The organism is Streptomyces sp. NPDC033178, assembly GCF_055577685.1.
On sequence record NZ_JBVIPT010000024.1, the window covers coordinates 1 to 55,761 of the forward strand.

Below are 55,761 nucleotides of genomic sequence, written 5' to 3' on the forward strand. Positions count from 1 at the left end.
CTGGAACCCCGACTGGTTCAAGGCCTTCCTCGGCGTCATGCTCCTGCTCGCCGCCCTCGTCAATCTGTGGGTCCGCCGCCAGGCCACCCGGAGGTGAACTGACCCGATGACAACCAACGAAGTCTCTCTCAACGGGACACATACGACGACCGCGTCCGACGCCACCGAGCCCATCGTGCAGCTGAGGGGCGCGGGCAAGGCCTACGGCAACGTCCGGGCCCTGCACAGCGTGGACCTGGCGGTGTATCCCAGCCAGGTGACCTGTGTGCTGGGCGACAACGGCGCCGGCAAGTCCACCCTCATCAAAATCATCTCCGGCCTGCACCAGCACACCGAGGGCGAATTCCTCATCGACGGCCAGGCCGTCCAGCTGAGCAACCCGCGCGAGGCCCTCGACAAGGGCATCGCCACCGTCTACCAGGACCTCGCCACCGTCCCGCTCATGCCGGTCTGGCGGAACTTCTTCCTCGGCTCCGAGATGACCAAGGGCCCCTGGCCGATCCGCCGCCTCGACATCGCGAAGATGAAGGCAACCGCGGACCAGGAACTGCGCCATATGGGCATCGTCCTGGACGACCTCGACCAGCCCATCGGCACCCTCTCCGGCGGCCAGCGCCAGTCCGTGGCCATCGCCCGCGCCGTCTACTTCGGCGCCCGCGTCCTCATCCTCGACGAACCCACCGCAGCCCTCGGCGTCAAACAGTCCGGCGTGGTCCTGAAGTACATCGCCGCCGCCCGCGACCGCGGCCTGGGCGTCATCTTCATCACCCACAACCCCCACCACGCCTACATGGTCGGCGACCACTTCAGCGTCCTGCGCCTGGGCACCATGGAACTCTCCGCCGCCCGCGCCGACGTCAGCCTCGAAGAACTCACCAACCACATGGCAGGCGGCGCCGAACTCGCCGCACTCAAACACGAACTCGCCCAAGTCCGCGGCGTCGACGTCGAGGGGCTTCCTGAAGAGAAGGACCTCACGGCCCTGTAGCGGCGTATCACGAAAGGACTACTCACAATGGCGAACGCATCGGCTGTCCGCACCTGATGCAGGTCGCCCCGGCTCCGGCTCCTCGCCCACATCGCCAAAGGCGCGACCTCGACAGGCGTGCGATCAGTGCCACCCCAGCACGGCAATGCCAAAAGCCCTGGCTGCTGGGGACATGCCGCGGTGGCCGTCGCCGATCTGTGAGGCCCGCCGTCCACCTCCGGGCCGAGGACGGCGGGCCTTCATCACCAAGGACAACGCCAACGAGGTCGCCAAGGGGCCACGGTCGTGATCGCCGTCTGCTCGACACCGTGAACGACCGCGCGGTCGAGGTATGACGTCCCAGGTCCCGCCGCCGCCTCCACCGCCCGTCGCCGATGTCTCAGGGCGACGTCTCCGGTGCCGTGTCACTGGTGCCGCGTACCACCAGCTTCGGGTCCAGTACGGCTTCCCGGGCTTCCAGCTCCGGCTTCTCCAGCCGCTCCACGGCGAACCGCACGGCATGCTCCGCCATGAGAGCCGCGTCCTGGCGGACGGTGGTCAGGCCAACGGGCATCAGATGGGAGAGGTGGCTGTCGTCGTACCCGACGACGGACACATCGCGCGGGACATCAACGCCGGCCCGCGTCAAGGCCATCAGCAGGCCCCACGCGCACCGGTCGTTGCCCGCGAGGACCGCCGTCGGCAGGCCCTGTCCCTGATCGCGCTCCGCCAGGAGCAGGCTGCCCGCCTCAATGCCCGACTCCTCCGTGTGCTTCCCGGGAATAACCCGCACCTCGGACTCCAGCCCGTGTCGGCGCATCGCGGCCCGGTAGGCGCGTCGGCGTTCGGCCGATCCGGGTCCCCGGCCGCCGTCGATGTGCACGATCCGGCGGTGCCCCAGTTCGACGAGATGCTCCATGGCCTGCTGCACGCCCTTGCCCTCGGCACTGTGCACGAAGTCCACGCGGGCGTGGGGCACTCGGCGGCTGACCGAGACGGTGGCCGTACGGCGTCCGAGTTCGTCGAGATAGGTGGCCTCGGCCTCCGGGCCGAGCAGGATCAGCGCCTCGCAGCGGTGGCTGAGCAGCGCCTCGGTTGCCTTCGCCTCGCTACGGCCATGAGTAGCCGCGGAGAGCAGAACGTCGTAGCCGAGGCGTTCGGCCTCGGGGTAGATCCCCGCGATGAGGTCCGCGTGGAAGGTCTGGTGCACCGTGAACATCACGCCGAGCGTGCGGCTGCGGCCACGGGCCAGCAGCCGGGCCGCGCTGTCGGGGTGGTAGCCGATCTCGTCGGCGACCCTCAGCACACGCTCGCGGGTCTCTTCGCTCGCCCCTGGCTGACCGCGGAAGATGATCGAGACGAGCGCCCGGGACACCCCCGCTTTCGCGGCTACGTCCGCCATCGTGGGCCGCTGCTTTCCCGACGCATCCACCTGTGAATCCACCCTCCGACGCAGCCACCCTACGGACCCGCTCGAAATCTCCCGGCAACAAGGTATTGACATGACATTTGGACAGGGGTCATCGTACACATACTAGAGCGCGCTAGTAGAGCGCGATAGCAGATTCTGTGAGAGTCCCCGTCCCTGGCACGAAAGGGAAACCAACGTGATGCCGTACGAAGTGCTGACCATAGGCCGTGTGGGAGTGGACGTGTATCCGCTCCAGACCGGTGTGGGCCTGGCGGAGGTCACCTCGTTCGGCAAGTACCTGGGCGGCAGCCCCACCAACGTGGCCGTGGCCGCCGCCCGGTACGGGCACTCCTCGGCCGTGATCACCAAGACGGGCCGCGACCCGTTCGGGGACTTCGTCCGCACGGCCCTGGACGGCTACGGCGTCGACACCCGCTTCGTCGGTACGTCGGACATCGCACCGACCCCGGTCACTTTCTGCGAAATCTTCCCGCCGGACGACTTCCCGCTCTACTTCTACCGACTTCCCAAGGCCCCCGACCTGGACATCCACGCCGAGGAACTGGACCTGGAGGCTGTGCGTGACGCCCGGATCTTCTGGGTCACCGGCACCGGGCTGAGCGAGGAGCCGAGCCGCTCGGCCACGCTGGCCGCGCTGGCGCACCGGGCGAAGGCGGGGACGACGGTCTTCGACCTGGACTGGCGGCCCACGTTTTGGAAAGACACAGCCCGGGCCGACCCGGACCAGGCCCGTACGTACTACGCCGAGGCCCTGCGCCACACCACCGTCGCGGTCGGCAATCTCGACGAGTGCGAGGTGGCCACCGGTGAGCGCGAGCCCTACGCCGCCGCGAAGGCACTGCTCGCCGCCGGTGTCGAGCTGGCCGTGGTCAAGCAGGGGCCGAAGGGTGTGCTGGCCATGGACCGCGACGGCTCGACCGCCGAGATCCCGCCCGTCCCGGTGGACGTCGTCAACGGACTCGGCGCCGGAGACGCCTTCGGCGGCGCGCTCTGCCACGGTCTGCTGGCCGGCTGGGACACCCGCCGCACGGTGACCTTCGCCAACGCCGCCGGCGCCGTCGTCGCGGGCCGTCTGTCCTGCTCCGACGCCATGCCCACGGAGGCCGAGGTCGACGCAAAGCTCCGCGAGGCGGCCCCCACCCCCAACGATCCTCTGCGAGAGGTGTGACGACGTGCTGTCCGAGAACGTGAGCCGGATCGTGGACGCCCGGGTGAACGCCCCTGGCGCCATCGCGGCGGCCGCCGCACGCCGTGTCAGAGCCGCCTCGCTGCTCGGCGAGCACGGCAAGGCGATGATCATCGCGGCGGACCATCCCGCGCGCGGAGCCAACGGCGTCGGCGGCGATCCCACCGCCATGGCCGACCGCTTCCAGTTGCTGGACCGCCTGTGCGTCGCCCTGGAGCGGCCCGGCGTGACCGGTGTGCTGGCCACCGCCGACATCCTCGAAGACCTGCTGCTGCTCGGCGTGCTCGACGGCAAGAGCGTCTTCGGCTCGATGAACCGGGCCGGGCTCGCGGGCTCCGCATTCGAGATCGACGACCGTTTCACCGGCTACGACGCCGAGACGATCGCCGCGATGGGCTTCGACGGCGGCAAGATGCTCACCCGCATCGCCCTCGACGACCCTGCGACCCCGTCGGCCCTGGAGAACACGGCCCGCGCCCTCGACGAACTGAACGACCGTCAACTCATAGCCCTGGTCGAGCCGTTCATATCGGCCTGGCAGGACGGACGGATCCGCAACGACCTCTCCACGGACGCTGTCGTCAAGTCGATCACCATCGCCTCGGGCCTGGGCCGCCGCACCGCCTACACCTGGCTGAAGCTCCCCGTCGTCGAGGACATGGAACGCGTCCTGGGCTCCTCCACCATGCCCGCGCTGCTGCTGGGCGGCGAGGTCAAGGACCCCGCCGCCGCCTTCGCCTCCTGGGGCAAGGCCCTCAAGCAGCCCACCGCGCAGGGACTGGTCGTCGGACGCTCCCTGCTCTACCCCTCGAACGGCGACGTCGCCGGCGCGGTCGACAAGGCGGTGAGCCTGCTGTGACCGACACGAGCAAGTACCACCTGCCGAAGGGGACTTCGGCCGACGGACCCTACGACCTCCTGGTCACGCCCGAGTCGGCGGGCTGGGGATACTCCGGCCTCAGGATCCTGACCCTGAAGCCGGGTGAGGCGCACGCCCTGTCCACCCATGACTCCGAGTTCCTGGTCCTGCCGCTGGCGGGCTCCTGCACCGTCACCACGGACGGCAGGGCCTTCGAACTCGCCGGTCGGACGGGCGTGTTCGCCTCCGCCACCGACTTCGCGTATCTGCCGCGCGAGTCGGAGGCCCTGATCAGCAGCGCGCAGGGAGGTCTGTTCGCGCTGCCCTCCGCCCGTACCGAGCAGGGAGGTCACTCGGCTCGGTACGGGCGCAAGGAGGACGTGCCCGTCGAGCTGCGCGGTGCCGGGAACTGCTCCCGCCAGGTCAACAACTACTGCCTGCCGGGCACGTTCGACGCCGAGCAGCTGCTGGTGTGCGAGGTCCTCACGCCCGGCGGCAACTGGTCCTCGTACCCGCCGCACAAGCACGACGAGGTCCGCACGGACGACAGCGGCCGGCCGGTCGAGTCCGAGCTGGAGGAGATCTACTACTTCCAGGTCGCGGGCGAGGACGGCTTCGCCTACCTGGGGGTGCCCCCGCGCGAGCGAAGCCGAGCGTGGGGGAGGGTCTACGGCACCCCGGAGCGGCCGATCGACGTGCTCGCCGAGGTCCGTTCCGGTGACACCGTCCTGATCCCGCACGGCTGGCACGGCCCGTCGATCGCCGCGCCCGGCTACGACCTCTACTACCTCAACGTCATGGCCGGCCCCGGCCAGGACCGCGCCTGGCTGATCTGCGACGACCCCGTCCACGGGTGGGTCCGCGGCACCTGGGAGTCCCAGACGAGAGACCCCCGGCTGCCGTTCGGGGCCAAGGAGACCGAGTGATGGAAACGATCAGGCTCACCACCGCACAGGCCCTCGTGCGCTTCCTGGCGAACCAGTACAGCGAGCGCGACGGCCAGGAACAGCGGCTGATCCCCGGGGTCTGGGGCATCTTCGGACACGGCAACGTGGCCGGTCTGGGCCAAGCGCTCCTGCAGGCCGCCGTCACCCAAGAGGCCGACCTGCCCTACTACTTGGCCCGCAACGAGCAGGGCATGGTGCACGCGTCGGTGGCGTACGCGAAGATGCGCGACCGGCTGGCCACCTTCGCCTGCTCGGCGTCGACAGGCCCCGGCTCCACGAACATGATCACCGGCGCGGCGCTGGCGACGACCAACCGCATCCCGGTCCTGCTGCTGCCCAGCGACATGTTCGCCACCCGCGCCGCCGACCCCGTCCTCCAGCAGCTGGAGGACACCCGCGGCGGGGACGTCACGGTCAACGACGCCTTTAGGGCCGTGTCCAAGTACTTCGACCGGATCTCCCGGCCCGAGCAGCTCATCCCGGCCGCGCTGGCCGCGATGCGCGTGCTCACCGACCCGGTCGAGACCGGCGCCGTCACGCTCTCGCTGCCCCAGGACGTCCAGGCCGAGGCGTACGACTGGCCCGTCTCCTTCTTCCGGCGCCGGGTGTGGCACGTGGGCCGCCCGGTTCCCGAGCCGGCCGCGATCGAGCGGGCCGCACGCCTGCTGCGCGGCGCGCGCAGGCCGCTGATCGTGGCCGGCGGCGGCGCCGTGTACTCCGGTGCCGAGACCCAGCTGCGCGCCTTCGCCGAGGCCACCGGCATCCCGGTGGCGGACACGCACGCCGGCAAGGGCGCGGTGCCCTGGGACCACCCGTACGCGGTCGGCGGCATCGGCTCGACCGGGTCGTACGCGGCGAACGAACTCGCGCGCAAGGCGGACGTCGTCCTCGGCATCGGCACCCGGTACAGCGACTTCACCACCGCCAGCCACACCGTCTTCGGCAACCCTGACGTCACGTTCGTCAACCTCAACGTGGCCCGCCTGGACGCCGTGAAGCACTCCGCGGAGCCGCTGGTGGCCGACGCCCGGCTCGGCGTCCAGGCCCTCGCGGGCGCGCTGACGGACTGGGAGGTCGAGCCGGAATACCGCGACCGCACCCGCCAACTCATCGCCCGGACACGGGAGATCGAGGACAAGTGCTTCAACGTCGGCCACGGTCCGCTGCCCGCCCAGACCGAGATCCTCGGCGCGCTCAACGACGTCCTGGGCGACCGCGACGTCGTCATCAACGCCGCCGGTTCGATGCCCGGTGACCTCCAGCAGCTGTGGCGGGCGCGGGATCCGAAGGCCTACCACGTGGAGTACGCGTACTCCTGCATGGGCTACGAGGTCGCCGCCGGCGCCGGCGCCAAGATGGCCGACCCGAGCCGCGAGGTCGTCGTCCTGGTCGGTGACGGCTCGTATCTGATGATGGCTCAGGAGATCGTGACCATGGTCTCGGAGGGCCTGAAGGTCATCATCGTGCTCGTCCAGAACCACGGCTTCGCCTCCATCGGCGCCCTGTCCGAGTCGCTCGGCTCGCAGCGCTTCGGCACCAAGTACCGCTTCCGCGACGACGATTCGGGCCTCCTCGACGGCGACGTCCTCCCGGTCGACCTGGCCGCGAACGCCTCCTCGCTCGGCGCAGACGTCCTGCACGCCACGTCCGTGGACGAGTTCCGCGCCGCGATGGAGAAGGCGAAGGCCGCGACCCGCACCAGCGTCGTGCACGTCGAGACCGACCTGTACGGGCCCAACCCGCCCGGCCACGGCTGGTGGGACGTCCCCGTCAGCCAGACCTCCGCTCTGGACTCCACCCGCGCCGCGTACGAGACGTACGCCGCGCACAAGCTCGCCCAGCGGCACTACCTCTGAGAGGGAACCTGACGTGACAACCATCCCCCACTGGATCAACGGTTCACCGGTCCCGGGCGCTGACACCGCCCCGGTGTTCAACCCGGCCACCGGCCAGGAGCAGGCGCAGGTCGCCCTGGGCTCGGCCGCCGACGTGGACACCGCCGTCACCGCCGCGGCGAAGGCCTTCGAGACCTGGTCCGAGTCCTCCCTCACCCAGCGCACCCAGGTGATGTTCGCCTTCCGGCAGCTCCTCGTCGACCACGAGGAAGAACTCGGCCGGATCATCTCCGCCGAGCACGGCAAGACCGTCGACGACGCCCGCGGCGAAATCACCCGCGGCCGCGAGGTCGTCGAGTTCGCCTGCGGCCTCGGCGACGTACTGAAGGGGTCCTTCTCCGACCAGGTCTCCCGCGGCATCGACGTCCACAACTTCCGCCAGCCCCTCGGCGTCGTCGCGGGCATCACACCCTTCAACTTCCCCGCCATGGTGCCCCTTTGGATGCACCCCATCGCCATCGCCACCGGCAACACCTTCATCCTCAAGCCGAGTGAGCGCGACCCGTCCGCCGCCAACTTCGTCGCCGAGCTGTACCAGCGGGCCGGGCTGCCGGACGGCGTCTTCAACGTCGTGCACGGCGCCAAGGAAGCAGTCGACGCCATCCTCACCCACCCCGGCATCGAAGCCGTCTCCTTCGTCGGCTCCACGCCGATCGCCAAGTACGTGCACGAGACGGGGATCGCGGCCGGCAAGCGGGTCCAGGCGCTGGGCGGTGCCAAGAACCACGCCGTCGTCCTCCCGGACGCCGACCTGGAGTTCGCCGCCAACCACATCACCGCCGGCGCCTACGGTTCCGCGGGCGAACGCTGCATGGCCGTCTCCGTCGCGGTCGCCGTGGGTGACGCGGCGGACGGGCTGGTGGAGGTGCTGGAGCGCAAGGCCCGCGAAGTGAAGGTCGGCCCCGGTGACGCCCCGGGCGTGGACATGGGCCCGCTGGTCACCAAGGCCGCGCAGGAACGCGTCGAGAACGCCGTCGGCACCGCCGCCACGCAGGGCGCCACCGTCGTCGTCGACGGCCGCGGGCTGAAGGTCGACGGCCACGAGGAGGGCTACTTCACCGGCCCCTCCCTCCTGGACCACGTCACCACCGAGATGGACGCCTACAAGGAGGAGCTGTTCGGCCCGGTGCTCGCCATCGTCCGCGCCGACTCCCTCGACGAGGCGATCGATCTCATCAACGCCAACCCGTACGGCAACGGAACCGCCCTGTTCACCGCCTCCGGCGAAGCAGCCCGCCGCTTCCAGCGCAACGTCAAGGTCGGCATGATCGGCGTCAACGTGCCGGTGCCCGTGCCGATGTCGTACTACTCCTTCGGCGGCTGGAAGGACTCCCTCATCGGCGACTCCCCCATCCACGGCGCCGAGGGCATCCGCTTCTACACCCGCCCCAAGGTCGTCACCACCCGCTGGCCCCAGCCCAAGCAGCAGGTGACCGCCGGCTTCGACTTCCCCACCTCCAACTGAGAGACCCCCTCCCCTCTCCCTCATCCTCTAAGGAGACGCCATGGCAACGGCGCCATCCCCGCTCCGCACCGTCGCAGGCAACCTCTGCCTGGGCTCCGCCCCCGACTCCTGGGGTATCTGGTTCCCCGAGGACGAGCACCAGGTGTCGTACACCCGCTTCCTCGACGAGCTGGCCACGGCCGGATACCAGTGGCTGGAGCTCGGACCGTACGGCTATCTCCCCACCGACCCGCAGCGGCTGAAGGCCGAGCTCGACGCCCGCGGCCTCCAGGTCTCCGGCGGCACCGCCTTCGGCGCACTGCACCGGCCGGAGGCCTGGGACGACATGCTCGCCCACGTCCGCCAGGTCGCCACGCTGACCGCCGCCGCGGGCGCCCATCACCTCGTGTTCATCCCGCCGATGTACCGGGACGAGAAGACCGGTGCGTTCACCGAGTCTCCCGAGCTGACCGCCGAGCAGTGGGCCGGCTTCGGCAAGGCCGCCGACCGGCTCGGCAGGCTGCTGCTCGACGACTACGACGTACGGCTCGTCATCCACCCGCACGCGGACAGCCACATCCAGACCCAGCCGGAGATCGAGCGGCTGCTCAACGAGTCCGACTCCCGCTACACCAACCTCTGCCTGGACACCGGGCACGTGGCGTACGGCGGGGGCGACAACCTCGACCTGATCCGCCGCTTCGGCGAACGCGTCGGCTACGTCCACATCAAGCAGATGGATCCGGCCGTGCTGGCCCAAGTGGCAGCCGAGGATCTGTCGTTCGGCGAAGCCGTCAAGCGCGGGGTGTGCGTGTCACCTCCGTCCGGTGTGCCGAACCCGGCCGACGTGGTAACCGAACTCGCCCAGCTGGACGCCGAGTTGTTCGTGATCGTCGAGCAGGACCTGTACCCGTGCGCTCCCGAGGTACCGCTGCCCATCGCGGTCAGCACCCGTGAGCACCTGGCCGACTGCGGGCTGACGGGTACCCGACGCCCGAACCTCGACCGGTAGGAGGCTGCCATGGACGTCAGGGACGACGCGGCTCAGACCCCGCCCCTCACGAACGACGCCCCGCCCGCCGTCTCCCGGCGGCTGCGCGTCATCACCCTGATCGCCACCTTCGGCGGACTGCTCTTCGGCTACGACACCGGTGTCATCAACGGCGCCCTCCCGTACATGACCGACGATCTGGGCCTCACCCCCTTCACCGAGGGCATGGTCACCAGTTCGCTGCTCCTCGGCGCGGCACTGGGCGCGGTCACCGGCGGCCGGCTGTCGGATGCGCGCGGACGTCGCCGTACGATTCTCGTCCTCGCCGTGGTGTTCTTCGTCGGCGCGCTGGGCTGCACGCTGGCACCGAACACCGCGGTCATGGTGGTGGCCCGGTTCGTGCTCGGCCTCGCGGTGGGTGGCGCCTCGGTGACCGTGCCCGTCTACCTCGCGGAGATCTCGCCCGCCGAGCGGCGCGGCGCGCTGGTCACCCGTAACGAACTGATGATCGTCAGCGGCCAGTTGCTCGCCTTCACCTCCAACGCGATCATCGCCCGGGTTGGCGGCGAGTCCGGCGGTGTCTGGCGCTGGATGCTCGTGCTCGCCACGATCCCGGCCGTCGTGCTCTGGTTCGGCATGCTGGTGATGCCGGAGAGCCCGCGCTGGCTGGCCTCCCAAACCCGCTTCGGCGAAGCCCTGGAAGTCCTCAAGCAGGTACGGTCCCGGCAGCGCGCCGAGGCCGAACTCGCCGAGGTGTCCGCGCTCGCCGTCAATGAGGAGAAGCAGAAACTCGGCGGCTGGCAGGACATGAAGTCCACGCTGTGGCTGCGCAAGCTGATGTTCGTCGGTTTCGGCATCGCGATCGTGCAGCAGATCACCGGCGTCAACACGATCATGTACTACGGCACCCAGATCCTCACCGACGCCGGCTTCGCCGCCGACAGCGCGCTCACGGCGAACATCGCCAACGGCGTGATCTCGGTGCTGGCGACCTTCGTCGGAATCTGGCTGCTGGGCCGCGTGCCCCGTCGGCCGATGCTGATGACCGGTCAGATCGGCACGACAGCAGCCCTGTTGCTGATCGGTGTCTTCTCTCTGGTGCTGCCGTCCGGCGACGGCCGGGCGTTTGCCGTGCTCGCGATGACGGTCACCTTCCTCGCCTTCCAGCAGGGCGCGATCTCACCGGTGACCTGGCTGATGCTGTCGGAGATCTTCCCGATGCGGATACGCGGCTTCGGCATGGGCGTCGCGGCCGTGGTGCTGTGGCTGACCAACTTCGCGATCGGACTGGTCTTCCCGTCCCTGGTCTCCGGCATCGGAGTCTCCAACACGTTCTTCCTCTTCGTGGTGGCGGGCGTCTTCTCGCTCACCTTCGTCAAGCTCTACGTCCCCGAGACCAAGGGCCGCACCCTCGAAACGCTCGAAGCCGAACTCCGGGCCCGCTACTCCTGATCCCTCTCCTTCTCAAGGAATCGACATGACCGTACGTGTAGGTGTCATCGGCGCCGGAATGATCGGCCAGGACCACATCCGCCGCCTCACCGATGTCGTCACCGGTGCCACCGTCACCGCCGTGACCGACATCGACCAGGCCCGCGCCGCCGAGGTGGCCGCCCGCGTCGGCGCCACCGCGCTGCCGACCGGTGCCGATCTGATCGACTCCCCCGACGTGGACGCCGTCCTCGTCACCTCCTGGGGCCCCACCCACGCCGAGCACGTCCTGAACGCCATCGCGGCCGGTAAGCCGGTGTTCTGCGAGAAGCCGCTGGCCACCACCGCCGAGGACTGTCTGCGTGTCGTCGAGGCGGAGCGTGCCCACGGCCGCCGTCTGGTCCAGGTCGGCTTCATGCGCCGCTTCGACCCCGGCTACCGCCAGATGAAGGAGGTCCTCGCCTCCGGTTCCATCGGCGCCCCGCTGATCGTGCACTGCGCACACCGCAACCCGACCGTGCCGGACGCCTACACCTCGCGGATGGCCGCGCAGGACACCGCCGTGCACGAGATCGACGTACTGCGCTGGCTGCTCGACGACGAGATCGTCTCCGCCCAGGTGATCACACCGCGCGCCACGAGCAAGCGGTTCGCGCACCTCAAGGACCCGCAGATCATGCTCTTCGAAACCGAGAACGGGGTCCGCATCGACCTGGAGGTCTTCGTCAACTGCCAGTACGGCTACGACATCCAGTGCGAGACCGTCGCCGAGGACGGCCTCGTACGGCTGCCCGACCCGGCCGCCGTCGGGGTCCGCACGGCCGGCCGCCACGGCACCGCCGTACTGCAGGACTGGAAGTGGCGTTTCGCCGACGCCTTCGACACCGAGTTCCGCGAGTGGATCGCCTCCGTCGAGGCAGGCACCGAGCCCACCGGCCCGTCCGCATGGGACGGCTATGCCGCCACCGTCATCACCGACGCCGCCGTGCGGTCCCTGGACTCCGACAGCACCGTCGTCACCGTCGACATGAAGCCCCGCCCGGCCCTTTACGGAGGCACCGCATGAAAATCGCCCTCGACCCGTACATGCTCCGCGCTCTGCCGATCGACGACATGGTGCGCACGGTCGCCGAACTCGGCTACGAGCACATCGAGTTGTCGCCCCGCGACGACTTCATGCCCTTCTTCCTGCACCCTCGGGCGAACGACGAACGCGTCGCCGCGCTGAAGAACTCCCTGCGCACACACGGCGTGAAGCTGTCCTCCATACTGCCGCTGTACAAGTGGTCCTCGCCCGACGAGACCGAGCGGCAGGCCGCGGTCCGCTACTGGAAGCGGATGATCGAGATCACCGCCGACCTCGAATGCCCGCTGATGAACTCGGAGTTCAACGGCCGCCCGGACCGCGCCGCGGAGAGCGAGGCGGCGTTCTGGCGCTCGCTGGAGGAGCTGCTGCCGCTGTTCGAGCGCGAGGGCATCGCCCTCAACCTGGAGGCCCACCCGGACGACTTCTGCGAGGAGAACACCCCGGCCGTCGACCTCGTACGGGCGATCAACAAGCCCTGGGTGAACTACCTCTACTGCGCCCCACACACCTTCCACCTCTCCGGGGCCGCCGAAGTCGGCGCGGACATCGCGAAGATGATGCGCTACGCCGGGGACAAGCTCCAGCACGTGCACATCGCCGACTCCTTCAACCACAAGGGCTCCTCCGGCCTGCGCTACATCCTCAACCCGCCCGGCACCACCGCCCGCATCCACCAGCACCTCGACATCGACCAGGGTGAAGTCGACTGGGACGCCTTCTTCGGCACACTCCGCGACCTCAACTTCGATGGCGTCGCCACCGCCTGCGTCTTCGCCTGGGAGGAACGCGCCCGCGAGTCCTCGACCTTCATGCTCGACCGCATCACCAAGGAACTCGCGGCATAATCCGTCCGTCGGAGTCCGGCAGCGCCCTGCGTTCGCCCCAGGGCGCCGGGCGCTGCGCACAGTGCGGTCCAGGCGTTCGGGGGCTTCGGCGTTGGAGCGGTTGGTGTCGGCCAAACTCCGTTTCTGATGGCCAGCGGAGGTCTCAGATCGAGGTCCGGGGCCGGAGCACCCCCGCATCGACGAGGACCAACAGCCGATCGTCTGCGCCAGGCTATGCTCCGTTCGCTCGGCGTCGTCCTCGGACGCCATGTCCAGGGACGCCTCGGCCACGTTCAGTACCCGCCTCAGCGACCAGGTGTGCCTGTCGACACCCTGGGGGATGGCGAGACTCTCGTCACACGCCTCCCAGCCTGCCGCGATGGAGTCGAGGGGCGGAAGGCCAATAGGACTCCGTTAGGTCTGTCTCGGTCTTGGAGTCCTGCTGGGCAGGGGTTGGTGGCCAGGTGGTGCAGATGCCGGTCCAGCACCTCAGGGCGTTCTGGATGGTGTCGAGGACTTGGTAGAGCGGACACGCCATCTCGGCTGAGAATCCGACAGATCAGCTGGATGAATCGGGTCGGCCCCGTTGGTGTTACCGTCGCTGGATCCGTGCTGGATGTTCTGACGTGTCGTCACCTGTGGTCATCCCGGTGTAGCGTCCACACTACGGCGACTGATCACAACCTTGCGCCTCACGGGTAAGCGAACTCCCGCGTTCTGTTGGGCGGCTTCGTCAGCTCCGCGTTGCCTCAATGAGCCAGACGGGGGACGGCCGTTCGATCATGCGGTCCAGGGTGAAGCCGCCCGCGTGCAGCAGGGCGGACCATTCTTTGGCGGTACGCTCGCGGCCGCCGAACAGGGCCATCATTGCCACATCAAGTACCTTGGCGGGATGTGGGGAGCCGTCCTCGGGAATCACCATTTCCGCGAGTACCAGACGGGCTCCATCGGGTGCGGCCTTGGCGATGTTGCGGAGGATCTGCACGCTCTTGTCATCGTCCCAGTCGTGCAGGACCACCGACATGAAGTAGGCGTCGGCTGTGGGGACGCCGTCGAAGAAGTCGCCTCCTACCACCCCTATCCGTTCTGACAGGCCGGCTGCGGCGATACGGCTGTGGGCTGCGGCGACCACTTCCGGCAGGTCGAACACGATGCCACCGCGATTGGGCGTGTCGTCGTCGCTGAGCAGTTGCACCAGATGGCTTCCGTCAGCTCCACCGATGTCAGCGACGGTGCCTGTGCCCGGAAGTCGGTAGCCGTCCAGGGCAGAGCCGCGCAGTCCGACCGATGACATCGCCGCGTTCTGGATCTCGACCCGCTGCGGGTCCTCGGCGATCCAGTCGAAGAAGGGCTTGCCGAAGAAGTGTGTCGCAGCGTTCTCTCCTGTCTTGACGTTGTGCAGGAGGTCATTGAAGGGGGCGTAATGGGTGTGCATCCAAAACCGCGCGACCGCCCGGACCGAGTGTGGGAGTCCGTCGGCCAGCGTGGTGCCCAGTTCGGTGACCTCGACCGTGTCCTCGTCCATCCGGAACACGCCGATGGGCTCCAGGGAGCGGATGACTCGCCGCAGCGCGTCGGTGTTGGCATCTGTAGCCTCTGCCAGCTGCTGGACCGTGAGGGGCCCCTGCAGCAGGAGCGTGGGGACATTGAGCTCCGCCATCGTGTACAGGGCCTGTGACACCTGATAGCCCGAAAGCATCTGCAGCATCTTCGCGGACGGGGGAAGGTCGCTCATTTGGGCATCCTCAACGTGGCCGATGGCTGTGAACAGTTCTCAAAGACGGCCCAGTGCCGACACCGGCCCCGGACAAAGGTTGGAACAGCCCCTTTGTGCGCAAAGGAATCCGGGGCCTCGGGCAGATGCGTGAGTGTCGTGCAACTCGTCGTGCAACTCAGAGAGCGCCAGGTGTTGCTCTGCCGTGCGACGCATCCCGCAGGAGGGCGGCCGCCCCGGCCGCCTGCGTCGAGACCTGGGCGGCCGCGCGAGCGGCTCGTCCGGACACCCGCCAGGCGAGCATGCGCAGAGCGGTGGCCGGGGCCGGGGGGAAAACTCCGAGCTGGCCGAGCATGGTGATGTCGTCCCGTACTGCCTCGTGCTTGACCACTTTGCCGTCACGCAGATCGAGCACGTGTGTTTGCTCGAAGTCGATCTCGCGGTGGGTCGGGGGGATGGCTTGGTCGAGCGCACCGTCCCGGAAGCGTACGAACGGGCCGGTGTGCCGCCCCTGCATGCGCAGTCGCACCCAGACCTGGCCATCGTTGCGGGCCATGCCGAGGATGGGGAAGCGCAGGTCGCTGAAGGCCGAGCGCATCCACGCACCCGAGGCCAGAACCCCTGCCGGTCCTGGGATCGCGCAGGCCGGGGGTGAGACAGCCGCTTCGCGGTTGTGGAAGCCCTCGCCCACCGTGTCGGCGGCCAGAGTCGGATCGCCAGTTTCAAGTACCCGGAAAAGCCCGTGGGCCAGATCCGTGGCATCTATTCCCATTGCATACCTTTCGCGGCCGGCGGCGGAGTGGACGAGAACAGCTCCCGCGCTCGCCTCAAGCGGCCCGCAGCGGCGCCAACGCCTGGCTCCAGGCCACGACCTGGTCAAGCGTGGTACCCAGCGACTCCCGCTGGAATTCGCTGGGCTTGAACACACTGAAGTTCTCGAAGTCCGTGAACAGCGACAGCGCGACCTGGGCCCGCACATCCGCCATCTGCAACTCGCCGGCTATCAGCCGCAGGTGCTCCACCGCGCGCGTACCACCGGCCGAGCCGTAGCTGACGAACCCGACGGCCTTGTTGTTCCACTCGGCATAGAGGAAGTCGATGGCGTTCTTCAGCGCGCCGGAGGTGGAGTGGTTGTACTCCGGCGTCACCATCACGAAGCCGTCGAACGAGGCGATCTTGCCCGCCCAGCTCAGGGTGTGCGGCTGCGTGTACTGGCCCAGTGACGGCGGGTACGCCTCGTCGAGGTGCGGGAGCTTGAAGTCGAGCAGGTCGACCAGCTCGAACTCCGCGTCGGTGCGCTGCGCGGCGACCTCGTACACCCAGCGGGCGACGGCCTCCCCGTTGCGTCCCGGACGGGTACTGCCGAGGATGATCCCGATCTTGGTCATGACTGCTCCTCCGTGAGCCGTTGCTGATCCATCCGCGCATACGGACTCCATCCGCGGATCTCCTTGTCGCGTCAAGTAAATCCCCTGATACTTGTTGCGTCAAGGAAGTAATATGAAGGCATGCCGAGCGCCGAACAGTCACTGCACCCGCTGAGCCCGCACGAGGAAGCGCTGTTGCGCGAACTCGGCAGGGTGATGATCGTCCTGCCCCGAGTGATCGACACCGACATGATGCGTGAGCAACGCCTGCCGCTCTCCGAGTACACGACGCTCATGCATCTGTCCGAGGCCCCGGACCGGCGGATGCGCATGAGCGAGCTCGCCGCCACCGCCAACCTCTCGCTGAGCGGGATGACCCGCATCGTCACCCGCTTGGAGAACCAGGGCCTGATCGAACGCACCAGGTGCGACGAGGACGCCCGCGGGTGGAACGCCGTCCTCACCGACGCCGGCCTCGCCCGCCTGGAGGAGGCATGGCCGGCCCACCTGGCCAGCGCCCGACGCCACGTCTTCGACCATCTCGAAGACGCCGACCTCATCCAGCTCATCCACGCACTGAGGCGCATCGCGACCTGAGGCCCGGTGCAAACCCGAGGAGTACGACATGGCCAGAGACATCACGCTCGGGCTCGACACCTTCGGCGACGTGACGAACGACGCCGAGGGCACACCGCTGACGCACGGCGAGACCATCCGCGGACTGGTCGAGGAAGGCGTCCTCGCCGACCAGGTCGGCCTGGATCACTTCGCGATCGGCGAGCACCACACCGACACGATGCCGCTCTCCGCCGCCGACGTCGTGCTCGCGGCCATCGCGGCCCGCACCTCGCGCATCCGTCTGGGTTCCGCGGTGACGGTGATCAGTTCCGACGACCCCGTCCGGGTCTTCCAGCGGTACGCCACGCTCGACGGTGTGTCCGGCGGCCGCGCCGAGGTGATCCTCGGCAGAGGATCGAGCACCGAGTCCTTCCCGATCTTCGGCTATGACCTGAACGACTACGAGGAACTGTTCGAGGAGAAGCTCGGCCTGTTCGCCGAGTTGCTGCGGGAGAAGCCCGTCACCTGGTCCGGCAACACCCGCGCGTCGCTCGACGGCCTCTCCGTCTACCCGCACAGCGAGTCGGGAGCGATCCCGACCTGGGTCGGCGTCGGCGGCAGCCCCCAATCGGTCGTCCGGACCGCCAGGTACGGCTTCTCGCTGATGCTCGCGATCATCGGGGGCGACACGGCCCGCTTCGCACCGTTCTCCCAGTTGTTCCAGCAGGCGCTGGAGAAGTTCGGACAGCCCCGGCGGCCCGTGGGCGTTCATGCGCCGGGCCATGTCGCCGCCACCGACGAGCAGGCGGTGGAGGAGTTTCTGCCCGCGTTCGAGGCGGCGATCCGAAGTGTGTCCAAGCAGCGTGGCTTCCGTACCCCCACCCGCGAGAGCCTCATGCGCGACGTGGGCCCGGGTGGCGCGCTGCACGTGGGATCACCCGAAACCGTGGCCCGAAAGATCACAGCGACACTCAAGGAACTCGACGCGACCCGCTTCGACCTGAAGTACGCGATGACCGGCATGCCGCACAGCACGCTCCTCACCAACATCGAGCTGTATGGCACCAAGGTTGCACCCCTGGTACGCAAGATGACCGGCGGCTGACGCGGCCGCCCCGGTCCCGGACGCCCCGTCGTCACCCCACCAGCCGAAACGCAATCGGTAGCCGGGCTCCTAATGCGCCCGCTACACCTTTTGCAACGGCTGACACAATGAGGTGGAACGCTCCTGGACGCCGTGTCCGGCGCGGGAGTTGGCCGCTCGGGCGTTGTGTGGCATCTTCACCGTGGATCGTGTCCAATGAGCGGCTGGAGCCGCTGCTGCCGCAGTGTGAACGTCGCTTCCTCCCGGTATCCAGAGCACAAGCCGCTGTCGGCCGGGACATACTGTGCGGCGCCCTCTACGTGCTTCACACCGGGATCCAGTGGGAGCACCCTGCCCCAGGACTCCCCTGCAGGGGTTGATCAGGCCGCCAGGGCGACGGAGGATCCTCCGCTCCGGCCCGGATCGCAGCTGTCCTAGGGGCGCGGCAGGACAGCCAAGGCTGTTTCGGCGATCGCGTGTAGCGAGTCGGGGCTGCTTCCGCCTTTGCCAAGCGCTTCGATCCCGCGCAGCACGGCCAGCAGGAGTCCGGCAAGTCGAGTGGGGTCCTCGTCCTGCTTGATGTCACCCGCCCGTTGCGCTCCCGCGATGCAGGAAGTGAGCAGGTCCTCGATGGCCGCGAACGTCCGGCGGGCCATCGCCGCGACGGCCGGATCCTGCTCCGACAGCTCGGCGGTGCCCTTGGCGAGCAGGCAGCCGCGCCGACAGACGTCCGAAGCGGTGGCATCTGCCACTGCCAGTACGTGAGCGCGCAGCCGTTCACAGGCACCGGCGTCCGGGCCGTCGAGCGCCCGGCTCTGATCCGTCTCAAGGCCAAGGCGGAAAGCCACCCTGCGACGTACTGGGCCCCCTCGGCAGCGCACTGATGGTGCGCGAGACCGTCGGCTCAGACGCAGCCCGCCCGTAGACCGACGGCTCGGCGCGCAGCAGGCCAGACATCCGCGCGGCGGTCCCCGCCCAAGACGAGCGCGAGCGCCAGTTCGATCAACACCTTGGCGCGTCGTGCACCGCAAGCGACTTGCGCCACGCACCCAACGGCTCGCTCAATCACCCGGCGCGCCTCGTGGCCCCCGACCGATTCGGCAACCAGGACCCCGCCGGCGTTGCCGACCGCGCCCACAGCACGGACATCGCTCTTCACACGCGGGGAGAACCCGCCACTCATGCGCACCTGAGAAGTGCTCCCGTTCCATACATTCCGGCGAAGAACCCGACCAGCCGACGCCCCCGGGCCCGCCGGTAGCCGCCCACGTAGGAGACGGCGTCCAGTGGATCTCGTGCCTGGTGAGAGTTGGCCACCACCCGCGGATACACCGAGACCGCCGGCTTGGGGACCCGTCCTGGGATCTTCTCCAACGGATGACTGCCCAGCTCGCCCCGCACCACGGCGTAGTGCAGCGCGTGCACCAGCACCTCGCGCTTACGGCGCATCGTCTCCACCGCCGCCTCGCCCCCGTCGAACATTCGGCGCAGCGACTCCAGCACATCCCGCGCCAGGACCGGATCGTGCAGATCGACCGACGGCCGGGACGCCTTCGCCACCCACTGCAAAACCAGTCGACAGGCCCGCCTGGTGACGGCCGCAGTCAGTCCGCCATGTCACTCCTGTTGGGAAACCACCACCACCGGGCAGTCGGAGTGGTGCAGCACCGTGTGTCCCACCAGGCCGAGCTGCGGTCCGAGGTGGCCGCGAGGCCGACGGGCGCCGATGACCAGGAGATCGCCCGCCGAGGACCGGGCCACCAGCGCATGGCGTGCGGAGCCCTCGACAAGCGCGCGGTGCACGATCACGCCGGGGTACTCATGGGCGACGCCGTCCAGTGCCTCGTCGAGCAGGGCCGCGGCTTCGTCCTCCTCGGCGTGGGCGGGCTCCCCGGCCGGCAGCGGATGCGGCGCGGTCCGGTGCGCCGGGCGACGCCAGGCCCGTACGGCCTCGATCTCGCACGCGCGCACCGCGGCCTCCCGGAACGCGTACCGGACCGTTGCCGGTGCTGTGGCACCGGTTCCGACGCCCAGAACGATTCGTCCGATGGCGGCTTGTCTGTTCTGCACCCGGCCGCGTACGACGACGACCGGGCAGGGAGCACGGGCGGCGAGGGAGAGACTGACCGAGCCCAGCAGGAGTTCCCTGATCGGGCCCCTGCCTCGTACACCGGTCACGACGGCACTGGCGCGCAGTGCCTCGCGCAGCAGAGCCGACACGGGATCCTCCGGCACCACGCCCGTGCTGATCTCCAGCATCGGGGCGCGCAGCCCGGCCCGCAGGGCCGCTCCCGCCACGACGCTCTCGGCGAGATCGTGTCCGGTCACCGCATCGGAGACGACATCGGGTGTGTCCGCCAGGGCCGCACCCTCGTACCGCTCCCAGAGCGAGGCGTGGACGACCCGTAGCGGCACTCCGTGGCGGATCGCCTCGTCCACGGCCCAGTCGACGGCATGGAGGCTGGGCTCCGAGCCATCGACACCTACGACCATCGGCAGCACCATGGTTCCCACCGCCTTCAGCGCTCCGGGATGTTCTCTCATTCTCCCTCCGTGGGCCGGCACGTGCCGTGCACCATCCGGCAGGGGTAGCGGTCGGGAAGGTCTTCGGCCGGTGCGCGTACACGGGGCGGGGTCGAGCACCCGGTACACGTGACGGCGTGGCGGTCACCGGGCGGACTATTCCTCACTGGCGGCCGGAGCCGCGCAGCGCAGGACGACGGAAGCAACCGGCCTCCGTGAGAAGTGGGAAGAATCGTGACCTCTTTGGGGGTCGGGCGCGTATCCGATTGGCACGTGCAGTTGTCCCGTTGGTCGACAGCGGGACCCGTGCGGATTGGCCGCCCCGATTCCTGCCCGGCGTCGGGGCCGTCGCCGACACCCGGAAAGCCGGGCGCGCAGCGCCCTCCGCCCAGCCCGTGGGCGGCACGGTATCGGCCCGCAAGCCATGTTCCCGGCAGTTGTCGAAGTCAAGACGGGCGCGCCCGGAAGCCTGCAGGGCCAGCGACGACTGCGGGCGCAGCCCGCAGGATTCTCGCGCCCGCATGGGCCCGGCAGGGTTGTGCAGATGACGCTGGGTGAGCGTTCGAGATGCGCGGGTGCGGGGTCGCTGTTTCGCTGGTGGGGCCCGCTCTTCCCCATCACCCAAGGAGTGATCATGAGCGTTGCAGACGAGTCCGGCGGTCGTGCCCAGCAGATGCGCCAGAAGGCGCGGGAGATGGAACAGGCCGCGGAGCGTGCTACCGATCCGGATGAGCGTCAGCGGCTGAAGGACAAGGCTCGCCGGCTCACGGAGCAGAGCGAGCAGCAAGGCGGCACGCGTAGCGGGGACACCGACCCCATGGTGTGACAGCCCCTCGCGTCTGCACCGGCTGGTGGCCACGCCCGCGCCCCTCCAAGAACGCGAGGCCACCGGCCGGTCATCTCTGTCTGCGCTACAGCCCGCAGGAGTCGGTCTGGCTCAACGAACCAGCCCCTGGAACAAAGCCGGAGAGACTCCTGGTCGCCCGGGCCGAAGACCTGGTCCGGGGCCGCACGTTGATACGTATGCACCTGATTTCTGATCCTGGAGCTTCGCCCGTCTCCTAGGTGAAGGCGGGGAGGGAGCGTCGGCGCGGGGGCGGTCGAGTGCCGACGTGCACGGCGGGCGGGCGCGGGCAAGGGAGTGATATGCGACAGCGCTCGACTTCCCAGCATGACTGCAGCGGCAAAGGACCGTCTGCCCCTCTGCGCGGCACACGGACTGCTGCCTCTCGGGCGGGAAGCCATTCGTCCGATTCCGTGCAGCCGTTCCGACAGGAGATCGACCAGTTGCACCAAGCCATGGACAGTCGACCGGTCATCGACATGGCACGCGGGATCTTGATGGCCGGGACCGGCTGCTCTGCCGAGGCGGCGTGGGAGGTCCTGGTCACGGTTTCCCAGCACAGCAATACCAAGCTGCGTGCTGTGGCGGCGGGTCGGTGCGGGCACCGGCCGCGTGCTGATGCGCGCGGACGATGGTGAAGTCCACCGAGATGTCCCAGTCGATCTCACCCGCCGCGTCGGCTGCGGCCTGGACCTGCTGGAGCAGTCGCTCCCACGTGCCGTCGGCGGACCAGAGCCGGTGGCGTTCATAGACGGTTTTCCACCGGCCGAACTGTTCGGGCAGGTCACGCCACTGATCCCCGGTTCGCACCCGATGCAGAATCCCGTCGATCATCCGCAGGTGATCACGCCACCGGCCACAACGCCGGTTGCTGACCGGCAGGAACGGCCGCAACCGTTCCCACTCGGCATCCGTCAGATCACCCCGCCCCATGCCCGCACCAACGCCCCGGCGGCGGAGCAGTCACTTGGTCGGGCTCCCGTGTACCGAGACATGCCAGAATCAGCAGATGGTGCTTGTAGGAGAGTTCTTCCTTGCTGAAGACGACGAGTCAGCAGTGCGGGTAGGACCGCGCAAGAGCCATGATTTTCCTGCCGTGCTGTGTGACGGCATCTATCCGGATGACGCAGCTCCGAGGTGGGAAGCTCTGCTGACGGGGACGGAGAGTCCGCTCCGGTACGTGGTGCCCATGGCCAACGATGGCTTCACTGTCTTCGCTGTTCCGCAGACGCTCTCGGCGGCCTTGGCCAGTGCAGGAACGGATCAGCTCAGAACTACCGCTCTCACGTGGGCCGAGACCGTCTCCGAGATGGGCGATGAGATTGGGCCGGGCAGTGCCGTTGACCTCCTTGAGCGTCTGTCAGCCCTAGCCGTGAGTCGTGCGGAGAGCGGCCTGAGCCTGTACTGCTGGTACTTCGCGCCCTGACCTCACCCCGCTGACATTCCTGTAGTCGTGATCCCAGACCTCGCTGAAGGCGTCACGCACCCTCGCCCGCGCGGCGAAGGTGCTGTTCGAGGAACTGGAACTGGTAGGGCTTGGTCAGGTTCGTAGTGGTGTGGGTATGTCGCGGTGGCAGGTGGGGCAGGCTCCGGCCCAGGTGGCAAGGAGTGTCTGTAGTTCCCGGACGACCTGGTAGAGGCTCAGACCTGCGCCGCGTCTTTTGGGTCTCGTGCCAGCCGTTGCAGCGTGCAGAAGGCGTGGGCGGCGGAGACGAGGGTGACATGGTGGTGCCAGCCGCCCCAGGTGCGGCCTTCGAAGTGGGCCAGGCCCAGGGCCTGTTTCATCTCGCGGTAGTCGTGCTCGATGCGCCAACGCAGCTTCGCCGGCCGCACCAGCGTGGCCAGCGGCATCCCCGAGGGCAGGTTCGACAGCCAGAACTGCACCGGTTCGCTCTCGGTGGCGGGCCATTCGGCCAGCAGCCACCGCTCGGGCAGTTCAGGATCGTCGCCGGCCGTGCGGATGCCGCGTCCGGCCGGGCGGATCCGCAGGGCGACGAACCGCGAGTACATGCGCTTGAGGCCGCTTTGGCCCTTGCCCGGCCGGGAGCCTTCCCTCCAGGACACCGGCCGTGCGGCCGCCCGGCCTGCTTCGATGACCAGGTCCTTCATGGTCTGCGCAGGCTCGGGGTACTGAATTTTCGGCGGTCGGCCGGTGCCCGCACAGGCGGGCTGGACGGTATGGCGAGAGGAAATCCCCACCGCGTAGGGCACGTTGCGCTCCTCCAGGCCCAGGCGGAAGGCGGCGGCATCACCGTATCCGGCGTCCGCGACCACCAGGGAAACGTCGACGCCCCATGACCGGCCCTCGTCGATCATGTCCAGGGCCAGCTGCCACTTCTCCACCTGCCCCACCCGGGCGGGAATCCCGCACCGGCCGCGGCGGGCGATCTTGTCCGCATCGGCCTCCGGCGAGGCGGGATCCCAGGATGCGGGCAGGAACAGCCGCCAGTTGACGGCCGCGGAGGCACGGTCACTGGCCAGGTACAGGCAGACGCCCACCTGGCATTTGGTGACCTTGCCCGCGGTCCCGGTGTACTGCCGCGACACACACGCCGAGGCATCCCCGTCCTTCAAAAAGCCGGTGTCATCCACGATCAACGCTTCCACGCCGATCACGTCCTGCATCTGCCAGGCCGGCCGGGCCCGCACATGCGCGGGATCCCACGGACTCGAGGTGATGAAGTGAGCCAGTGCCTGCCGGTTGCCGTCCTCGCCCAGACGGGCCGCCATCGGCTCCACCGACTTGCGCCGCCCGTCCAGCAGCAGCCCGCGCACATACGCCTGCCCCCACCGCCGCTGACCCGCACGGAAGAACCCGTCGAACAACTTCACCGCGAACGCCTCCAAATCCTCCCGGACCGAGGCCAACTCCTCAGGTGTCACACCATTCCAACGACGCTCACGGAACAGGAGACACGCACCCACAAGTGAAGATGACCAAGCCCTACTAGATGTGCCGTCTCATGAGATTGGTGCCAGGGAACCGTGATCGGTGAAGTTGTGGCCCTCTTCGGGTCGGACGATGAAGACCCCGGATCCAGGAGGGATCTCCACGGATGTTCTGCGGATGCGATCTGCCCACTCGCGAGTGGGCCACCGTGTGTCGCTGTCCCAGCGGATCCCTGCGAGGTTGGCCCCAGCAGGATCCACGGTGGTGAGGTCGGCGCCAACGAAGTTATTTGCCGCGTCAGTCAGGTTGTCACGAGCCTCAAGCAGGTCCTCACGAGCCTTGATAGTCAGGTTGTCACGAGCCTCGCTCAGATCGTCACGACCTTCGAGTAGGTCGTCACGAACTTCGATGAGGTCACGATCGAGGGGGAGGTTGCGGGCGAGATTGCGGGCGTGGTCGCGGGCGGCGGGGTCTTGGCCGAGGGCGACGCCGAGGTCGCGGATGAGAACGCGGACGTAGATGGGGACGAGGGAGCGGGCCATGGTGGGGTCGCGGACGGGGCGGGTGAGGTCGCGGAGACGCTCGTGGGCGACGTCGAGGTCGCGGACGAGGGAGGCGGCGCGGGCACGATCGAGGGCACCGGCGTGGTCGTGGTCGAGTGCGTCGGCGAGGTCGCGGGCGCGGACGAGGCAGCCGGCGAGGCCGCTGGCGAGGGCCCGGCGGGCGCGGGCCAGTGAGTGGGCATAGACGGTGTCGAGGTCGCGGGCGCGGTCGAGTGCGCGGTCGAGTGCGCGGGCGAGGCCGGGGTCGAGGTCGCGGGCGAGGTCGCGGGCACTGGTGAGGTAGCCGACGAGGTCGGGGTCGCGGACGGGGGCACTGGCGGCGGCGGATCCCAGGATGGCTGCGGCTTTCAGAAGGCGGTCACGATGCCGGAGCCGCTCCGCTGGAGGCACGGACTTCCAGAGTGCCGCCACGTCAGCCAGCCTCGTCCTGTCGTACTGGACTGGATCGGCCTGGAGAGTCTCATGCGGGCGGGGAGCATCCGGAACTGGAGTGGGAGGAGGTGTAGCAGGACTATCCGGCGTGGACGGCAGGTCGGAAGGCTCCAGGGGAGGCAGGCCCGGTGCGTCGCCGTGTGGTGGTGTTGCCTTTCCGCTCGCCTTGATCTGTGCGGATGCATGGGGCACTGTCGGCTGCGCCTGGATGCCCAGGAGTGAGGTCAGCAGACGGCGTCCGAGGGGAAGTCGGCGCTGCCGCACGACGGCTGAAGGCCGGTTGCCCGAATTGTCGGCGCCCAGGACTGCAGCAGCGATACGTTGGCTCACGGAGGACCGCGTCATCGTGTCGTCCCTCCCTCGTCGAGGGCCGGTCCGTGCGGAAAGCACGGCGCCTCGTGGCCGCCGAATCCACTTCCCCGCCCGCCCGTGGGGTTCGCGGGCTGACGGTTCGGCTGCGGTTCACCGGCTGCGATGTCCGGCTGAAGGCTGGTGGTCAGTACGTCGGAGCGGGGTTCGTCGACGGCCGCGGAAGCCGAGGGCAGCATCGGGGGCATCTGCGTCGTGTCGGCCGTGGCCGGTTGTGAACCCCGGGCCGCGGGGCCTGCTGGTGTCGGCGGTTGAGCGGGCGACACGGGTTGCGGGGAAGCTTCGGCCGTACCTGCCTCATCGCCCATCGCTGTCTGCGGCGCGCCGGTGACCGCATCGCTCACCGACTGGACACGGCCGAGCTGAGTCAGGATCACCGGGGCCGAGATGCCGACGACGATGGCCGCGTATGCACCGCTGATCTGGCCCGTGGTGCCGAAGAGCACTGCGGCCCCGGCGCCCATCGCGCTGTGCACGACGAAGGCAACTGGGTCGGCGAGAGGGTCGAAGTACTCCTTGAACCGAGGTGGTTCGCTCTCCTGCCCGGCGGGTAACCCGCGATGGGCACGGCGGTCCGACTGCCAGTCCAGGAACCGGTTGTAGGTGTCGAGGAGTCCGCGCAGTGCACCTCCCGCCGCTCCCAGAAGGATCAGCATTGGCACGTCCACGGCTTCCCCCGGCTGGTACGGACGGCTCGGCTCCCGTATGCGGAATCCGCCTCACGAGCGTAGGGCCCCATGTGAGACCGAAGGAAGGGTTCACGCTTCAGGTGTGGTGGGGGGGGGGGGGGGGGGGGGGGGGGGGGGGGGGGGGGAGAAAAAAAAAAAAAACACCAAAACTGTGGAGGAGACACAAAGAAAAAAGAGGTTCCCGAATACTCAAGCCACCCACCACTCCCCCCTCCCCTTCTTTTTCTCCCCCCCCCCCCCCCCCCCCCCCCCCCCTTTCTTTTTTTTTTTTTTTTTTTTTTCCCCCCCCCCCCCCCCCCCCCCCCCCCCCCCCACCACACCTAGAGCAAGGGGCGAGGCGGATGCCGGAGAGCGCGACGACCGGCTCACCACCGCCGAACGCGCCGAACTCGCCGCCCTGCGCAAGGAGAACGCCCAGTTCAATCGGGACAACGACGTTCTGCGGACGGCCTCGGCCTTTTTCGCGGCGCAGCTCGACCCAACCCGGCCCAGGTGACGGAGCTCGTTGACGAGCCCTCCTCCGCCTGGGAGTCGAATGCGTCCTTCGGGAACTGCACATCCCCTCCTTGACGTAATGCCGATGGCGTCGCGCCTCGACGGAGCCGTGCGCGTGGAGCCGACGGGACGTCGAGCTGACCGAACGGATCAAGGAGATCCACACGGGCTCCGGCGGCGTCTACGGTTCCCTGCGCGTGCATGCCGTCCTCAAGTGCGAGGGTTTGGCCGTGGGCCGCAAGCGGGTGGAGCGATTCATGCGCGAGGCCGATATCGCGGGGGGGGTGAGCCCGCGCCGCAAAGGCTTCACGCGCCGTGATCCCAAGGCCGCGCCAGCCCCGGGCCTGGTCCAGCGCGAGTTCACAGCGCCCGCGCCGAACCGGCTGTGGGGCACCGACCTGACGGTGATCACCCCCGGTGAAGGACCGCTGTGGCTGTCGGCGATCCGCGACGCCTTCTCCCGCCGAGTCGCGGCGTGGGAGACCTTCGCCCGCGTGGACGCCGACCTGGTCCTGACCCGGAGTACGCGCTCGCCAGCCGCGAGGTTGAACCGGCAAGCTCATACACCATGCCGATCACGGCTGTCAGCTCAGGTTCAAGGGGTCGTTGCAACACCGATTCACCATCTGGAATCAGGTTCACCGGCGTGTCCATCGCGGCCTGAACGCGGCACCGCCAAGTGCCCACACGCTGACCCACCCAGCCCACGGACAACTTGACGATGCCATGCTCTACATACCGCTGAGGGCCATCATCAGGGCGCCGACGGACATCAGGGTCCCGACGATATATCCGGCGCCACCGGCCACCACCGCCTGCGTACCCGTCAACCGTCGGCGCGTCATCAGATAGACCACGAGCCCGATTGCGAAACCGAGCAACGCATGGAAAAGCGTCAACAGCCAGCCGGCGCCCACGGCCACGGCAACGCACCCGACGGCCAGCAGAGCTCCCGCCGGGCTGAGATCACGCCGGACGAGAGGGTACGTCATAGCACAGGCGACTATGGCTATGCCCCCGGTAATAATGGCAACAATGTAGAAATCGCTCACGTCGGACCTCTCGCTCAACGCTGACATTTGCCTGATTGGCAACCAACATGAGGGCGTGTGCACCAGGTGCACGTCGGCCGCACTGCGGTGGGCCACCCGGGGCCGACTCAGCCGGCAACAAGTGCTCTGTCCGTGTCAATTCACCGGCCGGCACGCGAGTCGACTTCGTCGTCCGGCGCAGGGGCGACTCCCGGCCCTCGCGCATACCCGGCTCGACCGGCTCCAGCGGCGGCGGGAACCGTCCCTGAGCGAGATCGGTGAGCCGCTTACGGTCTCCACCCTCCCGGCAGGCCCTCTTCAACGGCGCCTGCCCGGAGCCCAGTTCAGCGACGTCGCGCGAAACGGCTCCTTCGGGCACACCCGCGGCCTTGGCCACCGGCTGGATACCGCCACGCCCCAGCATCTGAGGCTCGCCCCCCTCAGCAGCCGATGCTGACGCTCCTCCAGATCCGGAAACAGCACCTGGAACTTCGCCACTATCGCCGCCTTGCTCTCCCCAACCGCATCCATGCCGCGTCTCTATCACATCGGAAGGAATTCCCGCAGGAAATCATCACTTTATTCACTTGAACCACAGCGACATCCCGACAGAACATATGCGCCATGATTTGAAGTGTCAGAAAGATGCAGCTGATGGGGATGTTACGGTGCGTGCGAACGCAGTAAGAAATCCCGACGAGAGTCGAGGCACGCCCCGGTCTCCGTGGGCGGCGGCGGTGGTGATGACGTTGAACGGGGTGCGGCGTCAGTCGCGGTTCAGGTGGTGTCTGCTGCCTGCCTTCCGGTGGCCGATCAGCGGTGGACCGGTGTCAGGGCCCCCTTCTTTTCGCGCGGATGCGGGAAGCGTTCACAGACGCTCTCGACCGGTCGAGGTCGTCGGCGGCGTTGAGTTCGGCGAGCGGGAAGGGGCGCAACTCGTCAAAGACATCGGCCTGCTACCAGCGGTCCAGGCCGCCGCCGGCAGGTCTGCCAGGAGCCGAACCGCAGCTCCAAGGGCATGAGTTGCCAGGCGACGTCGTTGTGGAGGACGTACGGGATGGCCTGCAGACACAGCCAGTCCGGCACCGGCCACGACGTTCCTCAAACTCGCCTGCTGCCTCATCACCCACCGACAACTCGGCTCACTGCGTTAGCCGTTGTTACCTGCGTCCGGGAATGAGCTGGTCCACTACGTCCAGCACCGCGCGCATCGTCGCCAGCAGCCCTTGACTGGCGGCGTTGGCTCCGGTCGTGGTCAACCGTGCCTGTCAAGACCCGCATCACGCACGGCAATAATTTGTCGTACCAAAGGACACGAAATGCATGACGAAGAAGAACTTCCGGTTTACTCGGCCTCCGAGATAGCCGCCATCGTACTGGACTTTTTTACCTTTCTGACGACCCTGCACTGCCACCCTGACGATCTTGCTATGCCGCCGCCGGGAGGGTGGCCCGGTTACACACCCGAGAAGTGCGCCGGATTCAAGTCTGACTTCGCCATCGAAGTTCTGAGAAACCTTCCGTACCTCGACAGTCGCACCTCGGACCACATGGACAGTTTGGGGCAAATCCACTACAAATCGCACCTGCTCGACTACACCACGTTCGATAGCGAGCGATTCACGGATCAGGAGTACCTCTGGTCGGGAGGTGAAGAATCGGAGAGTGAAGAGCCCGTGCCCGACCACGTCTTCATCTTTGCGGAGGGCTTCGAGAGTGGCGGCCGAACCATTTTTCTCGACGTGCGAGAAGGCAAGATCTTCGAAGAAGAGATTCGGTGTGACTCTTCCGAGGAAGACCTTAAAGAATACTTCGAGGACTTGAAGGAAAAATACCGGAATCTGGAGCTTATCCCCTGCCCCGGCGAGGAAATGATAGAGGTCAGAGCGACGGGCGTAGGTCCGGAAAAACTGGGCGAAACGTTAAGCGAGGAGGAAGTTCTGATGCAAACCGACCCACTCTGGGGCACCCATTTGGACGTCCGATACACTCGACAACTCTATCGGACCTTCGGGTGGCCGCATGCTTTTCGGAGGCACGAGGCGCTTCGTGAAATCAAAGAGCTAATAGAGAAGCGGAAATCCTAAGAGGATGTCTCACGTGGCGAGTTTCGCGAGCTTCTTGTAGCAGGTGAGGGCGGCTGCGAGGCCGAGGAAGGCGAGGAAGTGAGATCCCTTTCGCTCGTACCGGACGGTGAGCCGGCGGAAGCCGAACAGCCAGGCGATCGACCGCTCGATCTTCCAGCGGTGCCGGCCGAGCCGCTCGCTCGATTCGATCCCGGGACGCGCGATGCGCGGGACGAGCCCTCGCTCGCGCAGCCAGGTGAGGTGTTCGGCGGAGAAATACGCCTTGTCCGCGCGGAGTTTGACGGGCCGACGCCGTCGCGGCCCGCGGCGGGAGCGGACGGCGGGTATACCGCGGATCAGCGGCTTCAGAGCCAGGCTGTCGTGGGTGTTCGCACCGGACACCGCGACGGCCAGCGGGATGCCCTGGGCCTCGGACAGCACATGCAGCTTGCTGCCCTTCTTGCCGCGATCGACCGGGTTCGGCCCGGTCAGCGTGCCCCCCCCTTTTGGCCCGGACCGAGGCGGCATCGACGCTCGCCGAGGCCCAGTCCAGCTCGCCCCGCGCACCGAGTTCGTCCAGGAACGCCCGGTGGAGCCGCCGCCACAGTCCCGCCCGGATCCACGCGGTGAACCGGCGATGCGCGGTCGCGGGCGAGACGCCGAACGTCTCCGGCAGATGCCGCCAGGCGCACCCGCTGGTCAGCATCTACACGACCGCCGTGAACACGGCCCGCTCGTCACACGGAGCAGTCCCGCCGCCCTGCGGACGGGAGTTGAACGACGGCAGCAACGGTGCGACCAGCTACGGTGTCCTATGTGGTGATCGCTCGCTGGGTTGTTCATGGGGCGGGGTACGTGGAGTTGAATTGTTCCGGACGAGCTGTGGGAGATTGCCGAGTCGCTGATCCCACCGTCGAAGGTGCGGCCACAGCGCGGCGGAACGCAGGACACGCCTGATGAGACGCTGTTCGCGGCGATCATCTACGTGCTGGTCAGCGGTTGTGCCTGGCGGGGTCTGCCGCCGTGTTTCGGGATATCGAAGTCGACCGCGCACCGCCGGTTCCTGATCTGGTCGCGGGCCGGGGTGTGGGGCCGGCCGCACGAGGCAGTGCTGCACCGACTCGATGACGCCGGCCTCATCGACGTCTCGCGCGTGGTCCTCGACTCCGCTCACGTGGGGGCTAGAAATGGGGGCGAACTCAAGGTCCGGGATCCCCTTTTTCGTGTCGATGTGGCTGCCGTCGATCACCGCCCGGGACCAGTCGATCTCGTTTGCCGCGTTCAGCTGGGCAAGCAGGATCCGATGCAGATCGTCGAACACCCCGGCGTTGATCCACCGCTTGATCCGCCGCCAACACGTCATGCCTGACCTGAAGCCGAGTTCCTGCGGAAGGTCTTCCCAGCCGATCCCGGTATGCAGCACGTACAAGATGCCCTGCAGACACTGCCGATCCGGCACCGGCCGCGGACCGGGCGTCTTCATCGGGCCACGGCGGAAGCAACGGCTCGAGAAGCTCCCACAACTGATCATTTAACGAGCTCGTGCATGGTTGGCGGTGAGACGTCGAGGACTTCGGTAGGGCCCAGGGTTCACATCTGCTGAGCCGATGTCAGGTCCGCGGTCTGCTGATGGGACAGCAGGCCGGCGATGGCCTGGACCGTGTCGCTCATATGCTCGCGGCGGCCGAGGTGACGGGCCAGCGCCCGCCAGTTCTTGAGATGCGCAATGCCGTGCTCGACCCGGATACGGCGTGAGGAATGTGCCTTGCGCTGCCGCTCGTACATCTCCTCGTACCAGTCCGGAGCGTTCTTCTTGAACTTGCGATGCGGTGGCGTCACTACACGTCCGCCGCTCTGCGCGCCGAGCCCCTGGTAACCGGCATCGGCGAGGATCTCGACCGCAGGCCCACCGGCCAGGAGCTCGACCAGCCCCAACTGGCGGGCGTGGGTGATGTCCGCGCAACTCCCGGGCCGGGTCGGGCTGCACCACAACATGCGTCCTTCGCTGTCCGTGACCACCATGGATTTGACGGCGTTCTGCTTGTTCTTCCCGGAGATGAACTTGTCCCGGTCCTTGCGTCCGGCGGCCGGGCGGCGGACCCGGATCTCGGTGCCGTCGATGATGCCGGTCTGGCCGGTCACGCCGAGATGGTCGACGACCTCGGCAAGAGTCCGCAGCCGCACGTCGGGGCTGATGGTGCACCCCCGCTCGGCAAGCAGAGGCCGCACCTCGGTGATGGCCCGGGTGATGGTCGAGCGGTCCACGCCAAACCAGCAGGCCAGCACGTCGTGGGTGGCGCCGTGACGAAGATGGATAAGGGTGGCCAGTAGCCGGTCGACGAACACCAGTTGGTGCTTCGCACCGCCGCCCACGGCCCGCTTCCGTTGCCGGGAGGCGAGCCTGGCCTGATGGCGCTCATGCCACAACGGGCCGATCTCAGCGACGAGTTCAGCGATCACATCGGCCGTCAGGCCCGTGCTCCGACGATTGCTGATGATCACTACACGAGTTGCGTTCCCCACCACACAACCATGATCAACGATCAAGAGCTCGACGTCTCACCGCCAACCATGCACGAGCTCGTAAGGGTTGTCCCGTAACTGCCATAGAGCGAGCAACGGCCCGCGGCAACGGGCAGCTTCAGGCTTCAGGGCGGCCCGGGTACATGGCTGATCGCTGCAGGGTTTCGCCCCACTCGTCCATCACATCTCGGGACTCGTCCATGTCGGGATCGCGACCTCCGCCGGGTGCGTAGGCCGGGGACCGGTCCGCGCGGAGCGGCACATGGGCGCAGTACCAGGCCCGCTTGGCGCCCGCTTGCTCCGCGTCCGTGCCTGTCCGTAGATAGTCGAGCAGCGCGGTCATGACCCGGCGGCGTCCGAATGCGTAGACCGCTGGTTCGACGAACCAGCGGCAGAAGCTGGGGTCCGGGTCGTAGACGGCTGCGGCCATCAACGGTGCGAAGAACTCTTCGGGTAGACAGGTGCGTTCGAGCAGTGGCTTGCGTGCCGCATGGGCCAGATGCCGCGCGCGGCTGGCCTCTGGCACGCCGGCCGTGTTTCCGAGGTTCAGCAGCCGCGCCACCTCGGTTGCGCATGACAGGAGCGAGCGTGCATCTGCCTCGTTGTGCTCTTCTTCGGCCATGCGGCATTCTGGACCGGCTCAGGCCGAGAAGGTACGGGGCGATGGTTGCTTCTCCCCGAGTTGGCTGAGACGTCGTTCAGCGGGTTCTGGCACAGATCTTGGGGAGCGGTCGCGGAGCGTCACCACGGTGTTCGATTGCAAGGGGCCGCTCTCGTGTGAGACCGCGTACGCCTCGCCGCCGGACAGTCTGTAGTGACGCTCCATCAGGTCTCTGCAGACCTCCGTGGTTGTCGACTGTGACCAGTGACGGTGCTGGTCATGCAGACCGACTCAATCGTTCTGGGACTCGCTGGTGTTCGACGGGATCGACGACGTGGACATCGAGGCGTTGGCCGCCGCCTTCGGCACGGTCGACATCGTGGCGAGAGGCCGGGCGGCCGGCGCGGAGTGTCCGGACTGCGGTCACTTCTCCGACCGGGTGCACGACTCCTACCAGCGCAGGTGGAAGGATCTCCCGATCGGTGGGCAGGGCGTTGTGATCCTGCTGTGGGTCCGGCGCTTCATCTGCGACGCCGCGACCTGTCCGCGCCGTACCTTCGCTGAGTCGTTCCCGCAGCTGACCACCCCATACGCGCGGTTCACCACCAGGCTCAACCACACGCTGGAGCGCATCGGGCTCGCACTGGCCGGACGGGCCGGCGCCCGACTGGCTGCCCAACTATGTCTCGGCGCCGGGCGAATGACACTACTGCGCCGGATCATGGCGCTGCCGGACCCGCAGGTCACCACGCCTCGCGTGCTCGGGGCGGACGATTTCGCCACCCGGCGCGGGCACTCGTACGCCACCGTGATCACGGACGGTGAACGCCACCGGCCCATCGAGGTCCTGCCCGGACGCGAAGCGGCGCCCTTGGCCGCATGGCTGATGGCGCATCCGGGAGTTGAGGTGATCTGCAGGGACCGTGCCGGGGCCTACGCCGAGGGTGCCGCGCTCGGCGCCCCGGACGCCCTCCAGGTCGCTGATCGGTTTCATCTGCTCCAGAACCTCGGTCAAGCCGTCGAGAAGTGCGTTGCCGCGCACCGCGGCTACCTGTGCTCCGTCTCCCCGCAGCCCGGCCAGGCAGTCACCGCTGCGCAGACCGACGGTGCCTGCGATGTCGAGCCGACGCCGCTCGCCCTCCCGTCCGGCCGGCGCGCAGAGCGGATGCGCGCCCATCACGCCCTGGTCCACGGTCTGTTGAGCGATGGGATGGGGCTGCGTGCCATCGCTCGCCACCTGGGCTGGGGGCGGCACACCGTCCAGCGGTATGCTCGCGCCGCCCGCTGGCAGGACATGGTCACCGGACGCCGCACCCACACCAGCCGCCTCGACCTGCACCGGCTCTTCCTGCAACGGAACATCGATGAGACGGACGGCAAGATCAGCATCATCGAGTTGCGCAAGGAGCTCGCCGACCGCGGCCATCCGGTGCCCTACAGCAGCCTGCGCGACTGGGCCCGCAGCCGCCTTCAGTGGCCTGATGCACCCACGCCGGCTGCCGCGGCGCCGTCCGTCCGCACCGTCGTCGGCTGGATCACCCGTCACCCCGACACGCTCACCGAGGACGAAGGTAAGCAGCTCAAGGCGGTGCTCGACGCCTGCCCAGAGCTGGAGCAAACTCACGAACTCGTCCGCGACTTTGCGCAGATACTCGCCCAGCGCACGGGTGCTGACCTGCCGGACTGGATCAGCTCCGCCCGCGACGCGCAACTGCCCGGGATCACCGGCTTCGCCCGCGGACTGATCGCCGACCTCGAAGCCGTGATCGCCGGGCTGACCGTGCACTGGAGCTCCGGGGGCACCGAAGGTGCTGTGAACCGCATCAAGAAGATCAAGAGACAGCTGTACGGTCGTGCCGGATTCGACCTGCTCCGCAAGATGATCCTGCTTCAGTGACCTTCCGCGACCGCTCCCCAAGATGTGGCGCCATCGCAGCCTCATCCCACAGGGCATGTCCATGCTCCGACCGCAAGCCTCCAGGCGTGGCCTCCATCCGTCGACAGCCCGGGGCGAGGGCGTCCGTGCCCTCAGTGACGTGGCGGAGTCTGCCCGGCAAGGGCCCCAGGCTCGTCACTGGCGAATGGTCCGAGAAGCCGGAATGGTTGCAGCGGTCCGGTGATGTGCACTGCGGGATTGGTCCGGCCATGGTGTGACGCGGATCACCGCAGCGCGGCCCGTGCAAAGGACAGGAAGCAGTGTGGAGATTTCACTGCGGGCCCGCGTGCGGGCCGGGGATCCGGATGCGTTCAGGCAACTCTTCGACGAGCACGCTTCGGTGGTCCACCGGCATTCCGTGCGGATGACCGGCAACTGGGTCATGGCCGACGACATCGTGTCGCTGACCTTCCTGGAGGCATGGCGACTGCGTGAGCGGGTGCTTCCGGGTGACGACAGCCTGCGCCCGTGGCTGCTGGGGATCGCGACGAACGTCACACGCAACACCGCGCGGGCGGCGCGAAGACACCAGGCCGCGCTCATCAGAGTCCCGCCCCCCGATCCCGTGCCGGACTTCGCCGACGAGGTGACACAGCGCCTGGCCGACACCGAGGAACTGGCCGCCGCGCAGAAGGCATTGAGCACGATGCGCCGCGGGGAGCGCGAGGTGTTCACACTCTGCGTGTGGGAGGGCCTGGACGCCGCCACAGCGGCCGAGGCCCTGGGCGTGGCCGTCGGCACCGTACGGGCCCGGCTCTCGCGCGCGAGAAAACGCCTGCGCAAGCTCACCGAACTCGAACTCAAGGGCGGCACAGGCAGCACGGGCAGCACGAACGGCGGGGGCAGTATGAACGCCACGGGCGGCAACCCCGGCACGGAAGGCGGCATCGGGCACAGCGGAGTGCAACGCCCGGCCGCGGTCGGACAGTCAACGGGTAGCCGCCATCAGGCGGCTCGGTCCACGCAGGAGAAGAAGCGATGAACACCAACCCGCGACGACGCGATCAGCCGGTCGACTACCAGGATCTGGCCGAGTTGCTGCCCGCGCCGGGCCGTCCGGTGCTCGCGCAGGACCGCCACCGCGTACTGAGGGAACACCTGATGGAGCACATCACTCACGAGACCACCCACGAGCAGTCGGGTGCGACGAACACCTCCCCGAACACCTCACCCGTGCCCCCCGCACGCCGGCGCCCCGGGCGGCGCCTCGTTCTCGTCGCCGCCCCGCTGGCACTGGCCGCCGTGGTGGCCCTGGGCGTGGTGGCGGTCGACGGCGCACAGGACGGCAAGCGCGACACGCCTGCCGCAGGTGTCACCGGGGGCGACCAGCAGAAGGCCACGCAGTTGCTGGACCGGATCGCCCTGGTGGCGGCCGGCCGCCCGGCGGCCACGGTACGCGAGGGCCAGTTCATCTACACCAAGTTGCAGGGGTCGTCGGACGAGTTGGGCTGGCCCGCGACGCCTCCGAAGGACACCAAGGGGTTCACCAAGGCTCCGGTTGCGTACAAGGGAACCGTCCGACAGGAGCAGTGGGATTCGGTGGACGGCACGCGGGACGGTCTGAGGAAGTCCGTCGGGCTGTCCTCGACCGGCGAGCCCGACCCGTCCCACAAGGACGAAATGACCATGATCGGCAGCGGATACCTGACCTTCGAGCAGCTTCAGACTCTGCCCACCGATCCCGACGCGCTGCTGAAGAAGCTCTCAGGCGACGCCAAGAACGTGGAAGCGAGCCGCCGCACGGAGGTGGTCGTCGAGAACCTCGGAGCCATCATCGACGAGGCCACCCTGCTGCCCGACCTCAGTGCCGCGATCTACCGTGCCATGGCCAAGCTCCCGGGTGTGCGCGTCGTGGACCACGTCAAGGACGCCTCGGGGCGGGAAGGTGTCGGCCTTACGTTCAGGGGCGTCCCGAAGGGCTACGCCTGGGTCTTCGACTCGTCGAGTCTCGTCTACCTTGGAACAACCAAGAGCGCACTCCTGGGAATTGGCGTCGCGGACAAAACGGGTGAGGTGCCGGTCAGCTCATCCTGAGTCAGTCCCGGTGCCGCCGCGCAGCCAGAAGGGCGTCCGCTCCGGCGGACGCCCCTTCTGGAGTTCCGGCGGTGCCGAAGGTGCTGTGAACCGCATCAAGAAGATCAAGAGACAGCTGTACGGTCGTGCCGGATTCGACCTGCTCCGCAAGATGATCCTGCTTCAGTGACGCTCCGCGACCGCTCCCCAAGATCTGTGCCAGAACCCGCTGAACAACGTCACGGCCACCCCGAGTGAAACAGTCATGTTGTGGCTGGTGTGATCACGGCGTCTGTGCCGTCCTGGATAGGGCCCTTCACCGGGCTGAGCTCGCGCTGCTTCGCCAAGTTGGTAGCCGTGGTGCGACGCGAGCAGGCTGCGGATCAGCAACGCGGCCGCCCCTGGAGTCTGTCGCTGGAGGACCGTGTCCTGCTGGTCACGACGTACTGGCGCACGAACTTGACGATGCGTCAGCTTGCCCCGCTGTTCGGGGTTTCCAAGTCGCCCGCAGACCGGATCATCGACCACATCGGTCCGATGATTGCGTTCCGTCAGCGGAAGCACTTCCACAAGGACACCGTGCTCATTGTCGACGGCACCCTGGTGCCCACCCGCGACCACACGGTGGCCGAGCAGTCCAAGAACTATCGCTATTCCACGGCGCATCAGGTGGTCATCGATGCCGACAGCCGCCTGGTTGTCGTAGTCGGCCGACCCCTGCCCGGCAACCGTCACGACTCCCGCGGCTGGGAGGAATCTGGCGCCAAAGCCGCCGTTGGCAACACGATGACCATCGCTGACGGCGGCTACCAGGGCACCGGACTCGTCATCCCGCACCGCCGCTGCAAGGGCGAAGAACTCCCGGCCTGGAAAGAGAAGCACAATCGCTCCCACAAACAAGTCCGAGCCCGCGTCGAGCACACCTTCGCCCGCATGAAGGGTTGGAAGATCTTGCGAGATTGCCGCCGGAGAGGCGATGGAGTCCATCACGCCATGCTCGGCATCGCCCGTCTGCACAACCTCACCCTCGTCGGATAGTCGAACAGGCGACACAGCAGCGGACCTTGCCCGACGTCAAGATCGTTTCAGGACAGCCCTTAGACGCAGGTGCCGGAGAACGCATTGTCGACGATCCGATACGCCGGGAACATCATGGGGTCGTAGGTATTGGGGCCGTACTCGCCGTCTACGTGGATTCGGTGCTGCGTCTGAACAGAGCGTACCGCTGCCTTGGTGGCGTCCCCGTAGATGCCGTCGACCACAAGATTGGGGATGTGGTTGTAGCAATGGTTGATCGCCCCCTGAAGCGCTTTGACTTCGTTGCCTCGGGTTCCGTAGGCCATCCAGCAGGTGTAGAGGGCGCCGCTGCCGGTGTCGTAATAAGGCAGGTAGAGATACCGCCCGCTGGGGGTGTTTGGGTGGGCCGTCGTCGTCCTGGCGGCGTTGCACTCATTGGTGGCGGCAGAGGCAGGGCTCGCGGTCAAGCCAACCAGCAGCGTCGAGATCACGCCGATGATGGCACTGATGGCGCCGACCTTGAAACGGTTTCTGTTCACGGTTCTCCAGTGCGTAGGTAACCGCCAGGGGCGAGGCTCGACACCACGCAGTGCGCCCACGTGGTGCCGTCGCTCACGCACAACAAGGCTCGTGATGCGGGTGTGTGACGCCCCTCTCTCTGGCCTCACCCATGGACCTTAGGGGCGTCGTGGGCTTCGGAATTTGTCGTCCGTGCAGGGAACTTTGTCAGTCGTGCATCGCCCTGCGGGTGAGGTCATGCGCGACCGCCATGGCCGGTGACAGCCCCGTACGACGGGCACAGTAGCCCGGCCCGGTCGCAGAGTGTGCCGGTCGTTTGACCCACAAGGAACAGCCGCCGCGCACACCGGATTCCAGGCAAGGCGGCGATCGAGACCGCCTCTGGTCTACAGCCGCGACCTCGTTGATCTCGACTGCCGCCTGAAAGGCGACGGCGTCTACCACGCCGTGCTCGGCATTGCCCGCCTGTACAACCTCGCCCTCACCGGATAACCGAGCCGACCGCGCCCTGTCACCCGCGTCCGCAGCACCTGCAAGATCACTTACGGGACAACCTTTAGCAGAGCGCGTGAGCAGCTCTTTAACGTTCGTCTCAGGTTCGCTCGGTAGGAAGTAGGCATGCGGATAAGCGATGCAATCCGTATGCAGGAGGCTAGTGATGGCAGTCGACGCAGCACCATCGGGGAAAGCGCAGCCCGGCCGGTTGCGGTTCGAGGCGGCCACCAGGGCGCTGGCGACGGCGTTCCCTGTCGCCGCATGCGGGGTCACACGCCGACAACAGTGCGGGGCCCGCCGCGGCCGGCCCGCACAGCGCGCACGCGGGCGGTCGTCAGCTCCACCACAGCCGCTGCGCACCGGCGAGCGGTTCCTCGACCTGAGCGCTGCCGCGGTGCGCGAGCAGGACGCGAAGACCCCCTGAAGCATCTCGCAGACGGATGCCGTACGGATACCTCACCACACAAACGCCTGAAGAGAGGGACTGACATGAAGCCCATGGGACGCCGCGGCTTTCTCACCGCCAGCACGGCACTTGGCATTGGTGCCGGCTTGTCCACGCACGCCATTGTCTCGGAAGTGAGCGAGAACGAGACTTCGGACAAGACTTCGGACGAGACTTCGGACATTTCACGGCGGGACCAGGACCTGCCCTTCATCGGCACGGAGGAGACCTTTTCGACTCCCACGTTGTTGAAGCTGAACTCCATCAATCAGGATCACATAGCGTTCCTTGAGGAAGTTGGTCTTTCGGATCTAGGCCAACGCCGCATCGGCGATATGGATGCGGGGGGACTCAACGTTCAAATCCTCTCTGCTCATACACCCTCCGTACAAAATGTCCCTGGGCAAAGGGGCATCGACCTTGCCTATCGTCTTAACCGGCAACTTGTAGACGGGCCAATCGCCAAATATCCGGGCCGCTTCAAGGCTTTCGCCACCTTGCCCTTGCAGAGCCCGGAGGCGGCGGCGGACGAACTGGAACGCTCGGTTCGGGAAGATGGCTTCTTGGGCGCACTGACCAACGGACACATCGCGAAGAAGTATCTCGATCATCCCGATTTCGAGCCTGTGCTGGCACGTGCCGTTGCTCTCGATGTGCCGATCTACCTGCATCCCGGCTATCCAGCTGACGAGGTCTTCAAGATCTACTACAGCACCACACGGTCTAAATACACGGAAGAGTACCAAGACTACATTTTCAGTGGGTCTGGATATGGCTGGCACCAGGAGGTGCTGACCCAATGCATTCGGATGATCGCGTACGGGGTTTTCGACAGATTCCCCAAACTGAAAATCATCATCGGCCACATGGGCGAAGGTCTTCCCTTCTACTACGAGCGGATCGTCAATGACATGGGCGAGCCGACCAAAGACTCGCTCGAGAAGCCCATCGGGCAATACTTCCAGGACAACTTCTGGGTCACAACCAGCGCATTCCCCCAGACCGAACTGCTCGATCTCCTGCTGAAGTACATAAGCGTGGATCGAGTGATGTTCGCAACCGACTACCCGTTCGCGGACATAAAGGAGCAGACCGACTGGTTCCGCGGAGTCGATTTGCCACGCGAAGACAAGGAAAAGATTGCGTTCCGAAATGCGGAGAAACTGTTCAGAATGAAAGTGTCCGTGAAGTGATACGCCAGCGGCGGCCGGAGTGAAAGAATGCTTTGCTGTAAGGCGAGAGTACGGCCGAAGTATGCGATGCGCGGCTGCCCCATGTGCCCCGCTGTGATGTCAAGTGTGCTTGACATCGAGCGCCGTCTGGTTGGTCGTACTGATCAGAAAGCGCACTGGGTTCCTTCGTCGAGGATGTAGCGGACTTGTGGGGCTTGGAAGTAGCCGGTGATGACGTGGGGTTGGCGTTGTCGGCAGTGGAAGAACCTGTGGGTTTCGACGGCGAGTTCGGCCTGATTCCTGACCCGGTGGGTGTGGGGCAGGCGGTGCACCTCCTAGCGTGTCAAGTACACTTGACATCGCGCCGAAGGGGGCTCCCGTGCGAGCGCACAACGAGATCAAGGCGACCGCTCGGCTCGTGCTCTGGACATTCGCCTGGGCGACGACGGTTGCCCTGGCCAAGTTCGGCCCGCGCCTCCTTTGGGATCCGCCACAGCAGGTGGCGAGCTGGGCCGCCGTTGCCGTCAATTTCGCCGTCGGCATCGGCTGGATCATCGCCTTCACGGGCTTTCTCCGCGCGCTCGATGAGCTGCAACGGAAGATCATGCAAGATGCGCTGGCGGTCACCCTCGGCGTGGGGTGGGTCGTCGGATTCTCCTATGTCGTTGCGGACGCTGCCAGCCTCGTCGCCCGCGATGTCGATATCGCCGTCCTCCCCGCGCTCATGGGAGTCGTCTTTATGATCGCCTTCGTCGTCGGCAAGATCCGATACCGATGAAGAACCGCATCACGGACCTTCGCGCCGAACAGGGTTGGACGCAGGCCGACCTGGCTCAGCGCGCCGGCGTGTCCAGGCAGACGATCAACGCCATCGAAACAGGGAGGTTCGACCCAAGCCTTCCCCTCGCCTTCCGTCTCGCCAAGCTCTTCGACCTGAGGATCGAAGAGCTCTTCCTTGACGAATGAACCCAATGCGTTTCTGATCAATAGCAGGTCAGGGCCGCGGCCATGTCCAGGCCTCGGCTCTGACAGTCGTTGCGGACCACGTACGGGATCTTGAGAGCGTGAGCAGCCCATGGCAGGCTCATGCTGCATGATCGATGAATTCGCGAAGGACAACCTGCACGGGAGACTGCGGCGGGACCGCAAGGCGCTGCTCTGGAAACTCGACGGCTTGTCCGAATACGACGCCCGCCGGCCTTTGACGGCGACCGGGACCAACCTCCTCGGCCTGGTCAAACACGTGGCCACCGTCGAGGCCAGGTACTTCGGTGAGGTCTTCGACCGCCCTTCCCCGGAACCGCTGTCCCGGTGGCAGGACTACGACGGCAGCGATCTGTGGGCGACCGAGGACGAGACCCGCGATCAGATCATCGGGTTCTGCCGGCGCACGTGGGAACACTCGGACGCGACGATCAACGAGCTTCCCCTCGACGCCCCCGGCCACGTGCAGTGGTGGCCGGAGCCTTATCCCAACACGAACCTGTTCGCCATCATGGTCCATGTCCTCGGCGAGTCCAACCGGCATACCGGGCACGCCGATATCCTGCGCGAGGGTCTCGACGGCCGGACCGGGGTGCGCGCCGAACACGAGAAGCAGATCGACGAGGAAGTTCGTGCAGCCTACTGCGCGAAGATCGAGCAGGCCGCCAGGTCGGCCGCACCAGTCAAGGCCTAGAGGCAGTGCCGTTACGTCATGGTTCTGTGGGCTGGGGTCGTTTGACGAGGATGGCCTGCGTGCCGGTGCGGGTGGGCTGGGGCCAGTGACGGTGCTCAGCCCGTTTGAGCCAGTAGTTGGAAATCTTGCGTCTGACAACGCGGGGCCGGCTGCGCAGCCGTCTGGCGCGAAGGAGCCTTTCCCGCAGGTCTTCCTGGAGTAATCGCAGTGCCTGGACCAGGAGATCAGGGGGAATAGCTGCCGGGCGTGACGGTCACACTGCGGCGAGCGGAGCGCAGGGGCTCGGTGAAGGACACCCGGTCGGGATCGAGTTGGCAGGTGGCAGCGGTTCTCAGCATCAGCTCCCGCAGTGCATGGTGGACCAGGAGGTGGGCCCAGATCTGCTGCAGGACACCATCGGGTGTCTTGCTGCTGAGGACCACCCTCGCGCCGCGCTGGTGGGTTTTCATCCCGGCGAAGACGGATTCGATCTCCCAGCGTTCGCGGCAGAGCGCAGCCCGTTGCCGGGCCGGATGGCGTCGGGCGTCGGACGTCCGGGAGGCTGGTGACCGGGCGATACTCGCCCGCAGCGGCCGTCCTGACCGTGTCTTTGAGCGGGTAGGCCAGGACACGGACGTCGACTCGGTCACGCTTGGCGGGGTCGGTGTCGGCATGGATGGAGGAGAGCCACGATCCGTCACGCGGTTTCTTGCGGACCAACAGAACACGGTTGGCGGGCACCCTCCACAACAGGTCGGCCCCGGTGGCGGTGAAAGCCCGCCACGGCGGGACGCCGAAGAACTCGCGATCGGCCAGGACGAGTTGACCTGGCCCGCAGGAGCGGGGTGGATGACCCACCAGGGTCATCCACCCCGCTCCGGCAGCCGGCGAGTTCCGCATCCAGAACCACATGGCTGCCCACTTCCACCAGGGCGGCCATCCGCACCTGCACACAAGCGCTCCTGCCGCTGAAGGTCAGCCGAAGCCGGCATCGCGCCGCGGCGTACGGATGCGCACCAGCAGGGCGGAGCCGCGGGGACAGCGAGTGTTGGGGTCTTCTAGCGCAGGGCTGAGATGCCGGCGAGGAAGATGTCTACCCCGACGAGGAACTGCTTGCGATCGTCGTGCTCGCCCAACTGAGTCGCCGCCGCGTGCACGAACGGGTACCGGCCCGGGTCGATCTGTGCCCATTGCGTGGCGGCGTTCTCCAGAAAGGTCTCTCGGTCCGTGTCGCTGCCCGTGAGCAGCCGTGCGTTCGCGGCGTTCTGCGCGGCGACGCCGAGGACGTAGTTCACGAGCGTGCCTGCCGCGTCGAAGCGCGCTTTTTCCGGAACACCGAGGGCGTCCAGCAGGCGGCCGACGCCCTCATGGAAGTCCAGCAGCGCCGGCCGCAACGGTTGGCGGGCACCCCGAGCGCATCGGCGACCCCTTCCGCGACCGGCGCGCCGAAGCCCAAGCCGTCGGCCGGTGGGAAGACCAGTGCGGCACGCCATTCGGCCACAGCCACGCCGCAGCCCCCGCGAAAGTCGTCCACCACGCCATCGTCGGCAGGGTGGATTCGACCCAACGGCTGCCTACACGAGGGTCGCCACCGCCTACGAGGCTGCCGACGGAAACGGCGCCTGCCTGTTCGGCCCGAGTGACGAACTCATGATCGCGGCGATGAACACCACCGACTACGAGACGTCCAGGGCGTGCGGCGCGCACGTGCTCGTCCGCGCGGCCAACGGCAAGTCGATCACGGTACGGATCACCAACGAATGCCCGCTGCCCTGCGCACCCGGGCAACTCGACCTCAGCCAACAGGCCTTCGCCAAGCTCGCCGACCTCAAGGTCGGCCGGATATCGATCACCTGGCAGCTGCTGAGTCCCAGCACGACCGACACGATCTCCATCAGATACAAGACCGGGTCCAGCCCTCATTGGTGCGGCATCCAGGCGATCGGCCACCGCAACCCGGTCGCGCGCCTGGAGGTCCGGGCCGGCGGCGGCTGGCGACAGTTGCGCCGCACCGAATACAACTACTTCATCTCCGCCGACGGCAGTGGGTGCGGCAGCTCGATCAGAGTCACGGACATCTACGGAGAACAACTGACCCTCACCGAGATCGCGCTGCGGCCGAACGTCGTGCAACCGACCGGGGTTCAGTTCGCCCGGCACTGATCACGCCGCACACGCGTGCGTCGCTTTCACCGGCAGTCGGAAAGCGGCGACCGCAGATTCAGTTGACTGTCCGTCGGAGGCCGGGGCCCGGAACCCTCGCGTGAGGACCGTCACGAGGTCGAACAGGTTCAGGTGCTGACGTCGTCCTCGGCCGAGATGTACACGAACTTGGTGGGCCGGCCGTCGGAGCGCCGGCAGTGGAATTCGGCCGAACGGTTCTACTGCAACCAGTAACTCCACGCCGTGGTGCAGGAGTTAAGCGCGTCTTCCCCCTGACCGGATGGGGCCGGGCGACCTGGGTCTCCCGGCCCATCAGCCATCCGAGCGGCCCCCCGCTGGAAGCAGCGGTCCCAGAGGGCGACGATGTGGAAGCCGTACGCCGTCAGCGACATCGAGCCGACCGCGATGACGGGCTCGGCCAGGCGGCACAGCCGGGGGAAGGCATCCATGGCGCCCAGCCGGTACAGCGGCATTGGTGACTACATCGTGTTTCATCCCCTCCGGACTGGAAACGCCACGTGTCAGCGGTGAATCCGCCAACGGGCCCCACCGACGCCGCCGACCGGCGGCGTCGGCCACGCCCGTCGGCTGGAACCGGGTCGGCGGCGAGCTGGGGAGCGGTGGCTCCGGCCGCAGGCTCGGAGCGCTGTGTCGGCAGGCCGCGAAGCGCTCCGAGCGAGACGGTCAGAACGAGCAGGTGTCCATCCGGCGGGCGACCTGCGATGTGTTGTTCTCGTCGGGGTCACGTACGGGACCGCACAGGAACGGGCTGAACCGGGTGTCGGCACGCAGCCAGAGACTGAGGAACGACACGATCCACTTGCCCTGCTCGGCCTTGTTGCCGGAACCCGTCATCGGGCACAGGTGGTCGCCCGGAACCTCGATGTAGAGCCTCTCTGCCTGGGACATGGACTTGTACCAGGGCACCGCGTAGGTGTTGCCATGGGCGACGGAGTCGCTTTGACAGGTTCGGAAACAGGAACTCGAAGCGCCGCGCGGGAGGATCTCGCCGACTCGCGAACGGGGCTCGTACTCGCCCGCGGCGGATTCCCCTTCCAACGCGCTGGGGCTCCGCCGGGCAAGGTCCGGGGAGAGCCACGTTCGCCCGGTTCGATCTCGGAATGCGGTGGAAGGTCAGGACCCTCTCGCCGGCGTGAGCCATACGGCCCGGACGCGGAAGACGTTCGGCTTCGCCGCGTCAGCGGGCGGCGCGCGGATCCTCTCAGGACCGGGCGGCCCGTTCCGGTGTTGCCGATCGGGTGCACGCCTATGGTGCGCACCCGCGCCCCTGGCAGGCCTCACACCGAGAACTCGCGTATCACCGTGTTGCGGAACACCGCGCTGCCGCCGATCGTGAACAGTGCGAGCCGGGTGTCCAGCAGGTACGGGAACACCTGGCTGGTGTGCACGTAGCGGCCGTCGTCGACGAACATCTCCACCGACGTGCGGTCCACCAGGATGCGCAGCTTCACCGTGCCGGCGGCCGGGTCGAACGGGGTGTGGCTCTCCTGCCACTTGCCGGACGTGTCGGCGTTCACCGTGTTGCGTCGGTTGAGGAAGGCGTAGTCGGCGTAGATCCCGGCATCGATGTGCCGACCGCCGTTGGGTGAGCGCCTCAGCTGGAGGCCGGCGCCGGTGAGTTGGGACCAGGTGATCTCGGTCGTCACCTCGTAGGAGATACCGGTGTAGTCGAGCACCTTCGTGCCGTCCACGGTCACGTCGCCCAGGTTCACGGTGTGGGAGACATGAGAGTCGAGGCCGGCGACGGGCTGGGAGGCGAGGTAGTAGGTGTTGTCGGATGCCTTCTTCAGGGTGATCTCGCGGACGACGGAGTCGGTGCCGTTGAAGCCGTCGCAGTCGATGGTGGGGGTGGTGTCGGCGTAGTCCCAGTTGTTCACCCAGCCGAGCGCGTACCGGGCGGCCGCGTCCACCGCGCCGCTCGCATCCCGCTTCTCGAACGTGACGGCGCCGTACCAGTCCCAGCCGTGGTCGAGCCACTGCGGGTCACTCGCCTCAGCGGTGAACGCGCTGCCGTCGAAGGAACCCGTCCAGTAGGCGTACGTGTTGGGCAGCCCCGAGCTCTTCCCGTTGGCGCTCACGCCGAGCACCCATTTCACGGTGCCGTCGCCGGCGGTGATGCGGAACAGATCGGGGCACTCCAGGACGCCGATGCCGGCGTGGACGAAACCGTTCACGTACGTCCAGGACTTGAGGTCGTCGGAGTGGTAGAACCCGATCTTGTCGTTCTCGGCGAGGGTCATCACCCAGCGGTCCCGGTCCTCGTCGCGGATCACCTTGGGGTCGCGGAAGTCGGCGACGCCGGGGTTGGGCAGGACGGGGTCGGTCCCGTAGTTCGTGAAAGTGAGACCGCCGTCGGTCGAGTAGTACAGGAACTGCGCCTGGTGGTCGGTGCCGCCGCCGGGGGACATGGTGACGATGACGACGACCGCGCCCGCGCCGAATCCGGCCGTGTTGCCGGTGTCGACCACCGCCGAACCCGACCAGAGATCGCCGTTGGGCGTGGTGTCCTTGGGCACGGCGACCCCGCGGTCGGCGAAGGAGACCAGGTCCTCGGTGGTGGCCAGGCGCCACGCGGTGCCGACGGCACCGGTGAAGTAGTCGGCGTTGTAGAGGTAGTAGTAGTGGTACTCGCCGTCGATCCAGACGGGCCGCTGCGGGTCGTTCTTCCACTGGTCGGGGACCGTGAAGTGGTACGCGGCGCGGTAACTCGCCCCGCTCGCCGCGGACTTGGTCGTGCTCTCGGCCGTGGCCCCGGGCTCGGGCCTCGGGGCGGCCGTGGCCGTTCCGGTGGGCAGCAGTGCGGCGGCGGTGCCCGCCGCCGATCCCGCGAACAGTGATCTCCTGGAAATCCCCGATGTTCCGGGCATGACACATCGTTCCTCTCGTGGCGGCCCATGAGGGCCCGTGGCGGCTCGTCACGCACGCGAGTGCGGCTCACACCGCGGAGGGCGTGAAATATCGGCTCCTGCGAACGAGGACTGTAGACCTAACTCGTTAAAGGTCAAGCGTTCCCGACCCTTGACAGGCCTACTGCCCGGTTCCCATCATCTGGGGCATCACCCCTGAACTAACACGAGTTAGGCCCGTTGATGACTGACTCGCACCTCCCCCGCCGCACGCTGCTGCGGTACGGCGCGTACGGGACCGGAGCAGCTGCCCTGGCCGCGACCGCCGCGAGCTGGGACCGGCTCACGGGAGCCGACATCCCCGGCCGTGACGACGGCTCCCTCGTCGTCGCCACCCTCGGCTCCGCCTTCGACCCGGCCACCGTCGACGCCCTCACCAAGGGCTTCCACCGGCTCCACCCCGACATCCCGCTGCGGGTGAACGCGGTGCAGGCCGTCGACTGGTCGGACTTCTTCGCGAAGATCCTCACCCAGATCGCCGCGGGCACCGCCCCCGACCTCGTGTATGTGGCCACCGAGGGCGTGCAGTTGTTCGCCCAGCGGCTCGGCGTGCCCCTGGACCGCTGGGTGCGGCGGGACGCGGCGGAGCTGCGTGAGTACTTCGCCGACGTCCACCCCTCGCTGGTGGAGTCGATGATGTACGAGGGGAACCTCTACCAACTGCCGATGGAGTTCAACGCCGCCGACATCTACCTCAACAAGCAGGTGCTGAAACGGGCGGGCGCGGGTTTCCCGGCGGCCGACTGGAGCCGCGACGACTTCACCGCGCTGCTGCGGGAGACGAAGCGTGGCGGCGGCGCGCACTTCACGCCGTACTTCTGGACCAACCGGCTGTGGGGCGGCGTGGTGCCCTGGCTCTTCGCGAACGGCACGAACCTGCTGAAGGAGTCGAAGGCGCCCGGCGGCTCCTGGCTGTGGGACACCTTCTACCCGGCCGCCGACCGGCAGGGGCGCGGCGGGGGCTTCCGCTGGACGACCCCGCAGGCCACCGCCGACCGGGTCGAGGAGACGTACGACTATCTCGCTTCCCTCGTCCAGGAGAACCTGTGCTCCCGGCCCGAGGGCGGCAACGGCAGCAATCTGGTCGGAGTGTTCTCCACCGGCCGCGTCGGCGTCACACCGGCGGGCGGATTCTGGGCGGGCGGCCTGCAGCTGGCCGGCATGCGGGCTGCCGACTACGACGTGCAGTACTTCCCGCGCTGGCGTACCCAGCGCCACCAGTTCGGCGCGGCGGGCTACGCGCTGCTGCGCACCTCGAAGAAGCAGGAAGCCGCCTGGGAGTTCATCAAGTACGCGGCCCGCAAGGACACCATGACCCGGCTGTTCCGGAGCAACCAGACCACCCCGGCCCGGCGTTCGATGCTGAACGCCGCGCGCTACGCCGCGAACGGCCCGGCGCACTGGCAGGTCTTCTACGACACTCTCGACCGGTTTCCCGACACCGGCCCGATCCCCGCGCCGCCGCAGGTCGCCGAGGTGACCGACGTCCTGCTCAAGTACACCGGCACCGCGCTGGCCTCGCCGCGTGCGGTGGGTCCCGCGCTGCGCCGGATGCAGGGCGACCTGGAGCAGGCCATGGAGCGTGAGGTATGACGAACACCCAGGTCCCGAACCCTCAGGTCCCGAATGCTCAGGACCCGAACGTCCAGGTCCCGGCCGTACGTTCGCGGCCCGCAACGCCACCACCCGCCGTCGCCGTGCGGCCGTCCGTCCGTGACCGCGGCACCCGTCTGCTGGCCACGCTGTTCCTGGCGCCCACGGTCGTCGGCATCGTCGTCTTCACGGTCGTGCCGATCATCGGGTCCGTCGTGCTGAGCCTGTTCCACTGGAACGTGATCGACCCGCCCCGTTTCGCCGGCGGCGCCAACTACCGCACGACCTTCACGGACTCGACCGTCCTGGTCTCCTTCCGCAACACGCTCCTCTTCATGGTCCTCGCGGTCGCGCTGCAACTGCTGATCGCGCTGTCGCTGGCGCTCGCGCTGAACGGGCGGATGCCGGTGTGGCTGCGGTCGGTGTTCCGTTCGGCGTTCTTCTTCCCGCTGGTGCTGTCCGCCGCGTCGATCTCGGTGGTGATGAAGTACCTGTTCAACCAGGACTTCGGGGTGGTGAACTGGCTGATCGGCCTGGTCGGCGTCGCGCCCGTGCCCTGGCTGACCTCGGAGCACGCGGCGATGGCCACGGTGATCCTGGTCTACGTCTGGCAGCAGTTCGGTTTCTCGTTCCTGCTGTTCGTCGGCGGTCTGAACAACATTCCCAAGGAGATCCACGAGGCCGCCGCTCTCGACGGCGCGACCGGTCTGCGCAAGCACCTCGGCATCACGCTGCCGCTGCTGTCGCCGACGCTGCTCGTCGCGTCGGTGGTCGGCATCATCAACGCCCTGCAGGTCTTCGAACAGCCCTACGTCCTCACCGACGGCGGACCCGGCGACGCCACCCGCACCGTGGTGATGGTGATCTACGAGAGGGCCTTCGAGCAGCTCGACTTCGGCGAGGCATCCGCGGTGGGCGTGCTGCTCTTCGTGCTGATCATGGCGGTCACCGCCTTCCAGTTCCGGCTCAGCCGGCGTTTCGTCCACTACCAGTGAGCCGGTGAGCCGCATGAGCGCTATGAGCCAAGCAACCCCGCCCCTGAAAGCGACCCCGACTCTGAGTCGCGCACGTCACTCACTCGCCCCCTGGGCCCGGATCGCCGCACTGACCGTGTGCGCCCTGCTGACGCTGGGCCCGGTCATCTGGACGGTCGCCACCTCACTGCGCACTCCGGCCCAGTCCTTCGACCTGCCCCCGCAGATCATCCCGACGCACCCGACGACCGAGGCCTACCGCGGGGTCTTCCAGCAGATCGACGTGTGGCTGCTCGCCCTGAACTCCACGCTGGTGACGGCACTGATCGCCGTCGGCCAGATGATCACGGCGGGTCTGGCCGGATACGCCTTCGCGCGCCTGGAGTTCCGTTTCAAGAAGCCGCTCTTCGGCCTGGTCCTGGCGACCATGATGGTGCCGTTGCAGGTCACCATCGTGCCGGTGTTCCTGGTGCTGAAGTCGATGGGCCTCACCGACACGCTCCTCGGCCTGATCATCCCGGCCTTCCCGACGGCCTTCGGCACGTTCCTGATGCGCCAGTACTTCCTCGGTATGCCCAAGGACCTGGGCGAGGCGGCCATGCTGGACGGCGCGGGGCCCTGGCGGATCTTCCGCTCGGTGTACGCGCCGCTGGCCGCGCCCGGCCTGGCGATCGTCGGCGTGCTGGCCTTCAACTACCACTGGAACGAGTTCTTCCGTCCGCTGATCCTGGAGACCTCCGGCCAGAACTACACGCTTCCGCTGGGTCTGGTCTCCCTGCAGGGCAACCTCGGCACCGGGTCGATCTCGGTGGTCCTGGCCGGGGTCGTGCTCTCGATGCTTCCCGCCGTCGCCGTGTTCGTCGTCGGCCAGCGCCCTCTCCGCGAGGGCATCACGTCCGCAGGAGTCAACCGTTGAGCAATGACCCCAACGCGCCGCGTTTCAGGGTCCGTCCGCCCTCCGGCTGGATCAACGACCCCAATGGGCCGTTCCGTTGGCGGGACCGCTACCACCTCTTCTACCAACACAACCCCGACGCACCGGTGCACGCGAACGTCCACTGGGGTCATGCCTCCAGCGCCGACCTCGCGCACTGGGAACACCACCCGATCGCCCTCACGCCGACGCCGGGCGGCCCAGACGAGGCCGGCTGCTGGTCGGGCTGCGTGACCGACGACGCCGGCACACCGACCGCCGTATACACGGGAGTTGACCATGCCCACACCGGACTCGGCACCGTCTGCCTGGCACGGGCGGCGGACCCCGACGACGACCGGCTGACCGAGTGGAAACCACTCCCGACGCCGGTGGTGACAGGACCGCCCCCGGGACTGGACGTGGTGATGTTCCGCGACCCGTTCGTCTTCCGCCACGCGGACCGGCGCTGGGCCCTCGTCGGGGCCGGGCATGCCGACGGCACGCCGTCGGTCCTGCTCTACGACTGCGACGACCTGACCGACTGGCGGTTCGCCGGTGTGCTGCTGGACGGCCAGGACCCGGTGGCGGCGGGCGTGTTCGGTGACAAGTCGGTGGGCTGGGAGTGCCCGCACCTGTACCGGACAGCAGGCGGCGACCACGTGCTCCTGGTGTCCCTGTGGGACGGAGACCCCTGCTCCACCGGATATCTGACGGGCCGTCTGGAGGCCGATGGCCAGGGCGCGTTGAGGTTCGTACCGCGCGCCGGCGGCCGGCTCGACCTGGGGCGGGACTTCTACGCCCCCGCCGTGCTCCAGGAGCCGGACCGCGCACTGCTGTGGGGCTGGTCGTGGGAGGCCCGCCCGCAGGAGGAGGTGCACCGGGCCGGATGGGCAGGCGTACTCACCGCGCCACGGGTCGTCGACGCCCACCCCGACGGTTCACTACGTGTGGCCCCGGCTCCGGAACTCGACCTGCTGCGCCCGGCCGAGCCGTTCGTCACCGAGCCGGGCCGGGTTCCGCTTCCCCACACGTACGACCTGACGGTCACCGCATGTGAACCGACCACGGTAAGTCTCCTCCGGAACGCGGCGGGCCGGGAGCTGACCGTCCGGGCGGACCCCGCCTCGGGGACCGTCGTCCTCGACCGCAGCGCCTGGCCCCGGACCGGCAGGGAAGGCTCCGCCCCGATCACCGTGCACGTGCCGAAGGGACCGGAACTCGCGCTCCGGCTGCTCGTCGACGGCTCGCTCCTCGAACTCTTCGTCGCGGAACGGGCCATGGTCACCGAGCGCGTCTACCGGCGCCCCGACGACATCGCCGAGTTGGTCGTCGACGAGCCGGGCGCCCGGGTCACCGGGTGGGCGCCGGACCCACGGAGGCGCGGCTGACCACAGGACAGGCCAGGCGCCGGACGGTCGCGGGCGGCGTACGGCCGGCTTCGATGGCGTCCAGGAGCAGCCGGGCCGCCGCCTCGCCCATCGCACGGTGCGGCAGAGCGACCGAGGTGAGCGGCGGGGTGAGGAACGCGGCCATGTGCTCCTGGTCGTCGTAGCCGACCACGGACAGATCGGCGGGCACGTCGATCCCGAGCCGGGTCGCGGCGTGCAGGACACCCGCCGCGACCCGGTCGTTGTAGCACAGGACGCCAGTGGGGCGACGGCCCTGCTCGACCCCGTCGAGCAGGCGCAGCGCCCCCGCGTATCCCGCGGAGATCTCCCCGCCGCCGCGCACGATCCATTCCTTGGGCACGGTGACGCCCTCGGCGCGCAGCGCGTCCCGGATGCCGCGGGTACGTTCCACCGAGGCGATGTCGTCCAGACCGCCGATCACGGCGAGCCGGCGGTGGCCCGCACCGAGGAGCAGCCGGGCCGCGGTACGGCCACCGGCGCGCTCGGCAGGGACCACGGCGGGCAGGGAGTCGTCCTCGGGCAGGCAGTTGGCCAGCACGGAGTGGGTGCGGTGCAGGCCCTCGGGGACGCGGACCCGGCGCAGTGACATGGCCGCGTAGATGATGCCGTCCACGCGCCGGTCGAGCAGTTCCGCGACGGCCGCGTCCTCCTTGGCCGGGTCACCGCCGGAGTCGACGGTGAGGACGAGATGGTCGCTGTCCCAGGCGGTCTCCATGGCGCCGCGCAGCAGCCGACCGGCGAACGGCGAGGACGCGATCTCATCGGTGACCAGCCCGATCACGGCCGTACGGCGACGGCGCAGACCGCGGGCCACCGGGTCGGGGCGGTAGCCCAGCTGGGCCGCGGCCCGCCGGATGCGTTCCTGGGTGGCGGGCGAGAGGTTGCCCTCGGCCCGGCCGTTGAACACGAAGGACACCGCGGTGTGCGACACGCCGGCGAGCCGGGCGACGTCCCGTGACGTCGGGCGCCCGGTGCCCGTGCTCACGCTCTCCTCGGCACCGCCCACGCCGTCCGCCGCCCTCACCCAGCCCGTCCCTGTCGATCACCGTCCACCCTATCCGCGGGGAGCACCACGGCATACGGGAGATCCTCAGGGCGCCGCGGCATGGGCGTCCGATGCGATCACCGGATTCCCCGGAGGGCGGGGAAGGTTTCGGACGGTGCGTGAGCACGTCACTCGCTCATCCGCCGACGATGCCGACCCACCGGCCCGGTGGAGGGCAGCGCGGGCCGGACCGCGCAAGCCGCTCAAGACGACCGGGCTGTGGTGGCGGACCTGACTGGCGTCCTGGCTGAAGGCGACGTCCTTGGTGCGTGTCCTCGCCACATGATGGGCGGGAGGCTGAAGCGATCGCGGGCGGTGTGTGCGTTTGCCGGCGTCCAGGGGTCTCTAGGAGGGTCGTCGTTGCACGGCGTCGGCGATAACCGCTGTCACGAGTTTGTTGACGGCTGCCAAGTCCGGTGGGCCGGGGTCGCGGTCTGCGAACAGGAGGTGCCCGCCACCGACCAGTGAGAGGGTGAGGGAGTCGATGTCGGCGTCGGCCGCGATGCGGCCCAGTTCACGCTCGTCGGCCAGATAGGCGGAGACCGCGGTCGCGGCCTCGGCGAGGATCGCGATGCCGCCTCCGGGCCTGGCCTGCCGCAGCCGTGCGCGCAGCTCGTCCCGGAAGGTGATGAGCGGGATGATTGCCACCGGAATCGGTCCGAACAGGGTGGCCAGTGCGCTCGTGAGGTTGTCGGCCACCGCGCCGGTGCCGGCGGACTCGCGCAGCGCACTCGCCTGCGTCTCAAGCTGCGCGGCCCGGTCGAGCACGAGGTCGGCGAGGAAGGCGTCGAAGTCGGAGAAGTGCCGGTGCAGGACGCCTTTGGCGCAGCCCGCCTCGTCGGTGACGGCCCGGCTGGTCAACCCGTTCGGTCCGTCCCGCAGAAGCACGCGTTCTGCAGCGTCGAACAGCTGCTGCCGCGCGTCGCGAAGATGCACTCCAGTCGGCATTCACAGATCCTCTCGTACTTCATCCCGCCGGCAACCGTTGCCCAGTGGGCATGCGCCCACTAAAGTGGGCGCATGCCCACTTTACCGCGAGAGCAACCAGAATCCTCCCCGGCGGAGCCGCATGAGGCCCGACGGATGGCCGAGTCGTTCGGCGTGGACGCGCAACGCTACGACCAGGCCCGGCCCAGCTACCCCGATGCGTTGGTGACACGGATCGTCACCGGAAGCCCCGGCTCTGACGTGCTCGACGTCGGCTGCGGCACCGGCATCGCAGCCCGCCAGTTCCAGGCCGCCGGCTGCACCGTGCTCGGCATCGAGCCCGATGCGCGGATGGCCGACTTCGCGCGAACCCGTGGCCTGCAGGTCGAGGTGGCGACCTTCGAAGCGTGGCAGCCGGTCGGCCGGACATTCGACGCGGTCATCGCCGCGCAGTCGTGGCACTGGGTGGAACCGGTCGCCGGCGCCGTGAAGGCGGCACGTGTGCTGCGTCCAGGGGGACGGCTGGCGATCTTCGGACACGCGTACGAGCCGCCAACCGAGGTGGCCGAACCGTTCGCCGCTGCCTTCCGGCGGGCGGCGCCCGACTCCCCGTTCAACGGCCAACCGGCCCGACGTCCGCTCGGCCTCTACCAGGCGGCATACGCGAGGTTCACCGACAAGATCCGCGAGACCGAACAGTTCAACGCTCCCGAACAGTGGCGATTCGACTGGGAGCAGTCCTACACGCGCGACCAATGGTTGGACCTGCTACCCACCACCGGCGGCCTCACCCAACTCCGCCCCGATCAGCTGGCCCGGATACTGGACGCGGTCGGCAGCGTCATCGACTCCCTGGGCGGACGCTTCACAATGAACTACAGCACCCTGGCAGCGACCGCCGTACGCGTCGGCACCTCCTGAGTCCATCGGCAACGCCGCCGCCGACCCACGCATCCGTTCGGACGTTCAACGCTCTGCCGGGCGTCGGCGGAGCGCGGCCGACGCGTGGGCGACCATCTCGGCCGGGAGTTGCCGTGCCGGTGCCGGTGCCGGCACCGGTGCCGATGCAGACGGGGCTGGGAGCTTCATCAGCGCGGTGCGCGTAGGCAGGACACTCCGGGCAGGAGTCATCCCCGTGTGTGATCCGGATTGGGGTCACTCGTCACGAAAATCTTGCCTGAACCCTGGAAGCCCTCACCCTGCGCTCACTAGATCCTCAGAGCTGCTCTTCGCCCTCCCTGCCATGTTGGCCACGGGGTGATGCGCTCATGTTTCTCGGAGGGCACTCTTCGCCGTGTCGATGAAGTGACTGAGAGCCACCCAATAGGGGTGGTAGGCAGCGTCGAAACGATCCTCGGCACCGGCGTCTCCGGCGAGGACGGAGTTGAGGGCTTTGTACGGGGCAGTGGTTGCCTGTTTCACGGCGTACGCCGCAGTGGCCGCCTCGTCTGGCCCTTCCAGCTCGACGACTCACACAGCTCGCCGCAGGTCGCCGTATGTGTCCCGGATCCGATCGCGGAGAACCGCTCGACGATCCACCGCTTGGGCATCGTCACGAAGCCCCGCATGTCGTCGCCCAATTGGACTTGCGTCACTGCGTTCGTCTCCGCTGGCCGCGATAGTATCCAGCGGGCTCTGTCAGTGGGTCTGCCCCATGGCGTGTCTCTCAACTGCCGCGTACTCGCATGGCGTTGATCAGCTTCATGATGGACTGCAGTGGTTGATTCCGTACTAGCGGGTC

At 67.8% G+C, this 55,761-nt stretch carries 54 protein-coding genes and 6 pseudogenes; 36 read left to right on the top strand and 24 right to left on the bottom strand.

Annotated features, from left to right (window positions below; genetic code table 11):
• Positions 1-106: 106 nt before the first annotated feature.
• Positions 107-988 carry an ATP-binding cassette domain-containing protein gene (locus tag ACZ5VQ_RS41930; protein WP_469109608.1) on the top strand — a complete coding sequence of 294 codons (882 nt, stop codon included), beginning with the start codon at positions 107-109 and terminating at the stop codon, positions 986-988.
• Between the two features lie 379 nt (positions 989-1,367).
• Here the strand turns inward: ACZ5VQ_RS41930 and ACZ5VQ_RS41935 are convergent, their stop codons facing one another.
• Entirely contained in the window at positions 1,368-2,369 is a 1,002-nt protein-coding gene (locus ACZ5VQ_RS41935; RefSeq protein ID WP_469109609.1) for a LacI family DNA-binding transcriptional regulator, read from the bottom strand.
• 208 nt (positions 2,370-2,577) lie between these two features.
• Here ACZ5VQ_RS41935 and iolC point away from each other — a divergent pair, with 208 nt between their 5' ends.
• From iolC to ACZ5VQ_RS41980, 9 genes are read left to right on the top strand one after another with little or no spacing between them, the layout of a single operon-like run.
• On the top strand, positions 2,578-3,567 hold the full coding sequence (iolC, locus tag ACZ5VQ_RS41940) for a 5-dehydro-2-deoxygluconokinase (RefSeq protein ID WP_469109610.1): 990 nt from the start codon (positions 2,578-2,580) through the stop codon (positions 3,565-3,567).
• Positions 3,568-3,574: 7 nt separating this feature from the next.
• A complete protein-coding gene (locus ACZ5VQ_RS41945; protein WP_469109727.1) occupies positions 3,575-4,444 on the top strand; it encodes a Cgl0159 family (beta/alpha)8-fold protein in 870 nt (289 codons plus the stop codon).
• Complete coding sequence (gene iolB / locus ACZ5VQ_RS41950) at positions 4,441-5,370, top strand: 5-deoxy-glucuronate isomerase (RefSeq protein ID WP_469109611.1); 930 nt, start codon at positions 4,441-4,443, stop codon at positions 5,368-5,370. Before ACZ5VQ_RS41945 ends, iolB begins: the two co-directional genes overlap by 4 nt.
• Complete coding sequence (gene iolD, locus ACZ5VQ_RS41955; protein WP_469109612.1) at positions 5,370-7,247, top strand: 3D-(3,5/4)-trihydroxycyclohexane-1,2-dione acylhydrolase (decyclizing); 1,878 nt, start codon at positions 5,370-5,372, stop codon at positions 7,245-7,247. The genes iolB and iolD overlap by 1 nt, the downstream gene beginning before the upstream one ends.
• Positions 7,248-7,260: 13 nt before the next feature.
• A complete protein-coding gene (locus ACZ5VQ_RS41960) occupies positions 7,261-8,751 on the top strand; it encodes a CoA-acylating methylmalonate-semialdehyde dehydrogenase (protein WP_469109613.1) in 1,491 nt (496 codons plus the stop codon).
• A 40-nt stretch (positions 8,752-8,791) separates the two neighbouring features.
• On the top strand, positions 8,792-9,742 hold the full coding sequence (locus tag ACZ5VQ_RS41965; protein WP_469109614.1) for a TIM barrel protein: 951 nt from the start codon (positions 8,792-8,794) through the stop codon (positions 9,740-9,742).
• 9 nt (positions 9,743-9,751) lie between these two features.
• Entirely contained in the window at positions 9,752-11,173 is a 1,422-nt protein-coding gene (locus tag ACZ5VQ_RS41970) for a sugar porter family MFS transporter (protein WP_469109615.1), read from the top strand.
• A gap of 25 nt (positions 11,174-11,198) precedes the next feature.
• Positions 11,199-12,218 (top strand): Gfo/Idh/MocA family oxidoreductase, encoded by a 1,020-nt coding sequence (locus ACZ5VQ_RS41975; protein ID WP_469109616.1) that lies wholly within the window; start codon positions 11,199-11,201, stop codon positions 12,216-12,218.
• Positions 12,215-13,084: a sugar phosphate isomerase/epimerase family protein gene (locus ACZ5VQ_RS41980; RefSeq protein ID WP_469109617.1), complete on the top strand. Its 870-nt coding sequence runs from the start codon at positions 12,215-12,217 to the stop codon at positions 13,082-13,084. The genes ACZ5VQ_RS41975 and ACZ5VQ_RS41980 overlap by 4 nt, the downstream gene beginning before the upstream one ends.
• A 712-nt stretch (positions 13,085-13,796) precedes the next feature.
• Here ACZ5VQ_RS41980 and ACZ5VQ_RS41985 read toward each other — a convergent pair.
• From ACZ5VQ_RS41985 to ACZ5VQ_RS41995, 3 genes are all read right to left on the bottom strand, one after another.
• The gene (locus ACZ5VQ_RS41985; protein ID WP_469109618.1) at positions 13,797-14,798 is read right to left on the bottom strand and encodes a methyltransferase; all 1,002 of its coding nucleotides are present in this window, start codon (positions 14,796-14,798) and stop codon (positions 13,797-13,799) included.
• A 157-nt stretch (positions 14,799-14,955) separates the two neighbouring features.
• The gene (locus tag ACZ5VQ_RS41990) at positions 14,956-15,549 is read right to left on the bottom strand and encodes an ester cyclase (protein WP_469109619.1); all 594 of its coding nucleotides are present in this window, start codon (positions 15,547-15,549) and stop codon (positions 14,956-14,958) included.
• 55 nt (positions 15,550-15,604) lie between these two features.
• Entirely contained in the window at positions 15,605-16,165 is a 561-nt protein-coding gene (locus tag ACZ5VQ_RS41995) for an NADPH-dependent FMN reductase (RefSeq protein ID WP_469109620.1), read from the bottom strand.
• 120 nt (positions 16,166-16,285) lie between these two features.
• Here ACZ5VQ_RS41995 and ACZ5VQ_RS42000 point away from each other — a divergent pair, with 120 nt between their 5' ends.
• From ACZ5VQ_RS42000 to ACZ5VQ_RS42010, 3 genes and pseudogenes are all read left to right on the top strand, one after another.
• Entirely contained in the window at positions 16,286-16,741 is a 456-nt protein-coding gene (locus ACZ5VQ_RS42000; protein WP_469109621.1) for a MarR family winged helix-turn-helix transcriptional regulator, read from the top strand.
• Between the two features lie 28 nt (positions 16,742-16,769).
• Complete coding sequence (locus ACZ5VQ_RS42005; protein ID WP_469109622.1) at positions 16,770-17,807, top strand: LLM class flavin-dependent oxidoreductase; 1,038 nt, start codon at positions 16,770-16,772, stop codon at positions 17,805-17,807.
• A gap of 112 nt (positions 17,808-17,919) precedes the next feature.
• Positions 17,920-18,151 (top strand): annotated as a pseudogene (locus ACZ5VQ_RS42010) (IS5/IS1182 family transposase); the annotation flags it as partial.
• Between the two features lie 69 nt (positions 18,152-18,220).
• Here the strand turns inward: ACZ5VQ_RS42010 and ACZ5VQ_RS42015 are convergent.
• From ACZ5VQ_RS42015 to ACZ5VQ_RS42025, 3 genes are all read right to left on the bottom strand, one after another.
• Positions 18,221-18,634 carry a TetR family transcriptional regulator C-terminal domain-containing protein gene (locus tag ACZ5VQ_RS42015; RefSeq protein WP_469109623.1) on the bottom strand — a complete coding sequence of 138 codons (414 nt, stop codon included), beginning with the start codon at positions 18,632-18,634 and terminating at the stop codon, positions 18,221-18,223.
• Between the two features lie 331 nt (positions 18,635-18,965).
• Positions 18,966-19,346, bottom strand: coding sequence for a hypothetical protein (locus ACZ5VQ_RS42020; RefSeq protein ID WP_469109624.1), 381 nt, complete (start codon positions 19,344-19,346; stop codon positions 18,966-18,968).
• A gap of 57 nt (positions 19,347-19,403) precedes the next feature.
• A complete protein-coding gene (locus tag ACZ5VQ_RS42025) occupies positions 19,404-20,330 on the bottom strand; it encodes a universal stress protein (protein ID WP_469109625.1) in 927 nt (308 codons plus the stop codon).
• A gap of 613 nt (positions 20,331-20,943) precedes the next feature.
• Here ACZ5VQ_RS42025 and ACZ5VQ_RS42030 point away from each other — a divergent pair.
• Both ACZ5VQ_RS42030 and ACZ5VQ_RS42035 read left to right on the top strand, forming a co-directional pair.
• The gene (locus ACZ5VQ_RS42030) at positions 20,944-21,135 is read left to right on the top strand and encodes a DUF6381 family protein (protein WP_398885301.1); all 192 of its coding nucleotides are present in this window, start codon (positions 20,944-20,946) and stop codon (positions 21,133-21,135) included.
• Between the two features lie 515 nt (positions 21,136-21,650).
• Positions 21,651-21,791: an ANTAR domain-containing protein gene (locus ACZ5VQ_RS42035; RefSeq protein WP_469109728.1), complete on the top strand. Its 141-nt coding sequence runs from the start codon at positions 21,651-21,653 to the stop codon at positions 21,789-21,791.
• Here the strand turns inward: ACZ5VQ_RS42035 and ACZ5VQ_RS42040 are convergent.
• Positions 21,739-22,086, bottom strand: a pseudogene (locus ACZ5VQ_RS42040) (IS5 family transposase); the annotation flags it as partial. The gene ACZ5VQ_RS42035 and the pseudogene ACZ5VQ_RS42040 overlap by 53 nt on opposite strands.
• 76 nt (positions 22,087-22,162) lie before the next feature.
• On the opposite strand from ACZ5VQ_RS42040, the gene ACZ5VQ_RS42045 reads away from it, so the two are divergent.
• Positions 22,163-22,579: a hypothetical protein gene (locus ACZ5VQ_RS42045; RefSeq protein WP_469109626.1), complete on the top strand. Its 417-nt coding sequence runs from the start codon at positions 22,163-22,165 to the stop codon at positions 22,577-22,579.
• Between the two features lie 215 nt (positions 22,580-22,794).
• Here the strand turns inward: ACZ5VQ_RS42045 and ACZ5VQ_RS42050 are convergent, their stop codons facing one another.
• From ACZ5VQ_RS42050 to ACZ5VQ_RS42060, 3 genes are all read right to left on the bottom strand, one after another.
• Complete coding sequence (locus tag ACZ5VQ_RS42050; protein WP_469109627.1) at positions 22,795-24,036, bottom strand: IS701 family transposase; 1,242 nt, start codon at positions 24,034-24,036, stop codon at positions 22,795-22,797.
• Between the two features lie 78 nt (positions 24,037-24,114).
• Entirely contained in the window at positions 24,115-25,017 is a 903-nt protein-coding gene (locus tag ACZ5VQ_RS42055; protein WP_469109628.1) for a hypothetical protein, read from the bottom strand.
• 362 nt (positions 25,018-25,379) lie between these two features.
• Complete coding sequence (locus ACZ5VQ_RS42060) at positions 25,380-26,063, bottom strand: hypothetical protein (RefSeq protein WP_469109629.1); 684 nt, start codon at positions 26,061-26,063, stop codon at positions 25,380-25,382.
• A gap of 665 nt (positions 26,064-26,728) precedes the next feature.
• On the opposite strand from ACZ5VQ_RS42060, the gene ACZ5VQ_RS42065 reads away from it, so the two are divergent.
• Entirely contained in the window at positions 26,729-27,310 is a 582-nt protein-coding gene (locus ACZ5VQ_RS42065; protein WP_469109729.1) for an IS3 family transposase, read from the top strand.
• Between the two features lie 12 nt (positions 27,311-27,322).
• On the opposite strand, the gene ACZ5VQ_RS42070 is transcribed toward ACZ5VQ_RS42065, so the two are convergent.
• A complete protein-coding gene (locus ACZ5VQ_RS42070; RefSeq protein ID WP_469109630.1) occupies positions 27,323-27,643 on the bottom strand; it encodes a hypothetical protein in 321 nt (106 codons plus the stop codon).
• 1,298 nt (positions 27,644-28,941) lie between these two features.
• Between ACZ5VQ_RS42070 and ACZ5VQ_RS42075 the strand changes: the two genes are divergently transcribed.
• Entirely contained in the window at positions 28,942-29,709 is a 768-nt protein-coding gene (locus ACZ5VQ_RS42075) for a hypothetical protein (protein WP_469109631.1), read from the top strand.
• 9 nt (positions 29,710-29,718) lie between these two features.
• Here ACZ5VQ_RS42075 and ACZ5VQ_RS42080 read toward each other — a convergent pair.
• Positions 29,719-30,490: pseudogene (locus tag ACZ5VQ_RS42080) on the bottom strand (IS5 family transposase).
• A gap of 63 nt (positions 30,491-30,553) precedes the next feature.
• Here ACZ5VQ_RS42080 and ACZ5VQ_RS42085 point away from each other — a divergent pair.
• Positions 30,554-30,913, top strand: a pseudogene (locus ACZ5VQ_RS42085) (transposase); the annotation flags it as partial.
• 138 nt (positions 30,914-31,051) lie between these two features.
• On the opposite strand, the pseudogene ACZ5VQ_RS42090 reads toward ACZ5VQ_RS42085, so the two are convergent.
• The 3 genes and pseudogenes from ACZ5VQ_RS42090 to ACZ5VQ_RS42100 all read right to left on the bottom strand — a co-directional run.
• A pseudogene (locus ACZ5VQ_RS42090) lies at positions 31,052-31,219 on the bottom strand (transposase); the annotation flags it as partial.
• A 59-nt stretch (positions 31,220-31,278) separates the two neighbouring features.
• Positions 31,279-32,211, bottom strand: coding sequence for a transposase (locus tag ACZ5VQ_RS42095; protein WP_469109632.1), 933 nt, complete (start codon positions 32,209-32,211; stop codon positions 31,279-31,281).
• Between the two features lie 118 nt (positions 32,212-32,329).
• Positions 32,330-32,833: a hypothetical protein gene (locus ACZ5VQ_RS42100; protein WP_469109633.1), complete on the bottom strand. Its 504-nt coding sequence runs from the start codon at positions 32,831-32,833 to the stop codon at positions 32,330-32,332.
• Positions 32,834-33,191: 358 nt separating this feature from the next.
• Here ACZ5VQ_RS42100 and ACZ5VQ_RS42105 point away from each other — a divergent pair, with 358 nt between their 5' ends.
• The 5 genes from ACZ5VQ_RS42105 (at position 33,192) to ACZ5VQ_RS42125 (ending at position 37,799) form a co-directional block, all read left to right on the top strand.
• Positions 33,192-34,709, top strand: coding sequence for an ISL3 family transposase (locus ACZ5VQ_RS42105; protein WP_469109730.1), 1,518 nt, complete (start codon positions 33,192-33,194; stop codon positions 34,707-34,709).
• 301 nt (positions 34,710-35,010) lie between these two features.
• Positions 35,011-35,730: an RNA polymerase sigma factor gene (locus ACZ5VQ_RS42110; protein WP_469109634.1), complete on the top strand. Its 720-nt coding sequence runs from the start codon at positions 35,011-35,013 to the stop codon at positions 35,728-35,730.
• Positions 35,727-36,782: a CU044_5270 family protein gene (locus tag ACZ5VQ_RS42115; protein WP_469109635.1), complete on the top strand. Its 1,056-nt coding sequence runs from the start codon at positions 35,727-35,729 to the stop codon at positions 36,780-36,782. Before ACZ5VQ_RS42110 ends, ACZ5VQ_RS42115 begins: the two co-directional genes overlap by 4 nt.
• 10 nt (positions 36,783-36,792) lie before the next feature.
• Entirely contained in the window at positions 36,793-36,951 is a 159-nt protein-coding gene (locus ACZ5VQ_RS42120; RefSeq protein WP_469109743.1) for a hypothetical protein, read from the top strand.
• Positions 36,952-37,031: 80 nt separating this feature from the next.
• Complete coding sequence (locus tag ACZ5VQ_RS42125; RefSeq protein ID WP_469109636.1) at positions 37,032-37,799, top strand: transposase; 768 nt, start codon at positions 37,032-37,034, stop codon at positions 37,797-37,799.
• Between the two features lie 59 nt (positions 37,800-37,858).
• Here ACZ5VQ_RS42125 and ACZ5VQ_RS42130 read toward each other — a convergent pair whose 3' ends face one another.
• Positions 37,859-38,317, bottom strand: coding sequence for a peptidoglycan-binding domain-containing protein (locus ACZ5VQ_RS42130; protein WP_469109637.1), 459 nt, complete (start codon positions 38,315-38,317; stop codon positions 37,859-37,861).
• 391 nt (positions 38,318-38,708) lie between these two features.
• On the opposite strand from ACZ5VQ_RS42130, the pseudogene ACZ5VQ_RS42135 reads away from it, so the two are divergent.
• From ACZ5VQ_RS42135 to ACZ5VQ_RS42160, 6 genes and pseudogenes are all read left to right on the top strand, one after another.
• A pseudogene (locus ACZ5VQ_RS42135) lies at positions 38,709-38,789 on the top strand (IS5/IS1182 family transposase); the annotation flags it as partial.
• A 166-nt stretch (positions 38,790-38,955) separates the two neighbouring features.
• Positions 38,956-39,216, top strand: a complete 261-nt coding sequence (locus tag ACZ5VQ_RS42140; protein WP_469109638.1) for a hypothetical protein — start codon at positions 38,956-38,958, stop codon at positions 39,214-39,216.
• 65 nt (positions 39,217-39,281) lie between these two features.
• Positions 39,282-40,430, top strand: coding sequence for an amidohydrolase family protein (locus ACZ5VQ_RS42145; RefSeq protein WP_469109639.1), 1,149 nt, complete (start codon positions 39,282-39,284; stop codon positions 40,428-40,430).
• A gap of 358 nt (positions 40,431-40,788) precedes the next feature.
• Positions 40,789-41,187 (top strand): hypothetical protein, encoded by a 399-nt coding sequence (locus tag ACZ5VQ_RS42150; protein WP_469109640.1) that lies wholly within the window; start codon positions 40,789-40,791, stop codon positions 41,185-41,187.
• On the top strand, positions 41,184-41,375 hold the full coding sequence (locus tag ACZ5VQ_RS42155) for a helix-turn-helix transcriptional regulator (RefSeq protein WP_289929267.1): 192 nt from the start codon (positions 41,184-41,186) through the stop codon (positions 41,373-41,375). Before ACZ5VQ_RS42150 ends, ACZ5VQ_RS42155 begins: the two co-directional genes overlap by 4 nt.
• Positions 41,376-41,502: 127 nt before the next feature.
• Positions 41,503-42,087, top strand: a complete 585-nt coding sequence (locus tag ACZ5VQ_RS42160; RefSeq protein ID WP_469109641.1) for a DinB family protein — start codon at positions 41,503-41,505, stop codon at positions 42,085-42,087.
• A 224-nt stretch (positions 42,088-42,311) separates the two neighbouring features.
• Here the strand turns inward: ACZ5VQ_RS42160 and ACZ5VQ_RS42165 are convergent, their stop codons facing one another.
• Positions 42,312-42,536 carry a hypothetical protein gene (locus ACZ5VQ_RS42165; protein ID WP_469109642.1) on the bottom strand — a complete coding sequence of 75 codons (225 nt, stop codon included), beginning with the start codon at positions 42,534-42,536 and terminating at the stop codon, positions 42,312-42,314.
• Between the two features lie 588 nt (positions 42,537-43,124).
• Positions 43,125-43,460: a TetR/AcrR family transcriptional regulator C-terminal domain-containing protein gene (locus ACZ5VQ_RS42170; protein WP_469109643.1), complete on the bottom strand. Its 336-nt coding sequence runs from the start codon at positions 43,458-43,460 to the stop codon at positions 43,125-43,127.
• A gap of 85 nt (positions 43,461-43,545) precedes the next feature.
• Between ACZ5VQ_RS42170 and ACZ5VQ_RS42175 the strand changes: the two genes are divergently transcribed.
• On the top strand, positions 43,546-44,229 hold the full coding sequence (locus ACZ5VQ_RS42175) for an expansin EXLX1 family cellulose-binding protein (protein WP_469109644.1): 684 nt from the start codon (positions 43,546-43,548) through the stop codon (positions 44,227-44,229).
• Positions 44,230-44,913: 684 nt separating this feature from the next.
• On the opposite strand, the gene ACZ5VQ_RS42180 is transcribed toward ACZ5VQ_RS42175, so the two are convergent.
• Positions 44,914-45,288, bottom strand: coding sequence for a poly(ethylene terephthalate) hydrolase family protein (locus tag ACZ5VQ_RS42180; RefSeq protein ID WP_469109645.1), 375 nt, complete (start codon positions 45,286-45,288; stop codon positions 44,914-44,916).
• A gap of 239 nt (positions 45,289-45,527) precedes the next feature.
• Positions 45,528-47,117, bottom strand: a complete 1,590-nt coding sequence (locus tag ACZ5VQ_RS42185; RefSeq protein WP_469109646.1) for a glycoside hydrolase family 32 protein — start codon at positions 47,115-47,117, stop codon at positions 45,528-45,530.
• Positions 47,118-47,339: 222 nt separating this feature from the next.
• Between ACZ5VQ_RS42185 and ACZ5VQ_RS42190 the strand changes: the two genes are divergently transcribed.
• From ACZ5VQ_RS42190 to ACZ5VQ_RS42205, 4 genes are read left to right on the top strand one after another with little or no spacing between them, the layout of a single operon-like run.
• Complete coding sequence (locus tag ACZ5VQ_RS42190; protein WP_469109647.1) at positions 47,340-48,749, top strand: extracellular solute-binding protein; 1,410 nt, start codon at positions 47,340-47,342, stop codon at positions 48,747-48,749.
• Positions 48,746-49,744, top strand: a complete 999-nt coding sequence (locus tag ACZ5VQ_RS42195; protein ID WP_469109648.1) for a carbohydrate ABC transporter permease — start codon at positions 48,746-48,748, stop codon at positions 49,742-49,744. The genes ACZ5VQ_RS42190 and ACZ5VQ_RS42195 overlap by 4 nt, the downstream gene beginning before the upstream one ends.
• Positions 49,745-49,766: 22 nt before the next feature.
• Complete coding sequence (locus tag ACZ5VQ_RS42200) at positions 49,767-50,639, top strand: carbohydrate ABC transporter permease (RefSeq protein ID WP_469109649.1); 873 nt, start codon at positions 49,767-49,769, stop codon at positions 50,637-50,639.
• The gene (locus ACZ5VQ_RS42205) at positions 50,636-52,027 is read left to right on the top strand and encodes a glycoside hydrolase family 32 protein (protein WP_469109650.1); all 1,392 of its coding nucleotides are present in this window, start codon (positions 50,636-50,638) and stop codon (positions 52,025-52,027) included. The genes ACZ5VQ_RS42200 and ACZ5VQ_RS42205 overlap by 4 nt, the downstream gene beginning before the upstream one ends.
• Here ACZ5VQ_RS42205 and ACZ5VQ_RS42210 read toward each other — a convergent pair.
• Positions 51,990-53,054 (bottom strand): LacI family DNA-binding transcriptional regulator, encoded by a 1,065-nt coding sequence (locus tag ACZ5VQ_RS42210; RefSeq protein WP_469109731.1) that lies wholly within the window; start codon positions 53,052-53,054, stop codon positions 51,990-51,992. The genes ACZ5VQ_RS42205 and ACZ5VQ_RS42210 overlap by 38 nt on opposite strands.
• A gap of 384 nt (positions 53,055-53,438) precedes the next feature.
• The gene (locus tag ACZ5VQ_RS42215; RefSeq protein ID WP_469109651.1) at positions 53,439-54,041 is read right to left on the bottom strand and encodes a TetR/AcrR family transcriptional regulator; all 603 of its coding nucleotides are present in this window, start codon (positions 54,039-54,041) and stop codon (positions 53,439-53,441) included.
• A 72-nt stretch (positions 54,042-54,113) separates the two neighbouring features.
• Here ACZ5VQ_RS42215 and ACZ5VQ_RS42220 point away from each other — a divergent pair, with 72 nt between their 5' ends.
• A complete protein-coding gene (locus ACZ5VQ_RS42220) occupies positions 54,114-54,941 on the top strand; it encodes a class I SAM-dependent methyltransferase (RefSeq protein ID WP_469109652.1) in 828 nt (275 codons plus the stop codon).
• Between the two features lie 497 nt (positions 54,942-55,438).
• On the opposite strand, the gene ACZ5VQ_RS42225 is transcribed toward ACZ5VQ_RS42220, so the two are convergent.
• Entirely contained in the window at positions 55,439-55,615 is a 177-nt protein-coding gene (locus tag ACZ5VQ_RS42225) for a hypothetical protein (protein WP_469109653.1), read from the bottom strand.
• Between the last annotated feature and the right edge of the window lie 146 nt (positions 55,616-55,761).

Coding starts and splice junctions, on each gene's coding strand:
- ACZ5VQ_RS42220 (WP_469109652.1), top strand. CDS start 54,114: ATGCCCACTTTACCGCGAGAGCAACCAGAATCCTCCCCGGCGGAGCCG.
- ACZ5VQ_RS41985 (WP_469109618.1), bottom strand. CDS start 14,798: ATGAGCGACCTTCCCCCGTCCGCGAAGATGCTGCAGATGCTTTCGGGC.
- ACZ5VQ_RS42115 (WP_469109635.1), top strand. CDS start 35,727: ATGAACACCAACCCGCGACGACGCGATCAGCCGGTCGACTACCAGGAT.
- ACZ5VQ_RS41975 (WP_469109616.1), top strand. CDS start 11,199: ATGACCGTACGTGTAGGTGTCATCGGCGCCGGAATGATCGGCCAGGAC.
- ACZ5VQ_RS41965 (WP_469109614.1), top strand. CDS start 8,792: ATGGCAACGGCGCCATCCCCGCTCCGCACCGTCGCAGGCAACCTCTGC.
- ACZ5VQ_RS42155 (WP_289929267.1), top strand. CDS start 41,184: ATGAAGAACCGCATCACGGACCTTCGCGCCGAACAGGGTTGGACGCAG.
- ACZ5VQ_RS42190 (WP_469109647.1), top strand. CDS start 47,340: ATGACTGACTCGCACCTCCCCCGCCGCACGCTGCTGCGGTACGGCGCG.
- ACZ5VQ_RS42005 (WP_469109622.1), top strand. CDS start 16,770: ATGGCCAGAGACATCACGCTCGGGCTCGACACCTTCGGCGACGTGACG.
- ACZ5VQ_RS41970 (WP_469109615.1), top strand. CDS start 9,752: ATGGACGTCAGGGACGACGCGGCTCAGACCCCGCCCCTCACGAACGAC.
- ACZ5VQ_RS42030 (WP_398885301.1), top strand. CDS start 20,944: ATGAGCGTTGCAGACGAGTCCGGCGGTCGTGCCCAGCAGATGCGCCAG.
- ACZ5VQ_RS42160 (WP_469109641.1), top strand. CDS start 41,503: ATGATCGATGAATTCGCGAAGGACAACCTGCACGGGAGACTGCGGCGG.
- ACZ5VQ_RS42025 (WP_469109625.1), bottom strand. CDS start 20,330: ATGAGAGAACATCCCGGAGCGCTGAAGGCGGTGGGAACCATGGTGCTG.
- ACZ5VQ_RS42075 (WP_469109631.1), top strand. CDS start 28,942: ATGCATGACGAAGAAGAACTTCCGGTTTACTCGGCCTCCGAGATAGCC.
- ACZ5VQ_RS41995 (WP_469109620.1), bottom strand. CDS start 16,165: ATGACCAAGATCGGGATCATCCTCGGCAGTACCCGTCCGGGACGCAAC.
- ACZ5VQ_RS42100 (WP_469109633.1), bottom strand. CDS start 32,833: ATGGCCGAAGAAGAGCACAACGAGGCAGATGCACGCTCGCTCCTGTCA.
- ACZ5VQ_RS42000 (WP_469109621.1), top strand. CDS start 16,286: ATGCCGAGCGCCGAACAGTCACTGCACCCGCTGAGCCCGCACGAGGAA.
- ACZ5VQ_RS41930 (WP_469109608.1), top strand. CDS start 107: ATGACAACCAACGAAGTCTCTCTCAACGGGACACATACGACGACCGCG.
- ACZ5VQ_RS42215 (WP_469109651.1), bottom strand. CDS start 54,041: ATGCCGACTGGAGTGCATCTTCGCGACGCGCGGCAGCAGCTGTTCGAC.
- ACZ5VQ_RS41980 (WP_469109617.1), top strand. CDS start 12,215: ATGAAAATCGCCCTCGACCCGTACATGCTCCGCGCTCTGCCGATCGAC.
- ACZ5VQ_RS42200 (WP_469109649.1), top strand. CDS start 49,767: ATGAGCCAAGCAACCCCGCCCCTGAAAGCGACCCCGACTCTGAGTCGC.
- iolD (WP_469109612.1), top strand. CDS start 5,370: ATGGAAACGATCAGGCTCACCACCGCACAGGCCCTCGTGCGCTTCCTG.
- ACZ5VQ_RS42195 (WP_469109648.1), top strand. CDS start 48,746: ATGACGAACACCCAGGTCCCGAACCCTCAGGTCCCGAATGCTCAGGAC.
- iolC (WP_469109610.1), top strand. CDS start 2,578: ATGCCGTACGAAGTGCTGACCATAGGCCGTGTGGGAGTGGACGTGTAT.
- ACZ5VQ_RS41990 (WP_469109619.1), bottom strand. CDS start 15,549: ATGGGAATAGATGCCACGGATCTGGCCCACGGGCTTTTCCGGGTACTT.
- ACZ5VQ_RS42145 (WP_469109639.1), top strand. CDS start 39,282: ATGAAGCCCATGGGACGCCGCGGCTTTCTCACCGCCAGCACGGCACTT.
- ACZ5VQ_RS42035 (WP_469109728.1), top strand. CDS start 21,651: ATGGCCGGGACCGGCTGCTCTGCCGAGGCGGCGTGGGAGGTCCTGGTC.
- ACZ5VQ_RS42045 (WP_469109626.1), top strand. CDS start 22,163: ATGGTGCTTGTAGGAGAGTTCTTCCTTGCTGAAGACGACGAGTCAGCA.
- ACZ5VQ_RS41935 (WP_469109609.1), bottom strand. CDS start 2,369: ATGGCGGACGTAGCCGCGAAAGCGGGGGTGTCCCGGGCGCTCGTCTCG.
- ACZ5VQ_RS42060 (WP_469109629.1), bottom strand. CDS start 26,063: ATGCTGATCCTTCTGGGAGCGGCGGGAGGTGCACTGCGCGGACTCCTC.
- ACZ5VQ_RS42165 (WP_469109642.1), bottom strand. CDS start 42,536: ATGAAAACCCACCAGCGCGGCGCGAGGGTGGTCCTCAGCAGCAAGACA.
- ACZ5VQ_RS42140 (WP_469109638.1), top strand. CDS start 38,956: ATGGCAGTCGACGCAGCACCATCGGGGAAAGCGCAGCCCGGCCGGTTG.
- ACZ5VQ_RS42185 (WP_469109646.1), bottom strand. CDS start 47,117: ATGCCCGGAACATCGGGGATTTCCAGGAGATCACTGTTCGCGGGATCG.